This is a genomic window from Burkholderia sp. RS01, from assembly GCF_039748055.1.
GTDB lineage: Bacteria > Actinomycetota > Actinomycetes > Actinomycetales > Micrococcaceae > Arthrobacter.
Genome location: NZ_JBDLAK010000028.1, coordinates 1 through 54,377 on the forward strand (window position 1 = coordinate 1; position 54,377 = coordinate 54,377).

General features: G+C 67.4%; 56 protein-coding genes (1 of these 56 running past the window's edge). 26 read left to right on the forward strand and 30 right to left on the reverse strand.

Annotation, left to right across the window (positions count from 1 at the left end; all coding sequences use genetic code 11):
- On the forward strand, positions 1 to 284 hold a 284-nt coding region (locus ABFP37_RS20115; protein WP_347034708.1), incomplete at its 5' end, for a hypothetical protein.
- A 251-nt stretch (positions 285 to 535) separates the two neighbouring features.
- On the opposite strand, the gene rpsN is transcribed toward ABFP37_RS20115, so the two are convergent.
- The 3 genes from rpsN to rpmB are packed head-to-tail and all read right to left on the reverse strand — an operon-like array spanning position 536 to position 1,249.
- Positions 536 to 841 carry a 30S ribosomal protein S14 gene (gene rpsN / locus ABFP37_RS20120; protein WP_026266887.1) on the reverse strand — a complete coding sequence of 102 codons (306 nt, stop codon included), beginning with the start codon at positions 839 to 841 and terminating at the stop codon, positions 536 to 538.
- Between the two features lie 4 nt (positions 842 to 845).
- Positions 846 to 1,013 (reverse strand): 50S ribosomal protein L33, encoded by a 168-nt coding sequence (rpmG, locus tag ABFP37_RS20125; RefSeq protein WP_078026306.1) that lies wholly within the window; start codon positions 1,011 to 1,013, stop codon positions 846 to 848.
- A complete protein-coding gene (rpmB, locus tag ABFP37_RS20130) occupies positions 1,013 to 1,249 on the reverse strand; it encodes a 50S ribosomal protein L28 (RefSeq protein WP_050687447.1) in 237 nt (78 codons plus the stop codon). Before rpmB ends, rpmG begins: the two co-directional genes overlap by 1 nt.
- 496 nt (positions 1,250 to 1,745) lie before the next feature.
- On the opposite strand from rpmB, the gene ABFP37_RS20135 reads away from it, so the two are divergent.
- Genes ABFP37_RS20135 through ABFP37_RS20145 form a run of 3 tightly spaced genes read left to right on the forward strand, consistent with a single transcriptional unit; the run spans position 1,746 to position 4,583 of the window.
- Positions 1,746 to 3,215 (forward strand): ferredoxin reductase family protein, encoded by a 1,470-nt coding sequence (locus tag ABFP37_RS20135; RefSeq protein ID WP_347034709.1) that lies wholly within the window; start codon positions 1,746 to 1,748, stop codon positions 3,213 to 3,215.
- Positions 3,212 to 3,727, forward strand: a complete 516-nt coding sequence (locus ABFP37_RS20140) for an FMN-binding protein (protein ID WP_347034710.1) — start codon at positions 3,212 to 3,214, stop codon at positions 3,725 to 3,727. The genes ABFP37_RS20135 and ABFP37_RS20140 overlap by 4 nt, the downstream gene beginning before the upstream one ends.
- Positions 3,711 to 4,583: an FAD:protein FMN transferase gene (locus ABFP37_RS20145; RefSeq protein WP_347034711.1), complete on the forward strand. Its 873-nt coding sequence runs from the start codon at positions 3,711 to 3,713 to the stop codon at positions 4,581 to 4,583. Before ABFP37_RS20140 ends, ABFP37_RS20145 begins: the two co-directional genes overlap by 17 nt.
- A 70-nt stretch (positions 4,584 to 4,653) precedes the next feature.
- On the opposite strand, the gene ABFP37_RS20150 is transcribed toward ABFP37_RS20145, so the two are convergent.
- Complete coding sequence (locus tag ABFP37_RS20150) at positions 4,654 to 5,415, reverse strand: SGNH/GDSL hydrolase family protein (protein ID WP_347034712.1); 762 nt, start codon at positions 5,413 to 5,415, stop codon at positions 4,654 to 4,656.
- 56 nt (positions 5,416 to 5,471) lie between these two features.
- Positions 5,472 to 5,951, reverse strand: coding sequence for a MarR family transcriptional regulator (locus ABFP37_RS20155; RefSeq protein WP_078026310.1), 480 nt, complete (start codon positions 5,949 to 5,951; stop codon positions 5,472 to 5,474).
- Positions 5,952 to 6,045: 94 nt separating this feature from the next.
- Here ABFP37_RS20155 and ABFP37_RS20160 point away from each other — a divergent pair, with 94 nt between their 5' ends.
- A complete protein-coding gene (locus ABFP37_RS20160) occupies positions 6,046 to 6,348 on the forward strand; it encodes a YciI family protein (protein WP_078026311.1) in 303 nt (100 codons plus the stop codon).
- Positions 6,349 to 6,438: 90 nt separating this feature from the next.
- Here ABFP37_RS20160 and ABFP37_RS20165 read toward each other — a convergent pair whose 3' ends face one another.
- The 10 genes from ABFP37_RS20165 to ABFP37_RS20210 all read right to left on the reverse strand — a co-directional run bounded on the left by ABFP37_RS20165 (position 6,439) and on the right by ABFP37_RS20210 (position 17,047).
- Entirely contained in the window at positions 6,439 to 7,560 is a 1,122-nt protein-coding gene (locus ABFP37_RS20165) for an ABC transporter ATP-binding protein (RefSeq protein WP_078026312.1), read from the reverse strand.
- A 9-nt stretch (positions 7,561 to 7,569) separates the two neighbouring features.
- A complete protein-coding gene (locus tag ABFP37_RS20170; RefSeq protein ID WP_078026313.1) occupies positions 7,570 to 8,397 on the reverse strand; it encodes an ABC transporter permease in 828 nt (275 codons plus the stop codon).
- On the reverse strand, positions 8,384 to 9,268 hold the full coding sequence (locus tag ABFP37_RS20175) for an ABC transporter permease (RefSeq protein WP_078026314.1): 885 nt from the start codon (positions 9,266 to 9,268) through the stop codon (positions 8,384 to 8,386). The genes ABFP37_RS20170 and ABFP37_RS20175 overlap by 14 nt, the downstream gene beginning before the upstream one ends.
- 1 nt (position 9,269) lies before the next feature.
- A complete protein-coding gene (locus tag ABFP37_RS20180; RefSeq protein WP_347034713.1) occupies positions 9,270 to 10,364 on the reverse strand; it encodes an extracellular solute-binding protein in 1,095 nt (364 codons plus the stop codon).
- 267 nt (positions 10,365 to 10,631) lie between these two features.
- Entirely contained in the window at positions 10,632 to 11,414 is a 783-nt protein-coding gene (locus ABFP37_RS20185) for an SGNH/GDSL hydrolase family protein (RefSeq protein ID WP_347034714.1), read from the reverse strand.
- A gap of 311 nt (positions 11,415 to 11,725) precedes the next feature.
- Positions 11,726 to 12,832 carry a siderophore-interacting protein gene (locus tag ABFP37_RS20190; RefSeq protein ID WP_347034715.1) on the reverse strand — a complete coding sequence of 369 codons (1,107 nt, stop codon included), beginning with the start codon at positions 12,830 to 12,832 and terminating at the stop codon, positions 11,726 to 11,728.
- Complete coding sequence (locus ABFP37_RS20195) at positions 12,829 to 13,656, reverse strand: ABC transporter ATP-binding protein (protein ID WP_347034716.1); 828 nt, start codon at positions 13,654 to 13,656, stop codon at positions 12,829 to 12,831. The genes ABFP37_RS20190 and ABFP37_RS20195 overlap by 4 nt, the downstream gene beginning before the upstream one ends.
- Before the next feature lies 1 nt (position 13,657).
- Positions 13,658 to 14,821, reverse strand: coding sequence for an iron ABC transporter permease (locus ABFP37_RS20200; protein WP_347034717.1), 1,164 nt, complete (start codon positions 14,819 to 14,821; stop codon positions 13,658 to 13,660).
- Complete coding sequence (locus tag ABFP37_RS20205; protein ID WP_347034718.1) at positions 14,818 to 15,924, reverse strand: iron ABC transporter permease; 1,107 nt, start codon at positions 15,922 to 15,924, stop codon at positions 14,818 to 14,820. Before ABFP37_RS20205 ends, ABFP37_RS20200 begins: the two co-directional genes overlap by 4 nt.
- A gap of 10 nt (positions 15,925 to 15,934) precedes the next feature.
- Positions 15,935 to 17,047 (reverse strand): iron-siderophore ABC transporter substrate-binding protein, encoded by a 1,113-nt coding sequence (locus ABFP37_RS20210; protein WP_347034719.1) that lies wholly within the window; start codon positions 17,045 to 17,047, stop codon positions 15,935 to 15,937.
- A gap of 204 nt (positions 17,048 to 17,251) precedes the next feature.
- Here ABFP37_RS20210 and ABFP37_RS20215 point away from each other — a divergent pair, with 204 nt between their 5' ends.
- Together ABFP37_RS20215 and ABFP37_RS20220 are read left to right on the forward strand one after the other, a co-directional pair.
- Positions 17,252 to 19,225: an MFS transporter gene (locus tag ABFP37_RS20215; RefSeq protein WP_347034720.1), complete on the forward strand. Its 1,974-nt coding sequence runs from the start codon at positions 17,252 to 17,254 to the stop codon at positions 19,223 to 19,225.
- Positions 19,222 to 19,773: a TetR family transcriptional regulator gene (locus ABFP37_RS20220; RefSeq protein WP_347034721.1), complete on the forward strand. Its 552-nt coding sequence runs from the start codon at positions 19,222 to 19,224 to the stop codon at positions 19,771 to 19,773. Before ABFP37_RS20215 ends, ABFP37_RS20220 begins: the two co-directional genes overlap by 4 nt.
- Positions 19,774 to 19,837: 64 nt before the next feature.
- Here ABFP37_RS20220 and ABFP37_RS20225 read toward each other — a convergent pair whose 3' ends face one another.
- The 4 genes from ABFP37_RS20225 to ABFP37_RS20240 all read right to left on the reverse strand — a co-directional run bounded on the left by ABFP37_RS20225 (position 19,838) and on the right by ABFP37_RS20240 (position 26,503).
- Complete coding sequence (locus ABFP37_RS20225; RefSeq protein ID WP_347034722.1) at positions 19,838 to 20,503, reverse strand: hypothetical protein; 666 nt, start codon at positions 20,501 to 20,503, stop codon at positions 19,838 to 19,840.
- 246 nt (positions 20,504 to 20,749) lie between these two features.
- A complete protein-coding gene (locus ABFP37_RS20230) occupies positions 20,750 to 24,214 on the reverse strand; it encodes an ATP-binding protein (RefSeq protein WP_347034723.1) in 3,465 nt (1,154 codons plus the stop codon).
- On the reverse strand, positions 24,211 to 25,053 hold the full coding sequence (locus tag ABFP37_RS20235) for a DUF4194 domain-containing protein (RefSeq protein WP_078026325.1): 843 nt from the start codon (positions 25,051 to 25,053) through the stop codon (positions 24,211 to 24,213). The genes ABFP37_RS20230 and ABFP37_RS20235 overlap by 4 nt, the downstream gene beginning before the upstream one ends.
- Positions 25,046 to 26,503, reverse strand: coding sequence for a DUF3375 domain-containing protein (locus tag ABFP37_RS20240; protein ID WP_078026326.1), 1,458 nt, complete (start codon positions 26,501 to 26,503; stop codon positions 25,046 to 25,048). Before ABFP37_RS20240 ends, ABFP37_RS20235 begins: the two co-directional genes overlap by 8 nt.
- 302 nt (positions 26,504 to 26,805) lie before the next feature.
- Here ABFP37_RS20240 and ABFP37_RS20245 point away from each other — a divergent pair, with 302 nt between their 5' ends.
- From ABFP37_RS20245 to ABFP37_RS20255, 3 genes are all read left to right on the forward strand, one after another.
- Positions 26,806 to 27,108 (forward strand): hypothetical protein, encoded by a 303-nt coding sequence (locus tag ABFP37_RS20245; protein ID WP_347034724.1) that lies wholly within the window; start codon positions 26,806 to 26,808, stop codon positions 27,106 to 27,108.
- 63 nt (positions 27,109 to 27,171) lie between these two features.
- The gene (locus ABFP37_RS20250) at positions 27,172 to 29,217 is read left to right on the forward strand and encodes an acyl-CoA dehydrogenase family protein (RefSeq protein ID WP_347034725.1); all 2,046 of its coding nucleotides are present in this window, start codon (positions 27,172 to 27,174) and stop codon (positions 29,215 to 29,217) included.
- A 179-nt stretch (positions 29,218 to 29,396) separates the two neighbouring features.
- Positions 29,397 to 30,317, forward strand: a complete 921-nt coding sequence (locus ABFP37_RS20255) for a hypothetical protein (RefSeq protein ID WP_347034726.1) — start codon at positions 29,397 to 29,399, stop codon at positions 30,315 to 30,317.
- 6 nt (positions 30,318 to 30,323) lie between these two features.
- On the opposite strand, the gene ABFP37_RS20260 is transcribed toward ABFP37_RS20255, so the two are convergent.
- Positions 30,324 to 30,731, reverse strand: a complete 408-nt coding sequence (locus tag ABFP37_RS20260; RefSeq protein ID WP_347034727.1) for a YchJ family protein — start codon at positions 30,729 to 30,731, stop codon at positions 30,324 to 30,326.
- Between the two features lie 210 nt (positions 30,732 to 30,941).
- On the opposite strand from ABFP37_RS20260, the gene ABFP37_RS20265 reads away from it, so the two are divergent.
- The 4 genes from ABFP37_RS20265 to ABFP37_RS20280 all read left to right on the forward strand — a co-directional run bounded on the left by ABFP37_RS20265 (position 30,942) and on the right by ABFP37_RS20280 (position 35,003).
- On the forward strand, positions 30,942 to 31,811 hold the full coding sequence (locus ABFP37_RS20265; protein WP_347034728.1) for a hypothetical protein: 870 nt from the start codon (positions 30,942 to 30,944) through the stop codon (positions 31,809 to 31,811).
- A 117-nt stretch (positions 31,812 to 31,928) separates the two neighbouring features.
- On the forward strand, positions 31,929 to 32,933 hold the full coding sequence (locus ABFP37_RS20270) for an aldo/keto reductase family protein (RefSeq protein WP_347034729.1): 1,005 nt from the start codon (positions 31,929 to 31,931) through the stop codon (positions 32,931 to 32,933).
- 8 nt (positions 32,934 to 32,941) lie between these two features.
- Positions 32,942 to 33,793, forward strand: a complete 852-nt coding sequence (locus tag ABFP37_RS20275; protein ID WP_347034730.1) for an SDR family oxidoreductase — start codon at positions 32,942 to 32,944, stop codon at positions 33,791 to 33,793.
- A 100-nt stretch (positions 33,794 to 33,893) separates the two neighbouring features.
- Entirely contained in the window at positions 33,894 to 35,003 is a 1,110-nt protein-coding gene (locus ABFP37_RS20280) for a sulfite oxidase (protein ID WP_347034731.1), read from the forward strand.
- Positions 35,004 to 35,049: 46 nt separating this feature from the next.
- Here the strand turns inward: ABFP37_RS20280 and ABFP37_RS20285 are convergent, their stop codons facing one another.
- The 3 genes from ABFP37_RS20285 to ABFP37_RS20295 are packed head-to-tail and all read right to left on the reverse strand — an operon-like array spanning position 35,050 to position 37,099.
- Positions 35,050 to 35,412, reverse strand: a complete 363-nt coding sequence (locus ABFP37_RS20285; RefSeq protein ID WP_347034732.1) for a dihydroxyacetone kinase subunit DhaK — start codon at positions 35,410 to 35,412, stop codon at positions 35,050 to 35,052.
- Between the two features lie 32 nt (positions 35,413 to 35,444).
- A complete protein-coding gene (locus ABFP37_RS20290) occupies positions 35,445 to 36,218 on the reverse strand; it encodes an SDR family NAD(P)-dependent oxidoreductase (RefSeq protein WP_078026333.1) in 774 nt (257 codons plus the stop codon).
- Positions 36,219 to 36,274: 56 nt separating this feature from the next.
- Positions 36,275 to 37,099 (reverse strand): sugar phosphate isomerase/epimerase, encoded by an 825-nt coding sequence (locus ABFP37_RS20295; protein ID WP_347034733.1) that lies wholly within the window; start codon positions 37,097 to 37,099, stop codon positions 36,275 to 36,277.
- A 193-nt stretch (positions 37,100 to 37,292) separates the two neighbouring features.
- Between ABFP37_RS20295 and ABFP37_RS20300 the strand changes: the two genes are divergently transcribed.
- From ABFP37_RS20300 to ABFP37_RS20315, 4 genes are all read left to right on the forward strand, one after another.
- Positions 37,293 to 38,630, forward strand: a complete 1,338-nt coding sequence (locus ABFP37_RS20300; protein WP_078026335.1) for an MFS transporter — start codon at positions 37,293 to 37,295, stop codon at positions 38,628 to 38,630.
- Positions 38,630 to 39,520, forward strand: a complete 891-nt coding sequence (locus tag ABFP37_RS20305) for a transketolase (protein WP_347034734.1) — start codon at positions 38,630 to 38,632, stop codon at positions 39,518 to 39,520. Before ABFP37_RS20300 ends, ABFP37_RS20305 begins: the two co-directional genes overlap by 1 nt.
- Complete coding sequence (locus ABFP37_RS20310) at positions 39,517 to 40,524, forward strand: transketolase C-terminal domain-containing protein (protein ID WP_078026337.1); 1,008 nt, start codon at positions 39,517 to 39,519, stop codon at positions 40,522 to 40,524. The genes ABFP37_RS20305 and ABFP37_RS20310 overlap by 4 nt, the downstream gene beginning before the upstream one ends.
- 131 nt (positions 40,525 to 40,655) lie before the next feature.
- Entirely contained in the window at positions 40,656 to 41,315 is a 660-nt protein-coding gene (locus ABFP37_RS20315) for a GntR family transcriptional regulator (RefSeq protein WP_078026338.1), read from the forward strand.
- 18 nt (positions 41,316 to 41,333) lie between these two features.
- On the opposite strand, the gene ABFP37_RS20320 is transcribed toward ABFP37_RS20315, so the two are convergent.
- Positions 41,334 to 42,113, reverse strand: a complete 780-nt coding sequence (locus ABFP37_RS20320; protein ID WP_078026339.1) for an SDR family oxidoreductase — start codon at positions 42,111 to 42,113, stop codon at positions 41,334 to 41,336.
- A gap of 95 nt (positions 42,114 to 42,208) precedes the next feature.
- Between ABFP37_RS20320 and ABFP37_RS20325 the strand changes: the two genes are divergently transcribed.
- Positions 42,209 to 42,592 (forward strand): RNA-binding S4 domain-containing protein, encoded by a 384-nt coding sequence (locus ABFP37_RS20325; RefSeq protein WP_078026350.1) that lies wholly within the window; start codon positions 42,209 to 42,211, stop codon positions 42,590 to 42,592.
- 61 nt (positions 42,593 to 42,653) lie between these two features.
- Here the strand turns inward: ABFP37_RS20325 and ABFP37_RS20330 are convergent, their stop codons facing one another.
- The 3 genes from ABFP37_RS20330 to ABFP37_RS20340 are packed head-to-tail and all read right to left on the reverse strand — an operon-like array spanning position 42,654 to position 45,363.
- The gene (locus ABFP37_RS20330) at positions 42,654 to 43,304 is read right to left on the reverse strand and encodes a dihydrofolate reductase family protein (RefSeq protein ID WP_078026340.1); all 651 of its coding nucleotides are present in this window, start codon (positions 43,302 to 43,304) and stop codon (positions 42,654 to 42,656) included.
- The gene (locus tag ABFP37_RS20335; RefSeq protein WP_347034735.1) at positions 43,301 to 44,920 is read right to left on the reverse strand and encodes a DUF4389 domain-containing protein; all 1,620 of its coding nucleotides are present in this window, start codon (positions 44,918 to 44,920) and stop codon (positions 43,301 to 43,303) included. The genes ABFP37_RS20330 and ABFP37_RS20335 overlap by 4 nt, the downstream gene beginning before the upstream one ends.
- Positions 44,917 to 45,363 carry a hypothetical protein gene (locus tag ABFP37_RS20340; RefSeq protein WP_347034736.1) on the reverse strand — a complete coding sequence of 149 codons (447 nt, stop codon included), beginning with the start codon at positions 45,361 to 45,363 and terminating at the stop codon, positions 44,917 to 44,919. Before ABFP37_RS20340 ends, ABFP37_RS20335 begins: the two co-directional genes overlap by 4 nt.
- Positions 45,364 to 45,605: 242 nt before the next feature.
- Between ABFP37_RS20340 and ABFP37_RS20345 the strand changes: the two genes are divergently transcribed.
- Positions 45,606 to 47,111, forward strand: coding sequence for an amidohydrolase family protein (locus tag ABFP37_RS20345; RefSeq protein ID WP_347034737.1), 1,506 nt, complete (start codon positions 45,606 to 45,608; stop codon positions 47,109 to 47,111).
- On the opposite strand, the gene ABFP37_RS20350 is transcribed toward ABFP37_RS20345, so the two are convergent.
- Positions 47,108 to 47,617, reverse strand: coding sequence for a hypothetical protein (locus tag ABFP37_RS20350; RefSeq protein WP_347034738.1), 510 nt, complete (start codon positions 47,615 to 47,617; stop codon positions 47,108 to 47,110). The genes ABFP37_RS20345 and ABFP37_RS20350 overlap by 4 nt on opposite strands.
- 304 nt (positions 47,618 to 47,921) lie before the next feature.
- Here ABFP37_RS20350 and ABFP37_RS20355 point away from each other — a divergent pair, with 304 nt between their 5' ends.
- From ABFP37_RS20355 to ABFP37_RS20365, 3 genes are all read left to right on the forward strand, one after another.
- Positions 47,922 to 48,728, forward strand: a complete 807-nt coding sequence (locus ABFP37_RS20355; protein ID WP_347034739.1) for a glycoside hydrolase family 16 protein — start codon at positions 47,922 to 47,924, stop codon at positions 48,726 to 48,728.
- 227 nt (positions 48,729 to 48,955) lie between these two features.
- Positions 48,956 to 49,351: a nuclear transport factor 2 family protein gene (locus ABFP37_RS20360; protein WP_078027536.1), complete on the forward strand. Its 396-nt coding sequence runs from the start codon at positions 48,956 to 48,958 to the stop codon at positions 49,349 to 49,351.
- Positions 49,352 to 49,519: 168 nt separating this feature from the next.
- The gene (locus tag ABFP37_RS20365; protein WP_078027535.1) at positions 49,520 to 50,137 is read left to right on the forward strand and encodes a uracil-DNA glycosylase; all 618 of its coding nucleotides are present in this window, start codon (positions 49,520 to 49,522) and stop codon (positions 50,135 to 50,137) included.
- Between the two features lie 28 nt (positions 50,138 to 50,165).
- Here the strand turns inward: ABFP37_RS20365 and ABFP37_RS20370 are convergent, their stop codons facing one another.
- Positions 50,166 to 51,395 (reverse strand): HipA domain-containing protein, encoded by a 1,230-nt coding sequence (locus ABFP37_RS20370; protein WP_078027534.1) that lies wholly within the window; start codon positions 51,393 to 51,395, stop codon positions 50,166 to 50,168.
- Positions 51,392 to 51,718 (reverse strand): helix-turn-helix transcriptional regulator, encoded by a 327-nt coding sequence (locus tag ABFP37_RS20375; RefSeq protein WP_347034740.1) that lies wholly within the window; start codon positions 51,716 to 51,718, stop codon positions 51,392 to 51,394. The genes ABFP37_RS20370 and ABFP37_RS20375 overlap by 4 nt, the downstream gene beginning before the upstream one ends.
- 249 nt (positions 51,719 to 51,967) lie before the next feature.
- On the opposite strand from ABFP37_RS20375, the gene ABFP37_RS20380 reads away from it, so the two are divergent.
- From ABFP37_RS20380 to ABFP37_RS20390, 3 genes are all read left to right on the forward strand, one after another.
- A complete protein-coding gene (locus ABFP37_RS20380) occupies positions 51,968 to 52,711 on the forward strand; it encodes a phosphatase PAP2 family protein (protein WP_260680969.1) in 744 nt (247 codons plus the stop codon).
- Between the two features lie 67 nt (positions 52,712 to 52,778).
- Positions 52,779 to 53,450 (forward strand): response regulator transcription factor, encoded by a 672-nt coding sequence (locus ABFP37_RS20385; RefSeq protein ID WP_078027532.1) that lies wholly within the window; start codon positions 52,779 to 52,781, stop codon positions 53,448 to 53,450.
- Positions 53,447 to 54,377 carry the 5' portion of a HAMP domain-containing sensor histidine kinase gene (locus ABFP37_RS20390; RefSeq protein WP_347034741.1) on the forward strand. 41 nt of this gene lie beyond the right edge of the window, so the window shows 931 of its 972 coding nt (coding positions 1–931); it begins with the start codon at positions 53,447 to 53,449; the stop codon falls past the right edge of the window. The genes ABFP37_RS20385 and ABFP37_RS20390 overlap by 4 nt, the downstream gene beginning before the upstream one ends.

Sequence of the window (54,377 nt, forward strand, 5' to 3'; positions counted from 1 at the left end):
AAACCGGTATCAACAAACTTGGCACACTATTGAGTTCTCAAACAACAGACACACCCGGCACCACCACAACCAAACAGCCGTGGATCGCTCCGGAGCAACTTTTCAAACTTACCCGGTTTCAGCCCCCGACGCAAATCCATGTTCCAGGACCCACACCAACAAACAAAACCAGCCCCACCCGCTCCCGGCACGCCAAACAAGCGAACCATTCACAGGCTGTTCAAGAAAGGGATTTGGCCGCCTCCGGACACCAGCTCCTCGCTGGCCCCCTCGCGGCGACTTAGAAAACAATACACCCACCCCACCCCCACCGCAAACCCACCCAAACACGCCTCCCGCGGGGCCGGGATCCGCGTGATTCCGCGGAAAAATGGTGCGGTCCGGGCGAAAAGCCGGGTGCCGGCGTCGTAATTCCGCTTTGTGTGGTGCGTCACCCACAGACCGGCGCGGCGCCGACGCGGCGTTAACGCAAAGAAGGGCCGGCAACCATACGGTTGCCGGCCCTTCTCAAGCAGCTGGAATCAGCAGTGCTGAATTACCAGGAAGACTTCGTGATGCCCGGGAGCTCACCGCGGTGAGCCATGTCGCGGAAGCGAACACGGGAGATACCGAACTTCTGGAAGGTGCCGCGGGGACGGCCATCGATGATGTCGCGGTTACGCAGACGTACCGGTGAGGCGTTGCGGGGCAGCTTCTGCAGGCCGAGGCGTGCAGCTTCGCGAACTTCGTCGGTCGAGTTGGGGTCAACCAGAGCCTTCTTCAGTTCGAGGCGCTTTGCAGCATAACGCTCGACGATGACTTTACGCTGTTCGTTCTTAGCGATCATTGACTTCTTAGCCATGTGTTTAGCGCTCCTCTCGGAATTCGACGTGCTTGCGGATCTTGGGGTCGTACTTCTTCAGGACCATGCGGTCCGGATCGTTACGACGGTTCTTACGCGTTACGTAGGTGTAACCCGTGCCCGCGGTCGACTTGAGCTTGATGATCGGACGTACGTCCTTGTCCTTAGCCACTAGAGCTTCACCCCTCGTGCCAGGATGGCGGCGACGACTACGTCGATGCCGCGTACGTCGATGGTCTTAATGCCCTTTGCAGAGACCTGCAGGGTGACATTGCGGCGCAGGGACGGAACCCAGTAGCGCTTCTTCTGAATGTTCGGGTCGAACCGGCGCTTGTTGCGGCGGTGCGAGTGCGAAATGCTGTGTCCAAAGCCCGGCTCGGCTCCGGTCACCTGGCAGTGTGCTGCCATGACGACTCTCCTCTGAAAAATAATTGAAACGGCTGGCAGAGTTCTGCGTCACCGTGCGGCAGGCGGCGTCCGCATCCAGCCACATGCGTTTCCGATAATTCCGCAGGCCTGAAATCCACGGCGAAAAGCCGTGGAATTCCTTGCTGCGGCGAATACGATGAGCCACGGGCACCGGGCAGTGGAAGCCACCGCGAAGTGCCGGGATGCTGGGCGAAATACTGGAATGCACGCAACTTGAGCCCCTAACTACCGGCCGCCGGAGCTGCCATTACTGACAACAGCCACCGTCAACCGGAGCAATTGCACACGCTCCGCGCCACCTAGCGCCCACCAAGTCTACGAGACGCGCCAATTAAAGGCCAATCACGCGTCAGCGGGTGTATGCGAGGCGGCCGGTGCACGGCCTCATGGGCGTCGGGACTGCCTGCAGCGAAGTCACACCCGGGGAGAAGGGTTTTCACAGCAAAATGAAAGCCTCAAGGCGGAATCTTGAGTCATGAACACACAGCTCTCTCCCCGTCTTGGGACCGATGATCCGCGAAACCCCGGCAGCGGACTGGCCGCCGGCAAGGGGGCCTGGCCCCGCTTTGCGGCCCTGCACCGGCGCCGCCTCCTCCGCGCCGATGCACTGACGGTGGCGGCGTGGGGCTCACTGGCTGCCTCCGTTTCGTTGTGGCTGGCCGACGGCGGCATGGCGGCGGTCTCGACGGTAGCCTCCGGCGTCACCGCCCTGGGCATCGTTGCCGGGCTGGCCGGCATGGACCTGGTTCTGCTCATGCTCCTGCTGGCCGCCCGGATTCCGCTGATCGATGGCGCGGTGGGGCACGACCGAGCCCTGGAGTTCCACCGGAAACTGGGGAAACCGTCCCTGTACCTGCTGCTGGCCCACGGCATCCTGATAGCTGTTGGCTACGGCATGGCGGAGGGCTTGGACCCGGTCAGCGAGGCAGTGGCCCTCTGGGTGCTGGTGCCGGACATGTGGCTTGCCTTCGTCTCCCTGGCGCTCTTCATCGCCGTGGTGGTGACGTCGCTGGTGGCAGTACGCCGCCGCTTCCCGTACGAATTCTGGTACGTCGTGCACCTGCTCACCTACGCGGCCGTGCTGACGGCACTGCCGCACCAGTTCAGCGTGGGCGGACTCTTCGCGGAGGGGACATGGCAGCGCTGGTACTGGATTGCCATCTGCGCGGCGACCGGCGCCGCCCTACTCTACTACCGGGTGATGCAGCCGGTGCTCGCCACCTTCCGGCACCAGCTGACGGTTGAACGCGTGACGGCCGAAGCCCCGGGTGTGATCAGTATTGAGATGAGCGGACTGCACTTGAAGGCACTGGAGGGCAACGGCGGCAGGTTCTTCATTTGGCGGTTCCTGGCCCCCGGCCTCTGGTGGCATCCGCATCCCTTCAGCCTCTCGGCCGAGCCGATGACGCCGGGGAACGACGGGCGCGGACTGCTGCGGATCACAGTGCGGAATCTTGGCAGGGGCACCGCGCAGCTGGCAGCGCTAAGGCCAGGGACCAAGGTGGCGGTCGAAGGCCCCTACGGACTCTTTAGTTCCGCTGCCCGCAGCAGGGACCGGGTCGTCATGATCGGCGCCGGCATCGGCATCACGCCGCTGCGGGCCCTTCTGGAACGCACTCCGTTTGCCCCTGGCCAGGCCACCGTCCTGCTCCGCGGACACAGCGACCACGAGCTCTACCTCAGCGGCGAAATCCTTGAGCTGTGCCGGCGCCGCGGCGCCACCCTGTTTCACCTCACAGGCGCCCGGGATCCGGGCGCTCCAGACAGCTGGCTTCCGGTGGCCGGGCATCGGGCCGGCTACGCCCTGACCGACTACGCCCCGGACATCGCCGATGCCGACGTCTATGTCTGCGGCCCCGCAGGATGGGCAACGAATGTCCTCAGCGCCGCCCGTTCGGCGGGCGTCCGCGAAGATCAGCTTCATTACGAAAGGTTTGACTGGTGAGAATCAGAGCAGCAGTTTCAGCCGCCTTGGCTTCCGCCGGAATCCTCCTGGCCGGCTGGCAATCAGGCGTCCACGTGGCCGATACCCGCAGCGTGGTGGCCGCCGCGTCCACAGGCAACGCCGAGGAATCCTCGTCCGGGCCGGACACGTCCGGCGCCTCAGGTTCTTCCGGAACCAGCTCCTCGGGGACCGGCTCTTCCGGGACCACAGGCGCGGCGGGCGCGGCGGGCAAAGCCGGCGGAACGTACGACGGCGACGTCGTCCAGACCCGCTTCGGTACGGTCCAGGTGCAGATTACGGTCAAGGCCGGCGCCATCACTGACGTCACCGCCCTGAAACTCACGGATCACGAGGGAAGGTCCGTGCAGATCAGCAACTACGCCGCCCCGATCCTGCGCAGCGAGGTGCTCCAGGCCCAGTCGGCCAACGTGCAGACGGTGGGCGGCGCCACCGTGACCAGCGACGCCTACCTCACCTCGCTCCAGGCGGCCCTCGATGCAGCAAACCTCTGACAACAGATACCGTCTGCGGGCCCGCACCTTCACCTGCATGGGCACGGTCATCAGCCTGACCGTCCCCGCCGATACCCATAGGGCACCCCAGGCGGCGGAGGATGAGCTGGAAGCGGCCACCGCCGTCGTCGAACGCCTTTTCACCGAACTGGACGCGACGTTCAGCCTGTACCGGCCCGATTCGGAGGCCAGCAGGATGGCGCGGGGCGAGCTAGTGCTGCGCGACGCCTCGGCAGGGATGAGGGCGCGGTATGAGGAAGCCGCCGGGTGGCGGCTCCTGACCCAGGGCGCCTTCACGCCGGAACGCCCGGACGGAGCCTTGGATCTCTCCGGGCTCATCAAGGGGCATGCGATCAGGGAAGCCGGCACCTCACTGCGCGCCCTGGGGCTGGCCGATTGGTGCGTCAACGCCGGAGGGGATGTGCTGGTCAGCGGCTCACCTGCTCCCGGCAGCGGCGAACCCTGGCGGGCAGGCATCGTCGATCCGGCCGACCGGCGGACCCTGCTGGCTGGCTTTCCGCTGGCCGGGGCTGTGTCGGAGCGGTCTGCTCCGGACGGTTTGGCGTCCGGCGGTTTGGCGTCCGGCGGTTTGGCGTCCGGCGGCGGCAAGGCGGCGCTGGCGACGTCCGGTTCAGCGGAACGCGGTGACCATATCTGGAGTCTTGCCGCAGGCGCCTCGGAGTTCCGGCAGGTTTCCGTGGCCGCCGCGGACGTGGTCACAGCCGACGTGCTGGCAACGGCGATCGTGGCCGGCGGCGTCCCGATGCTCCACCGCGCAACCGCACTGTGGGACGTGGAGGTGCTGGCTGTCCGCAGGGACGGGGACCTCCTCGCGACGCCCGGATTCCGGCGGTAGGTCTCGACAGGCTCGACCAGCGGAGGGCACGCTGAACCGGCAGAGGGCAAGCTGGACCGGCGGAGGAGCGTTAGAGCCGGGTGAGCTGGCTGTACCTCGGCTGGAGGTTGTCGCCGGATGATTTGCCGGTGACGCGCCGCACTACCCACGGGGCGGCGAACTCCCGCACCCAGCGGGCGTTGGCCCGGATCGCTTCCACCTTGCCGAGCTCCGGCACCGGAGTCATCGGCGGAACCTCGATGGAGTGGTCGTGCTCAAGGACAGTCAGGAAGCGCTTGGCCATATTCGCGTGGCCCGCGGCGGACATGTGCATCCGGTCCTTCGCCCACATGCCCCAGTCGTAATACTCGCTGAAGCGCCAGTAGTCCACGAGCAATGCCCCGTGGTCTCCGGCGATACCGCGGACCAGTTCGTTGTAGATGGCGGTGCGGCCGCGCGTCGTGCTGAAAACCTTCGACCCCCGGGAGTCGAAGCCGGTGAACATGACCACCTTGGCGCCGGTGGCGGTCAGTTTGGCGATGGCGGCGTCGTAGTCCACCAGCAGGTTGTCGATGTCGACCTTCGGACGGAGGATGTCGTTCGCCCCGGCATAGATGCTCACCAGCGTGGGTTTGAGCTCGACGGCCGCGTCCACCTGCTCAGCCATGATCTGGCGGAGCTTCTTGCCGCGGATGGCGAGGTTCGCGTACCCGAAGCCGCGGTCGGCTGATCCGAGCTGCTCGGCAACGCGGTCGGCCCAGCCCCGGACTCCGTTGGGCCGGGTGGGGTCGTCGTCACCCACGCCTTCCGTGAACGAGTCTCCTAGAGCGACATACCGAGCCGTGAAATCCATAGGGCAAGTCTGCCATCCGTTGCCGGGAGCAACCAAGACGGCTGGCAGAGCTGAGCTTACTGCTCGCGGAGGATCCAGTGGTTGCTGTCCAGCCGCGCCACGATCTTCTCGCCGATGCGGGCCAGGTCCGCCACGTCACGCTCGCTCAGGGCATCGAGGAACAGCGAACGCACGGATTCCACGTGGCCGGGGGCGAGCGCCACGATCGTGGTCATGCCTTCCTCGGTCAGGTGCGCGGTGGTGACGCGGGCGTCCCCCGGATGGGGCCTGCGCTCCACCCAGCCCCGGTTCTGGAGCTTGGTGACAACGTGAGAGAGACGGGAGAGGGAGGCGCTGGTCCGCGCCGCGAGTTCGCTCATCGGCAGGAAGCGGCCCTCCGCCTCGGAGAGCATGGCAAGCACGTTGTAGTCGAACAGCGAGACCTTGCCGGCGGCGTGAAGCTGGGTGTCCAAAGCTGCCGGCAGCATGGTGTTGATGCTGAGCTGGGCAAGCCAGGCCCGGCGTTCATCGGCATTGAGCCAGCGCGGTTCCGTCATTACCCCATCCTAGGAGAAAAAAAGCTTGACAGTTCAAGGTGGAGCGCCGGTGTTTGCGGGCTGCCCTGATGGCCCTGAGGGTAGGCTGGCGGGCATGTACGTAGTTTCCCTCACCTACAAGGTTGCCCAAGACATCGTGGACTACCACCTGGATGCCCACGTGGCCTGGCTGAAGGATGCCTTCGACGACGGCGTGTTCCTGGCCGCCGGCCGGAAGGTTCCGCGCACCGGCGGCCTGCTGCTCTCCAAGACGGACCGGGAGACCCTCGACGCATCCCTGGCCAAGGACCCGTTCTACATCAACGGCGTTGCAGAGTTCGAGGTCATCGAATTCGCCGCGAACCGGGTGGCTCCGGGCTTTGAGAACCTGCTGGACGAGCCCGGGCTGCAGAACTAGCCCACTTTTGAGGCCCCGGACGCGCTGTCCGGGGCTTCAACAGGCGGAATGCGGGTCAAAACCGGGCCAGTTCGGCCCGGGTGGGGCGCCTTAGGACTCCAGAACCAGGAGCTGGGCCCGTCCGGAGTCCCATCCCACGAATACCTGGCCGCCGGGTGCGGGCCTGCCGGCGGAATCAGGGCTGAGTTCGCGCAGCTGGAGCTCCTGGCCGCCTGCGGTCAGGCGGTGGCGGACGGTGGCTCCCAGGTTGGTGGAGGACACCAGCGTTGCCGCGCCGCCGTTGCCGCCCTCACCCGCCGAACGGAATTTGAGGTGCTCCGGCCGGATGGAGACGGCGTAGTTTTCGCCCTGGACTCCGCGGTCTGCCACGCGTGCCGTGCCCAGCCCGCCGAGGTCCACTAAGGCCTCGGTGCCGTTGCGTTCCAGCACGGTGCAGGGAATGAGGTTGGTATCGCCGAGGAAGCTGGCCACCCAGTCCGTCAGCGGGTGGTTGTAGACCTCCTCCGGCGGGCCGGACTGGACGATCTTCCCGTCCTTCATCACCACGATCCTGTCGGACATGGCCATGGCCTCGTCCTGGTCGTGGGTGACGAAGAGCACGGAGATGCCGAGGCTCTTTTGCAGGGTCTTGATTTCCTCCTGCATCTGTTCCCGGAGCCGTTTGTCCAGTGCGGCCATGGGCTCGTCCAGGAGCAGCGCGGCCGGGTTGAAGACCAGCGCGCGGGCCAGCGCGACGCGCTGCTGCTGCCCGCCGGAGAGCTGGCGGGGCTTGCGGCTTCCCATCTTGCCAAGGCCCACACGGTCGAGGGCTTCTTCGGCCCGTTTGCGTCGTTCGTTCTTGGGGATTTTCCGCATGCGGAGTGCAAATTCGACGTTTTCGAGTGCGCTCATGTGCGGGAACAGTGCGTAGTTCTGGAACACCACGCCCAGGTTGCGTTCCCGGGGCGGCAGCGTGTCCACCGGCTGGCCGTCGATCAGGACCGAGCCTGCGCTGTGCTCCTCGAAGCCGGCAACCATCATCATGGTGGTGGTTTTGCCGGACCCGCTGGGCCCGAGCAGGGTGACGAACTCGCCGGGCTGGACAACGAGGTCCAGCCGGTCCACGGCCACGACGTCGCCGTAGTTCTTGCTGACGCTGCGGAGTTCAATGGCGCCCCGCGAAGCGGTCCGGGTGCCTGACATTGATTCTGCGGAGATCACTGATGTGGTCATCGGCATTCCTTACGATTGGGCGGAGACTGCGAGCGGCAGCATCCGTGCGGTGGACCGGCGCCTGAGGACAAACATGACCTGCAGAAGGAGCCCGATGGTGGCGACGCTGACCAGAAGCGCGGAGGAAACGGCGATCTTCGGGGTCAGGTTGAACTGGATGTCCGTGAACATCTTGACGGGCAGCGTGGTGGCGCCCGGGGACTGCATGAACAGCGACATCACGGTCTCGTCGATGGAGACCGAGAACGCAAACAGGGCGCCCGAGATCAGGCCCGGCAGGATGATCGGGAGGTACACGTGCCGCAGTACTGACAACGGGCCGGCACCAAGGCTTTGCGCCGACCTCACGAGTGCCGGGTTAAGGCCTGCGAGGGCCGCCCGGGTAGTGAGGTAGACGTACGGGGTGGCGATCACGGCGTGCGCCAGGCCGATGGGGAGGATGCTGCCCACCATCCCGATCGAGATGAAGAACTGGTAAAACGCCAGGGCCAGCACCACCGTTGGCACGATCATCGGCGCGAGGATCAGCCCCATCACGGCTGAGCGGCCGGGGAATTTCCGCCCGTGCAGGCCGATCGCGGCCGTGGAGCCCAAGAGCACACCGATGACGACGGCGATACCCGCCGATTGCAGGCTGGCCGTCAGTGCCGACGTCCATGCTTTGTCCCCGAAGAAGCCGGCTACGGCTGCGAGGGAGAATCCTTCCGGCGGAAAGGTGATGTAGCGGCTGTCGTTCAGCGCCACCGGCACCACGATCGCCGTCGGAATGACCAGGAACAGAAACACGGGAACGGATAGCAGCGCCAGCACCCGGTGCTGCGGATTAGTGGTCTTCATGTTGGCCTCCTGCCTTGAGCACACGCTGATACACGGCCACCATGATGCTCACCATCACCGTGAGGACCACGGCCAGTGCCGCGGCGCCGGAGAAGTCCGTGAGCTGGCGCGCGTAGTAGTCGATCTGGTTGGCGATCATCATGTCGCCGGGTCCGCCCATCACCACGGGAGTGATGAAGAAGCCGGTGCTGATGATGAAGACCAGCAGCCCCGCCGCCGAGATGCCGGGCATGCTCAGCGGCAGCGTGATCCTCCGGAAGACCGATCCTTCCGGCGCCCCCAGCGAGCGGGCCGCCAGGCCAAGCCGGTCATCGATGGACGTCAGGGAGGAGAAGATCGGGAACACCGCGTATGGCAGGAGACAGTGCACCATGCCGACGATCACGGCGAACCGGTTGTGCAGCAGCTCGATCGGCGCATCGGTCAGACCGATTCCCTGCAGGAAGGCGTTGACGATGCCGTTGTCCTGGAGCAGCACCGCCCAGGCGAAGTTCTTCACCAGGATGCCGGTCCAGAAGGGCAGGAGTACGACGGCGAACAGGATCACCCGGGCGACGTTCCCGGCACGCCACAGGACCATGGCGATGATGTAGCCGAGCACCACCGTCACGATCGTGCTGGCGAGGCTGATCGTCAGGGTGTTGACGAGCGAGCGCAGCACCAGCGGGTCCTCGAGCACCCGCTGGTACGCGTTGTCGGCGAAGCTTGAGGCCACGAGTTTCCCGAGCGGCGTCAGGAACAGGATCACGTCGAAGACCATGATCGGTGCCAGCAGCAGCCACCAGCCACTGAGCCGGCGCCGGACCCTCGGATTCCCCTCCCCCGGCGCTCGGCGGCCCTGCGGCCGGACTGTGAGAGTTGCAGCCGTCATATCAGCTTGCCTGCCACAGCTTGAACTGCTGCTCGGTCTTCTTCAGGTTCTCAGACCACCACTTGTCGTCCCGCACCAGGATCTTGTCGGCCAGCCGCGGGCTCGTCGGCAGCGTGTCCGCGATTTCCTTCGGCAGCTTGGACAGAGCCGGCGTGTTGGCCAGTGTCAGGTTGGTGACCTTGTCGAACGCGGCACCGGCCTCGGCGTCGTTGGACATGAAGTTCATGAGCTTGAATGCCGCTTCCTTGTTCTTGGCCCCCTTTGGCACCACAAAGTAGTCTCCGGCCAGGACCGCGTTTTCAGGCGAGAAGTTCAGCTTGGCGCCGTCAGTGCGGGCGGCGTTGATCCGGTTGTTGAAGCTTGTCGAGAGCGAGACCTCGCCGGACGTGAGCTGCTGGATCGGCTCCTGGTTTGCGGCGTGGTAAAGCAACCGGTCCTTGCCCGGGTGGTGTCCAAGGACGCGAAGGGCGCGGTCCACGTCGAGGGGGTAGATCTTGTCGAACGGGACCCCGTCTGCCAGCAGCGCGGCTTCCAGGACCGAGCTGTCGGAGAGCTGGTTGTAAACGGAACGCTTGGTGTTGTACTTGTCCTGGTCAAAGAACTGGGCCCAGTCCCTTGGCGCTTGCGCGTCCGGAATGACCTTCTGGTCCCACGCCATGACAAACAGAAAGCTGAGGTACTTGATGCCGAACTCGGCCTTGGCGTAGCCGGGGAGGCCCTTGTCGCTGATGATGTCGTAATCGAACTTTTCCAGCAGGCCCTCGGCGACGGCCGTCTCGTACTCCGGTGCCGTGATTTCCACGAGGTCCCACTGCACGTCGCCGGACTGCACCTGGGCCTTGAGCGCCGCGAGGCTGGTGTTGGCCAGCAGCGTGGGCTGGATGCCCGTCTTCTTGGAGAAGGGATCCAGGATTGTCTGCGTCAACTGGTCGTTGTAGGAGCCGCCATAGGACGTGACCGTCACGGTCTTGTTGGCTGCCGCACTTTCGGCGGGCTTTGAGCCACAGCCGGACAGGGCCAAGCCGGCGAACGGCGTCAGCGCCGCGGCCTTCAGGAGCTTCCGGCGGTCGAAATGGAGGGAATTGCTGTCAGTCATGGCGGTGATGCCTCTCGTGGCGGTGGCTCCCCTCGGCGCACGCGGGAAGAAGGTGAGCGTGGATGAGGGAGCAGGGGCAGGGATCCGGCTGTCACGTCGGGTTGCCGGCGACGGCGGTTCACGCCCTCGAACGGTACCCGCAACGCTGAGCGGACTTGAAGCTTGATGATTGACGGATTGTCAGTGCCGCAACACTAGCTGTGACGTTGCACACAAGTCAACAGTTGTTTACAGTGGCACTATTCAAGCCACAAAGTGGAAGGAGCCCTACCGGTCCATCAGCTTCTTCAGGCCGCCTTTGCGCGGAACTTTCACCGGCCTGGGCCAGCGCGGGCTGAGGTTGTCTCCCAGCGTGACGCCGCGGAGCTTCCTGCCGAAGAGCGGGACCACCCAGTCGTTCACCCAGCGCCGCTGCCTTCGCTCCCAGTCGCGGAGAGTCACTTTGGCCGGCGGCTCCCACTCCTTGAGGGTGATCTTGTGCGGCACGCCGAGGTGGTCCAGGACCTGCCCCGCAAGGTATTTGTGACCTGCCTTGGACATGTGCAGCCGGTCCGTGTCCCACATCCGGCCGTCGTGGAAGGCATCAAAGCACCAGTAGTCCACCAGGAGGGCCCCGTATTTGGCCGCAAGGTCGCGCACCCGCTGGTTGTACACGGCGTTCCGCTTCTTCAAAGGCTCCAGCACGGCGGACACTTTGACGTCGAAACCAGTGAACAGAACCAGCGTGGCGCCGGTCGCAGCCAACCTGGCGACGAGGGCCTCGTACTGGGCCATGAGGACATTGATGTCCGTTCCGAAGTCCAGGATGTCGTTTCCGCCGGCGTACAAAGTGATGAGCGTGGGCTTCATGGCGAGCGCCGGTTCGAGCTGTTCGTCGACGATGTGGCGCAGCCGCTTACTCCGGATGGCCAGGTTGGCGTACTCCCAGCCGGGCTCCGCCTTGGCCAGCTTCTCCGCGACCCGGTCGGCCCATCCGCGCACCCCGTTCGGCAGCCGGGAGCTCGGGTCCCCCACGCCCTCGGTAAAGGAATCCCCCAGAGCAACGAACACACGCCGCCCACCCCGGTCCGGCAGCAAAGGAGACACACCCACCCGGCCACCCTAATCAAGCAAAGCGAGCGCCAGGGAACGGCTGAGTTAACGGCCAGCGACAGGATCGGCGAGACCGTCCAGAAAAAGAGAGGCCGTGAGGTGGCCATCCGGAAGCGTGCGTCTAAGGGAGAGGCCCGCCGTCGGGGTTCCCTGGCCGAGCTTGCGAGGTCAGGGGGACGGCGGGGCAAGCGACCGAGCACGCGGGATGGCCGCCTTACGGCCGCCCCTCACCCGTAGTGTGCGGCGTCGCCGCCAGCGGCGCAGAAAGCCTAGAGCTCAGCCTTCCCCTGCCGCCAGTACCCCATGAAGGCGACCTGCTTCCGGTCGATCCCGACGTCGCGGACCAGGTAGCGCCGCATGTCCTTGATGACGGCGGCCTCGCCAGCGATCCACGCATAGAACGGCATGGCCCCGGCGGGCTTGTCCGGATTCTTGGTGGCACTGATCGCGGCCGTATCCATGCGGGCCGGCGTTTCCCACAGGATGTCCCGGTCCACGTCGACGTCGTCCGGTTCAGGCCCGGCAGCGCCGGCAGCCTTGATGGCCACCCAGCCCGGGACGGAGACGGCCTTGCGGACCGCGGCCTGGAGGAGCTCCCCGTGCGGCCGGGAGCGGCCTCTCGCGGCGCCGCGGGCGAGCCAGGTTATTTCGACGTCGGCGGCCGTGCGGAGGTCAAGGAAGTCGCCCGCTTCGGGCACCTCCAGGAAAACGTGGCCGGTCATGTACTCGGGCAAGCTTTCCAGGATGGCGCTGATGGCGGGAACGGCCGTCTCGTCGCCGGCCAGGAGCACGCGCTGCGCCAGGCCGGGCCGCCACTCGATGCCGGAGTAAGTTTCGGCCGTGACGCAGTGCGCCGCGCGGTTGTTCGGGCCGATCAGCGTCAGGGCGTCTCCCGGTTTGGCGCTGAGTGCCCAGTTCGCGGCGGGACCGCCGTTTCCGTCCGGGTCAAAGTGCATCACGAAGTCGACGTCGATCTCCGGATAGACGGCGTCGAGCCGAGCCTGCCGGACAGTGTAGGTGCGCATAGAGCCGCGCGTGGCCGGATCCATGGCCACCCACGCCTGGAACCAGCCGCTTTGCTCCATCCGGAAACTGGGCAGCGGGAGCCTGCTGCCGTCCGGCGCCAATGAGGGGATCATCAGTTTGACCCGCAGGTCCAACGTGTCCCCGTGCACGCCGAAGTCGCGGAGCGCGTAGCCGCCGAACGTCAGGCGCCGGAAGTTAGGGCTCAGTTCCTCCACGGCGGACACCGTGACGCCGAACGCGAGCGTCATGGGCTCCGTGGAGACCGGGTGCCTCTCGGCGACTGCCCGGGCGGAGCTTCCGGGGACGGCTGTCAGCCGCGAGCGGGCAGGGCTGTTCTTTGCTGTGCTCATGAGGCCATCTCCAGGATTGAGGTCGGGGCTTTTGGGGCTGCGTGATGCCTCCCGAGCGGAATGATCAGCGGCGTGCCGGAGACGGGGTCCGGCAGCACCCGGCATTCCAGTCCGAACACGTCGCGCACCAAGTCCTCGGTGATCACGGCGGCCGAAGCGCCCTCGGCGACGATCCGGCCGCCCTCCAGCGCGATGACATGGTCCGCGTACCGCGCCGCGAGGTTCAGGTCATGCAGCACCATCGCCACCGTGGTGCCGCGCTGACGGTTCAGGTCGGTGACCAGGTCCAGCACTTCCACCTGGTGGGCAAGGTCCAGGTACGTGGTGGGCTCATCGAGCAGCAGCACCTCCGTTTCCTGGGCGAGGGCCATGGCAATCCACACGCGCTGGCGCTGCCCGCCTGAGAGTTCGTCGACGTTCCGCCCGGCGAGGTCCAGCGTTTCGGTGGCCTCCAGCGCGCGCTGCACCGCGGCGTCGTCCTTCTCCGACCAGCCGCGGAAGAAGCCCTGGTGCGGGTACCGGCCGCGGCCCACCAGATCGCGGACCGTAATGCCGTCCGGTGCGGCGGGGTGCTGCGGAAGCAGGCCGAGCGTGCGTGCCAGCTCGCGCGCGGGGCGGGAATGGATGTCCTTGCCGTCGAGGGTGACCGTGCCGCCGGCCGGCTTGAGCAGCCGCGACAGCCCGCGCAGCAGCGTGGACTTCCCGCAGGCGTTGGCCCCGACGATCATCGTCACGCGGCCCTCCGGAATCTCGGCGGTGAGGTTCTCCACGACGCGACGCTGATCGTACTGCAGCGTGAGGTCCCGGGCGTTGAGAACAGCCATGTCAGGCATCCTTTCGGTTGGAAGTGACCAGCAGCCACAGCAGGAACGGGGCGCCCAGCGCACCGGTGATCACACCCACCGGCAGCACGGTGCCGTCCAGCAGCAGCGGGGCGAAGTTGGCGGCAAAGTAGTCTGCCGCCAGGACGATCGAGGCACCGACAAAGGCCGACGCCGGGAGGCTGGCCTTCCCGGTGAAGCGGCGCGCGATGGGTCCGGCCAGGAAGGCGACGAACGCCACCGGCCCGGCTGCCGCCGTCGCCACCGCGGCAAGTGCGACGGCGGTCATCACCACACCCAGCCGGGTCCGCCGTACACGGATTCCCAGCCCTGCGGCGGCGTCGTCCCCGAGTTCGAGGATGCGCAGCGGGCCGGCCAGGAGTGCCGCGGCCGGAATGAGGACCAGCAGCGCCAGGGCGAGCACGCCGGCGCGGTCCCAGCTGGCCGAATTGAGCGAGCCGTTGAGCCAGACGAGGACATCCGCCGCCGTGCGGATATCCGCCCGTGTCAGAAGGAAGTTGACCACGGCGTGGAGCGCCGCGGCGATGCCGACGCCCGCCAGGATGAGCCGGTTACCGGCCGCGCTGCCGTCGCCGAGGGAGCCGCTGCGGGAGATCCCGTAAATCAGCGCGGCCACCGCTAGCGCGCCGCCCAGCGCCGCCCCGGAAACAGCGGCCCCGGAGGCGCCGAAAATGACGATGGCGGTGACAGCGCCGGCGCTGGCCCCGTAGCTGATGCCGATCACGTCCGGGCTGGCCAGCGGATTGCGCAGCATGGTCTGGAACAGCCCGCCGGAGAGTCCGAAGGCCACGCCGATCATGGCGCCGATCACGGCGCGGGGCAGCTTGGCCTCCATCACGATGAAGCTGGCGCCCGGGATCTTCTCGCCGCCGGTGAGCTGGGCGGAGAGGACCTTGAAGAAGTCCGGGATGGTCACCGTGTAGCTGCCCAGCAGGACGCCCGCTGCGAAGAGGAGCACGACGGCGAGCGCCAGGGCCGCTGTCCGGTTCAGCACCGCGTCCGGCAGCCTGTGCAGCCGCGGAGCGCGAACCGGCAGATAATGCCCTGTGTTCGCGGTTTTGAGGGCATTATCTGCCGATTCGCGCACGGTGCCGGGTGCGTTTTCGCCCAGTTCGCGCCCGACGGCGGCGAGGTCTGACTTGTTCACAGGCCTGCCCTCTTGCCGCGGCGGACCAGCCAGACGAAAAAGGGAGCACCTACGAGGGCGGTCATGATGCCCGCCGGCACCTCGCCGGGAAGCAGCACAACGCGGCCCACCACATCGGAGAGCAGCAGCAGCGCGGGAGCGAGCACCAGGGAAAACGGCAGGATCCAGCGGTAGTCCGGGCCGGTCAGGGCGCGGACGGCGTGCGGGACAACCAGCCCCACGAACCCGATCGGCCCGGCGAGAGCGGTGGCGGAGCCGCACAGCAGCACGATGCCCAGCGCTGTCACCCCGCGGGCGAGGCCGACGCGCTGGCCCAGTCCGCGGGCAATGTCGTCTCCGAGGGCAAGGCCGTTGAGGGTCCGCCCGGCCGAGAGCACGATCAGTGCGCCGGCCAGGAGGAACGGCACGCCGGGCAGCACCACGGACCAGTCGCGCCCCGCGATTCCGCCCACCTGCCAGAAACGGAAGCGGTCCAAGGTGTCCTGGCTGGAGACCAGGATGACGTTCATCAATGAGTACAGGCCCGCGCTGAGGGCGGCGCCCGCGAGGGCGAGCTTGACCGGCGTCGCGCCGTCCCTGCCCATGGAGGCAATGAGATAAACCACGACGGCGGCGCCCGCAGCGCCCAGGAACGCGAACCAGATATACCCGGTCAGCGAGGAGACGCCGAAGACGTAGATGCCCGTGACCACGGCCAGCGCGGCGCCCGCGTTGACGCCGATGATGCCGGGATCGGCCAGGGGGTTGCGGGCCACGCCCTGCATGGCTGCCCCGGCGAGGCCCAGCGCACCGCCAGCGAGCAGCCCGAGGATGGTGCGCGGAATGCGTGCGTGCACCACCGCGTGGTCGCCGTTGGCGGGATCGAAGTGCGTCAGCGCCCGCCATACGGTGTCCGGAGACAGCCCGCGGGCACCCGCGGCCAGCGAGGCGGCGCAGGCGGCAGCAAGCACGACGACGGCGGCCAGCAGCCACGCGGCCTGCGGGCCACGAGCCCTCCCCCTCCGGGGAGCGCGAACTGGCAGGTAATGCCCTTTGGACCCGGATTTGGCGTCGTTAGCTGCCAGTTCGCGCGAATCGGCCGCCGTCGTCGTGCCGTTTGTCATGAAGTGCTGCCTACCGGACCGCGTCGGCGGCCTTGGCCAGCTGCGGCAGGAACGTGTCCAGTGACCACGGCAGGCTCAGCGGCGAGGAAGCGGAAATGGACAGGGTCAGCGTGTTATCCGAGTCAGCCACCAGGGCGCCGCCCTTGATCGCCGGAATCTGGCTCAGCAGCGGATCGCTCTTGATCGACTCGGCGGTCTTGGAATCGGGAACCCAGGTCACGAAGATGTCCGAATCAAGCTCGTTGGCCTTCTCGGCGGACCACGGGACAAAGAACTCCTTGGAGCCCTTCGACTTCTCCTCCACCACGGGAGCCAGCTTCATGCCGATCGCGGTGAGGAACTTCGGCCGGTTGTCATTAGCCGTGTAGACGTTGACGCCGTCACCCTTGGCGGGCTCGAGGTTGCCGTAAATGTAGGACTTGCCCTCGATCTGCGGGTACTTGGCGACCTCGTCCTTGATGGTGGCTTCGGTGTCGGAGATCAGCTTCGCGGCCTCGGCTTCCTTGCCCAGGGCTTTGCCAATGATGCTCGTGGAATCCTGCCAGGACGTGCCGTACGCCAGCTCCGGGTGCGCCACCACGGGGGCAATTTCGCTGAGTTTCTTGTAATCCTCAGCCGTGAGCCCCGAGTAGGCGCCCAGGATGACGTCCGGGTTGAGCTTGGCGATTTCGGTGAAGTTGATGCCGTCCGCCTCGGAGAACTGGGCCGGCGCCTTCGCCGAGCCGAAGCCGGCGCCGAGCTTCTCCAGCGCGGCGTCCTTCCACGGGGTGGAGCCCTTGTCGTTGCCGCCCCACTCGTTCTTCGGCACACCCACCGGAACCACGCCCAGGGCGATGGCAACGTCGTCGTTGACCCAGGAGACCGTAACCACGCGCTTGGGCTGGGCCTTGATGGTGGTTTCGCCAAAGACGTGCTTGATGGTGACGGGGAACTGGGCACTTGCTGACGCGGTCGAGCCGGCGTCGGAGGCCGAAGAGACTGGTCCGGTAGAGCAGGCTGTCAGCGAGAGCGCCGCGGCGGCCAGGACTGCGGTCGCCTTGCCGGCGGTCTTGAGCAGCGTCCGGCGGGTGGCGCCGGCGGCGCCGAGGCCGGCGTTCGGGCCGGCGAAGAGGGGGGAAGTCACGGAACTCCTTAGGTCATTGAAGCAAACCCAAGTAAGGCTAGCCTATCCTTCAATAGATTACGAAAGGTTTGCGTCACGTAATTGCCGAGTGATGCAAAGCATGCCCAAATCCCTTGCCTTTCCGGGGTGAACAATGGTTCACTCGAAGGAGTAAACGCGCGTTCACCATGCCTCCGCGCCCCTCCGTACCCCGAAAGTCCTCCCATGACAGATTCCGCTGCCACGAGACCATCCCGCCGTCTCTCCCCGTCCGCCATCACGGCCGTTCTCGCGCTGAGCGGCACGGTGGTGGCGCTCATGCAGACCCTTGTGGTGCCGCTGCTCCCGGACTTTCCCCGGATTCTGGGCGTCACGGCGGACGACGCGTCATGGCTCGTGACGGCCACGCTGCTCTCCAGCGCCGTGGCGACCCCGATTGTGTCCCGCAGCGCCGACATGTACGGCAAGCGCAGGATGATGGTGGTGTGCCTGGCCATCATGGTGGCGGGCTCCATCATGGCTGCCGTGGGCGGAACGTTCCTGTGGCTCATCATCGGCCGCGCCCTCCAAGGCTTCTCGTCGGCCCTGATCCCAGTGGGCATCAGCATCATGCGAGATGAACTACCCAAGGAGAAGATGGGCTCGGCAGTGGCGCTCATGAGCGCTACCCTGGGCATCGGCAGCGCCCTGGGCCTCCCTCTTGCCGGCGTGCTGTACGAGGGCCTCGGCTGGGAATCAATCTTCTGGGTTGCCGCCGGCGCGGGGTCGCTCCTGCTCCTTGCTGTGGTGCTGGTGGTCCCGGAATCGAAGGTCCGCACCCCGGGCCGCTTCGACTATGCGGGCGCCTTGGTGCTGTCCGCCGCGCTGGGGTCCCTGCTGCTGGCCATTTCCAAGGGCGGCTCGTGGGGCTGGGACTCCGAACCGGTGCTCCTGCTGTTCCTTGCCGCCGCAGTCCTGCTGGCAGCCTGGGTGCCGTACGAGCTCAAGGTTGGCCAGCCCATGGTGGACCTGCGGACTTCGGCCCGCCGCCCGGTGCTCATGACCAACATCGCGTCGCTGCTGATCGGCTTCGCGATGTTCGCCAACATGCTCCTGACCACCCAGCAGCTCCAGCTCCCCACAGCCACCGGCTACGGGTTCCAGCTGAACGTCATCACTGCCGGCCTGTGCATGGTGCCGTCCGGACTGGCCATGGTGGTGTTCGCGCCTGTGTCAGGCGGGATCATCCGGCGGTTCGGCGGCAAGACGGCGCTGATGACCGGCGCGTGCGTCATGATTGCCGGCTACGTGGGCCGCGTCTTCTTCCACGACTCCATCACCGTGGTGGTCATCGGCTCCACGGTGGTGAGCGTGGGCACGGCCATCGCATACGCGGCCATGCCCACCCTGATCATGGGCGCCGTCCCCATCACTGAAACCGCGTCCGCCAACGGGCTGAACAGCCTGGTCCGCTCGATCGGCACCTCGACGTCGAGCGCCGCCGTCGCCGCCGTCCTCACCTCCGTGACCATGAACCTGGGACCGGTCCGGGCGCCGTCCTTCGCGGCGTTCCAGGACGTCTTCTGGATGGCGGCGATGGCCTCGGCGGCCTCGGTGCTGGCCGCCATCGCCATCCCGCGGGCCGCCGCGCACCGCCCGGCCGTGCCCGCCGTCGCGGCTACCGAGCTCGTCGTTCAGGGCCGCGTCCTGGCCGCCGACCACCGCCCGCTGACTCCCGCCGTCGTGACCGTCCTCCAGACCACCGGCGAGCCCGTCGACTGGAGCCGGGTGGACACCGAGGGCAACTATTCGGTGGCGCTGCCCGGCGCCGGCAAGTACCTCATGGTGGCCAACGCGGCCGGCTGGGCGCCCATGGCCGAGGTCTTCGACTTCGACGGCCGCACCCTCCAGCAGAACTTCCTGCTGCACGATCGGCTCGAACTCAGCGGGACCGCCACCCTCGGGGCCGAGCCGGTTGCCCGCGCCGTGGTGTCGCTGCTGCAGGCCAGCGGCGAGCACGTGGCCACCACAACGACTGACGACGACGGCGTCTACAGGCTTCCGCTGCCGGCAGCCGGCCGCTACATAGTGACTATGCTTCATCCTGTGAATCATCAGGCCATGGCGCGGAAGCTTGCCGTCGACAACCGCTCCGTGACCGTGGATCTCAGGGCTCCCCTTCGGGAGCCACAGAACGCCGGCGAGCCGGTGAGAGCATGAGCGGCCCGAGCCAGGAGGCCATCCTCAGCGCCGCCCGGCGCCTGTTCGGAGATCGGGGCTACCGCGCGGTCACGGTCCGCGACATCGCCGCCGAAGCCGGCGTCTCGGCCGCCCTGGTCATGAAGCACTTCATCTCCAAGGACAAACTGTTCGCCGCCGTGCAGCCGGACGAGTCGCTCCTTACGGAACTGGACGTCCCGCCGTCGGAACTCGGCAGCGCCCTCGTGTTCCGCGTGCTGATGCGCCGGGAGCGCGGCATGCAGGAACCGTGGGCGATGATTCCGTTCAGCGTCCACGACTCCCCCGATCCCGACGCGGCGCGGACAGAACTGCGCGAACTCTACTTGGGAGCCATGGCCCGGCTGATCGGGGACGCCACGCCTGAGCGACGTTTCGCCTCCACGGTGACGGCCCTGATGACCGGCTTCGGCGAGACCGTACGGACCCTCGGCCTGTTCGACGGCTGGGACTTTGACGACCTCGTGGCGCACTACGGGGCGATCGTCCAGGCCCAGATCGACGCGTGCGCGGATGAAACCGCGGATTGATCTGGCCGAAGGCGCGGGTTGAGCCGGCCGAAACGCTGGTTCGGCCGGCCCACCCCGCTTCAAGTCAGCGGTAGGTGACGCTCAACAGCAGCGCCTTGATGGACTGCCCCTCGTCGCTGGCCAGCCAGGCTTTGGCTGCGGAGTCGCTGGCGAAGGGCTTCTCGATGAACTGCGCGTCCGCCACGAGGACTTCCTTCCCGATGCGGACGATCCCGTCGAGCGCCATGCCCTTCCCGGCCGCCGGCGCCCCGGCTGTCAGGTGCATCCGGTACGTGGGATTGTTCTCCATCCGGTCTACGTAGAAGGAGTAGTGCGCGGCGGGGGCCTGCTGCTGCTGGAGGCCCGCGACGGGTGCGGACTCGAACACGGTCCGGGTGACCGGTTGGGTCACGCCGTCGGCCACCAGCCCCGAGTAGACCGTGACCTGCTTGGTGCCGCTGGCGTCGAAGACAGTGGCGGTCCTGGAGGTGGAGGGCTTCACGTCCCCGGTGAACAGCTCCACCTTCCAGTCAGCCGGGTACTTGAAAGACAGGCGCCCGTCCGGGAACGTGTACGTCGCCAGCGCGGCCGGAGCGGTAGCGGACGACGACGGCTGGGCGGCTGTCGTCGTCGGGCTCGCCGTGGTGGACGCGGACGGGGCGCCGGCGGCGCAGCCGGCCAGGCTGATGGCGGCGGCGAGGGCTGCGACAAAGGTGCCGTGATGTGCAGGACGCATGATGGTGCCTTTCATGAAGGACGCCGTCAAGCCCGGAAAGGGTAGCTGTGGCCCGCCGCGTGGGAGTGTTGATGACCCTGGTGGAGCGTGAGGCGAAGTGTGGGTGCTCAACACAATCGCACGCAGGAGCAGGCGCTCACTAGGGATCCGTCAATAAATCCATCGATTTGTTATTTTACGGCGCGGAAAGATCACGACGGGTGATCCGGCCAACACGGGCTGGCTCTACAGGTGCCGGCCGCACAGCCACCTGCTGTCCGGCTAGCGGAGCACGATGTCCACGGGGTTGGCTTCGGACCGCCACTGTCCCTCGGAGCCGGGCTTCGGCGTGATCACCGGGGCGGTCAGCACGCCGGAGCGGTTGGTGCGCTTGTCCCGGAGGATCTCGGTGACCGAGCCAAGGTGCCGCGACAGGTCGATCACGTTCTCCGGGGCGGCGAGGAGCAGCTGGAAGCCGAATTCGTGCAGCGCCTTGATGCCGGCGCCGGCGAATTCCTCGGAGGCCAGCACGAAGGCCTCATCCATCATGACGGTGCCGTAGGTGGTGAAGCCCTGTTCGGCGATGCCCAGCTGGTAGCTCAGCGCCGCGGCCATGATGAACGCGGTGAACCGCTGCCGCTCACCGCCGGACATCGATCCGGTGTCGGCGTGCATGAAGACTTCGGTCTTGGTGCCGGCCTTGGCGGCCTTCTGCTTCGCCGGAGCCTCCACCTCGCGGTGCTCCTTGCACTGGATGAACAGGTGCCCGCGGACGTCCAGCACCTCGGCGCGCCAGCGTCTGTCCTCCGGCGCCTGCGAACCCAGGCGCTTCACGAGCGTTTCCAGGGACTTGTAGCGGTTGGTGAGCTCGGCGTCGTCGTCGGTATCCGCGCCGGCGGCGGGCTTGCCGTGCCGCGTGTGCCGGGTCTTCAGCGCGTTCTGGATGGCGTCCTTGAACTGCTTGGCGGTGGCCGGCAGGGTCTGTTTGATGTCCAGTTCCAGGAAGCTGCCCTCGTGGAAGTTGACCTCGGACAGGATGCCGTTCAGCGGCAGGATGCGGCTGGTGATGGAGCGGCGCTCCTCGTCCAGCAGGTGCAGCAGCGTGCTGAAGGATTCGTGCGTGCGCTGGTTGAAGAACTGCCGGAATTCGGCCTCCTGCGCGGGCAGCCCGTCGCTGACAATGGCGTGGTAGCGGGCCTCAAATTCGCCGGCCGCCCCGATGGACGTGCCGTGGTCGGCGGAGATGGCGGTGCCCCATTCACGCACGAAGCCTTCGAAAATCCGGGTCAGCCGCTCGGACGTGGCTTGGCCGCGGGATTCCGCGGCATGGAGTTCGCCCAGCAGCTGGGTCTTGACCCGGGCAGCAAGGTTGTCCAGCTCATGCATCTCCGTGACGTCGCCGAATCCGGTGAAATACGGTTCCAGCGCGGTGACTGTGGAGTCCGACGGCGGCGCCTGGCCCAGGCGGGTCCGGCCGGCTTCCAGCAGCGAATCGGAGGCGGTGAGCTGGTGGTCCAGCGCCTTGTATTCGCTCTGCAGCACAGCCGCCGCCTCGGTGCTGGACTGGTGCTTCTGGCGTGCCGCTTCGATGTTGGCCCGGAGCGGCTCGAGGTCCGCCTGCGCGGCCAGGGCATCCTTGAGCCGCTGCTCGATCCTGGCGAGCTCGTCCGCGGCCACGGCGGCCGAGACCTGCTCCCACGGCCGGTGGTCGTCGGCCACGCGGCGCAGGGCCTCGAGCTGCCGGGACATGCCCTGGTGGGATTCCTCCCGGCTTTGGGCCAGCTCGGCGGCCTTGGCGAGTTCCTGCTGCAGGTCCGCCACTTGCCCGGCCACGAGTTCCAGTTTGGACGCGTTGTCGAATCCGAGGACGTAGTCCTGGCGGCTGGTGAAGCGGTCGTCCTTCTCCACGGTGTGCCGGTTGCGCTTGACCACGCCGCCCAGGCTCAGGCCCTTGTCCAGGCCGGCCAGTTCGTCCGGGTTTTCCACACACGGATAAGCGAAATCGAGGGCGATGCGTTCACGGATCCATTCCCCCGCGGCGGCGTTGTGCCCGGTGGTGAGGATCTCCAGCTTGGTCAGCAGGTCGCCGTCGGACACGTCCTCCACGGCCAGCGCCGCGCCGGCGAGCGGCTTGGACACGTCCACGGCGCGCAGGGCGCCGCGGACGGAGTGGTCGTTCAGGTACCTGGTGACGGCGGCGAAGTGCTCGCCGGGAACCAGCAGTGTGGTGGCGAGGTTCCGCAGGGCGCGCTCGGCGGCAGGCCGCCACTGATCCTGGCCGTCCGCGAGGTCGATGAGCTCGCCGCCGAACGGCATCTGTTCCTCGGGAACACCGGTGGCGGCCGCGATGGCGGCGCGGTTTTCAATGCTCGACGGCGGCAGCAGCGATTTGCGCGTCTTCAGCGACACGAGCTCCTGCTCCGCCGCGGCGAGCTCCCGCTTCTTCGTGGCGTGGCCGTCGAAGGCCTCGAAGCGGAGCTCCTTGAGGGCCTCCGAATCGTCCTTGAGTTCGGCGGAACGCGCGGCGGCTTGCTCGTGGGCCTGCTCCCAGCCGTCGGCCGACCAGTCCAGCTCGAGCCCGGCCTCGGCCAGCGCCTGGCGGGCGGCCTCCTCCACCTGCTGGCGGAGCTTGAGCCCCACCCGTGCATTTTCGAGCGACTGTTCGATCGAGGAGATGGCGTTGCCGCCCTGGTTGTTGTAGTCCGCCTCGAGCTGCCGCAGCTCCTTGGCCAGGCCGTCCCGGACGGCGCGCTCGGCGCTGAGCTCCTTGGCCTTGGCCTGCGCGAGCGCCTTGAAGCGGGCCAGGGTCTTCTCGTGTACCGCGACGGCAAGCTGCTGCCTGTAGGCCTCGAACTCCTCGCCCGCGAGCTCGCGGAGCCGGTTGGCGTCCAGCAGCGCCTGGGCGTATTCCTTGTTCAGCCCCGGCACGGGAGCCAGCTGGTCCCGCTGCTGGCGGACGTCCTCCAGCCGCTGCCGGATGGACATGAGGTTGCTGAATTCCTCCACGACGTCGTCCGCCGCGGCCAACGTGGCCGGGGCGTCCAGCACCTGGTCACGGAAGAAGGTGTTGACGCTGCCGCCCAGGCCCTTTCCTGCCTGGATCACCCGGAGCAGCGGAAGTGCCTGGTCCGAATTGATGCCCAGGAGGCGGCGGAACCGCTCGGCGAACGCCTTGTGGACGTCGAAGACCTGGGCGTCCGGGAAGATCGTCTCCAGCGCCGCCTTGGTGAAGCGCTTCTCGGCGATGTCCTCGATCGCGGGAAGGTCCAGCGGCTTGTTGTCGATCACGTAGTACCGGCCCACGCTCGATTCCGTGCCGTTCTTCGGCAGGTCGAACAGCGCGGACACGGTCACCTTGGTGCCGGCGGCGTTGTCGAACGTCAGGGCGACGGCGGACCACGTGGCGCCCGGGCGCTGGAAGGCACTGGCCGAGCCTTCGCCCACGGCCTTGTCGCCCACCTTGCCGCGCATGTACGTGAACGTGGTCCTCTTGTCCTCCACGGCTCCGCCGGCGCGCTGGGCGGCGGCCTCGTTGGAGCGCGGCCGGGCATCGAACACCCTCAGCATGGCGTCGAACAGCGTGGACTTGCCGACGCCCGAGTTGCCCGTCAGCAGCGTGCCGTTGCGGTCCACGTGCATGGTGTGGGCGCCATGGAACGTGCCCCAATTGACCACCTGGACCAGCGCGAGCCGCATCTGTCCCGGGTTGGTGAGCTCGCCCATCGGCAGCATGGTTGCGATGCTCACTTGGCTTCTCCAATCATGGCCGTGGTCGCCTTGGACGACGACGGCGATTCCGCGTCGTCGCCACCGTCTTCCTCCGCGGAACTGTCGCCGTCGAGCTCTATCAGCGCTTCGGTTCCCGTGGGGTCAGCCGTGGCTGTGACCAGGGCTTCGATCTGGGCGGGGATGTCCCCGATGTTCTCGAAGGGCAGGGCCAGCGGGAGGGCGTTGGAGATGGTGTAGACGTCGTCCAGGGCCGTGGTGAGCAGGAGCTGGCGGGCCAGAAGCTTGGTGATGGCCCGGTTGACCACGTCCGAATCGCGGAGCGCGTCCTGCTGGCCTGCCGGCTGGTAGTGGGCCACGAGCTCGGCAATTTCCTCGCGGGAGATGGTGGGGTCGGTCTGGGCGGTGACGTGGCGGTCCAGGAGGAGACGGAGACGGAGCAGCACGATGGTTTCGACGCGGCTCAGGGCACGCTGCTGGCGCAGGATGCTGGATCGCGTGCTGCCGCCGATGGCTTCCGGATCAACCGGCCGGAGCACGGCAATCTTGCGCTCGTGGTCCAGCTGCAGCGCCAGAAACAGCTCGGACAGCCGGCTGCGCAGGATCAGCTGGTTGTCCAGGAGCGTGGTCCACAGTTTTTCGTCGCGGCCGCCGTCCACGTACGGGCCCTTCAGCAGCTTCACCAGGGCCTGGCGGACCTTCATCGACAGCACGCCGGTGTCGCCCGGGAACAACGCGGCGCCATCAACGAACGTGTCCCGCGGGGTGACCGAGAACGGGTCGGCGCGGGGTGACTCCGGAGCCGATACCGCTGTGTCGGCGTCCGGCCTGCCGTGTGATTCGCGGGGAAGTTCAGTCATCGGAATCCTTCTTGAGCGTGACCACCGGCAGGTACGCCGTGCGCGTGGTTCCGTCTATCTGTTCGAAGTCGAGGGCGTCCACCGCTGCGCGGTCGAAGCGGGCACCGTCGTGCAGGGCGTGGGACAGGAGGGCCCGGATCGAGTTGATGTGCTGCTCCTCCGGCGGAAGCTGCGCCCAGGCCTCGGCCAGGGTCGAGGCGCCGGCCGCGGCGGCCCTGATGGCCCCCGGCTTCGCCTTGCCCGTGCGCGGCGAGCGCACACGGTCGGAGTCGCTGAACGCGATGGGGTCGGCGAGCCGGGGCGGGGCCGCGAACTCGTCGGGATCGAACAGCTTGACCATGGCCAGCGATTCGAAGCCCGCGTTGAACAGCACCGGTCCCCGGACCAGGCCGGGGCGTTCGCGCTCGTAGGGCAGGGAACGGATGGCCTGTTCGGCTTCCCGGAGCACCTTGCGGAGGCGCACCGACTGGCGGAAATCGTCGCTCTGGACGTATGTGTTCAGGCTTTCGCTGAGCTTGCCGTAGATGCGCTGGATCTGGCTGTGCTGCTGCCGGAGCTCTGCCACGAGGTTCTTCAGGGTTTCGCGGTCCTCCGGCGAGAGGTCGTCCGCGAACTGGCGGCTGAGCACCTCGCCGATCGCGGAACGGAACCGCAACTGCTGCTGCGGGTCCTCGAGGAAGGCCGTGAAGGAGCGGAACGTCCTGCCTTCGGGGCTTTGCCGCAGCCGCTTGTCGGCTTCCAGGACCTGCGCCATGGTGGCACCCTTGCTCAGGGATTCCTCGATGATCTGGTTGCGGAGCTCACCCACCAGCTCCTCGATCCGGTCGCGCATCTTCTTGTAGTCGGCGGGCAGGCTGGCCGCGAGGTCCAGGATATTGCCCGCGGCTTCCACGGCCTGGTCGTCGTCGAGCAGTCCGTCGAAGTCACCGGACGCGATGTCCTGGATGAGCTGGCGGCGCTCCCCGATCTCCTCCTCCAGCGATTCCAGCCGGGCCGTCTGGTCCGGGTTGGTCTCGTTGGCGAGTTTCTCCACGTCGCCCAGCAGCGTTCCGAGCCGCGACCCGTTCAGGGTGGAGCGTTCGCTGGAAAGGCTGTCCAGGAAGGCGAGGACGCGCGCAGCCGGTTCGGTGACCTCGTAGACGATCTGCCCAGACTGGTTCCGGCGGGTAAGGAACTGCCTGCGCGTCCATTCGTCCCCGAAGGACTTACCGTTGGCACCGCCGCCCAGCCCGGGATCCTGGCGGCGGAGCTGCTCAAGGAAGGAGTCGACGTCGGCGTGGAACTCTTCCAGTGGAAGCTGCGGCCTCGTGCGGGTAAAGGAGGCCTGCAGCACGGCGATGACCCACGGGGCGGAACGCGTGAGCGCCCAGGCGGGCCCCTTGGTGAGGAGCTCGAGGTCCCGGAGCCGTGCGCCGATGGCGTCAGCGGAGGACGTGGCGGACCGGGGCACACACTCTCCTTCAGTAGCTGGGGATCGTTTCGGCGGCGGAATCCTGAAAACGGCCAAGTACAAGGTTAACGCAGACAGACTTCCAACCGGCGCCCCGCATGGAGGCGCCCCGAGTTGACCGGTAAGCAACGTTACGGCTGTTGCTGGTGGGGCTGCTGAGACAAATCCGTGACCTGCGGAGCAGTATGATTTCGATCCCGTATCAACGGCTCCGACTCACCCCGCTGTCGGTGGCCCCGTGCTCACGGCAGGCCCTACGCTCGTGCTACTGATCCAACCGCAGCAAAGGCGCAGGGGGAAGCATGTATTTCGACCTAAGTGCAGTGGAGACGGCCACCTTGGTGTTCATCGGAACCTTGGCTTTTGCCTTGGTGCTCGTCTCGTTCGTGGCCGTGGCGGCCTTCGTCGCGCTGATCCTGGTGGGGGTGGGACGGCTGGCCTGGCTGATTGTGGCGGGCACCCTGGTCCGGCTGGTCCACGGCATCAACGATTTGTGGGACGGGCTGGTGCGCCATGCTTCCACGGTCGAACTCCCGGGCGATTTTCAGGCCCAGCCTTCCCCTAGCACCGGTACTTACCCGCGAGTAGCATTGAGGGACAGCTGAAGGGTTCTCCACCCGCGGCGGACCCAGGGCTTGAGCCGGTCATCCGGTTAAAGGAGATGCCCCGTGAGCTCCGCCACTGAGAGTCAGGCCACCGAGGATCCCGCCCAGGCCAAGGGTCCCGGCACCATCCCGCCCATCGACAGCCCGGCCTCCGAAACGCCGGTCGCCGCCGAGAAGATCGGGGCCGGCGCGTCCGCGGAGGACGCCCGCGCCATCGCCGAAGCAGCCCGCGAGACCGAATGGGGCCGGCCCAGCTTTGCCAAGGGCCTGTACCTCGGCAGTTTCGACCTGACCCTCATCCACCCGTGGCCGGCGGCCAAGCCGGACGACGTGGTCCGCGGCGAGGCCTTCATGGCGCGGCTCACGGAATTCTGCCGGTCCTTATCCGGGCGGGTGATCGAGCGTGACGCCAGGATCCCCGACGAATACCTCAGGGGGCTGGCCGATCTCGGCGTGTTCGGCATGAAGATCCCGCTGGAGTACGGCGGCCTGGGCCTGTCGCTGGTGTACTACGGCCGCGCCCTCGCGCTGCTCGGCTCCGTTCACCCCAGCCTCGGCGCGCTGCTCTCGGCGCACCAGTCAATCGGCGTCCCGGAACCCGTCAAGGTGTTCGGCACCCCGGAACAGCGGCAGGAGTACCTGCCGCGCTGCGCCTCGGGCGCCATCACGGCGTTCCTGCTCACCGAGCCCGACGTCGGCAGCGACCCCGCCCGGATGGGCAGCACCGCCGTCCCCACGGACGACGGCGAGGCGTACGTGCTGGACGGCGTGAAGCTATGGACCACGAACGGCGTGATCGCCGAGCTGGTGGTGGTGATGGCCGTGGTGCCGCGCCACACCGACGCCGACGGCACCGTCCACAAGGGCGGGATCACCGCCTTCGTGGTGGAGATGGACTCCCCCGGCATCACCGTGGAAAACCGCAACGCCTTCATGGGCCTGCGCGGAATCGACAACGGCGTCACCCGGTTCCACCAGGTCACGGTTCCCGCGGCCAACCGGCTGGGCCGCGAGGGCCAGGGCCTGAAGATCGCCCTCACAACACTCAACACGGGGCGGCTGTCCCTCCCGGCGCTCTGCGTCGCCACGGGCCGCTGGAGCCTGAAGATCGCCCGCGAATGGTCCAATGCGCGGACCCAGTGGGGCCGTCCGGTGGGCAGGCACGAGGCCGTGGGCAAGAAGATCGCGTTCATTGCCGCAACCGCCTTTGCCCTGGACGCGGTATTCGAGCTCTGCGCGGAAATGGCGGACGCCGGGCAGAAGGACATCCGGATCGAAGCCGCGCTGGCCAAACTGTGGTCCACCGAGATCAGCTACCGGATCGCCGACGAACTGGTGCAGATCCGGGGCGGGCGCGGTTTCGAGACGGCCGATTCCCTCGAGGCCCGCGGCGAACGGGCCGTCCCCGCGGAGCAGCAGCTGCGCGACCTCCGCATCAACAGGATCTTCGAGGGCTCCTCGGAGATCATGAAGCTGCTGATCGCCCGTGAAGCCGTGGACGCCCACCTTGCCGCCGCAGGGGACCTGGCCTCCGCGGAAGCGAGCCTGTCAGACAAGGCGCGGGCCGCCGTCGGGGCCTCCGGCTTCTACGCGAAGTGGCTGCCGAAGCTCGTGGCCGGCGCGGGCATGGACCCGCGTTCCTATGCCGAATTCGGCCGGCTGGCCAAGCAGCTGCGCTTCGTGGAGCGGTCCTCGCGGCGGCTGGCCCGGCAGACGTTTTACGGCATGGGCCGCTGGCAGGCCGGGCTCGAGCACAAGCAGGCGTTCCTGGGACGGATCGTGGACATCGGCGCGGAGCTCTTCGCGATGGCGGCGTCCTGCTCGCGCGCGGAGATGCTGCTGCGCACGTCACCCGAGCGGGGCGCCACCGCGTTCGAACTCGCGGAGGCGTTCTGCGAGCAGGCGCGCGTGCGCGTGGACGAGTACTTCGACCAGCTGTGGAGGAACACCGACGACGGCGACCGCGACCTTTCGCGAAAGGTCCTCGCCGGGGACTACGAATGGCTCGAGGCGGGGGTCCTGGACCAGTCCGAGGGCACCGGGCCGTGGATCGCGGACGCGTCTCCCCGGGCGACGGACAAGGAGAATCTGCACCGCACCTACCGGTAGTCACGGACCTGATCCGGCCTCCGCCGGGCACGGGCGGCACGAAAACCCAAATACTAAGCTTCCTTGCTATGGGGCATTGATGGGCGTTAGCTAGAAGTGAGGCCATCGCGGTGGCCCCGGCATTGCGTTGCCCGGCTTAGACCATGAGCCTGGTCCGTTCAAGGAAAGTGAGACGTTCGATGAGCAACTCCATGGGCTCCGAGGACAAGCGCCCCCGCCGCACCCCCGGCGAGGAGCGCGCCGCCGGTGAACAGCGCGCCGCAGAAACCGGCTCATCCGAGCCCCGCACCGAGGCCACGCCGGTCTACGATGCCACCCAGGCCCGCGGCGCAGGCGCCGGCGGTACGGTGACGGGCGGTTCAGCCGCGGATACGAACACCAGGACGCTGGACACGCGGGACACCGGCATGCGGGACCGCGGCGACCGGGGCAGGGATCTCAGGGAACCGTCCGCTGAACGGGAGTACACGCCGGAGACCCACACTGCAGACGTGGTCCCCGCCGATCCAGCACTCGCGACGCGGGAGATCGCCGTCGCCCGCGAAAAGGAGGCCTTCGGCGGGGTCAAGGTGGGCTCGGCATTCTTCGGCTGGCTGGCCGCCACCGGAATGGCCGTGCTGCTGACGGCCCTGGTGGCGGCAGCCGGGACGGCCGTGGGCCTCGCCACGAACACCGATGTCAACACGGCTGTCGGCCAGGCGGCGTCGGACCAGACGGTCGGAATCGTGGGCATCATCGTGCTGCTCGTAATCCTGTTCGTCTCCTACTACAGCGGAGGCTACGTGGCCGGGCGGATGGCCCGCTTCAACGGGGCCAAGCAGGGCATCATGGTGTGGATCTGGGCGCTCATCGCCGCCGTGGTGGTCGCGGTGCTGGGACTAATCGCCGGCGAGCGGTTCAACATCCTGGCCCGGCTGAACAGTTTCCCGCGTATTCCGGTCAACGAGGGCCAGCTCACCACCACCGGCATCATCGCCGCCGTCGTGGTCGCAGCGGTGGCGCTGGTGGGCGCCGTCCTCGGCGGCCTCGCCGGCATGCACTTCCACCGCAAGGTGGACCGTGCCGGATTCACCCCCGCGGCGGAAAATAAGGAGCGGTAGCAGCCGCTACGTTTGGTGAAGGACGACGGCGTCGAGGTAGTACCAGCGGCCGTCCACCCTCAGGAAGCGGCTGGTTTCGTGGTGGACGCCGCGCTCCCCGTCCTGCCGGAAATGCGCCTTGAACTCCACTTTCCCCTCGGTGTCGAGCGGGCCGCCCCTCGCTGTGGACACGATGTCCAGGCGGCGCCATTCGAGTCCCGGATCGAGTTCCAGCTCGGTAGGACGCGTGTCCGGATGCCAGGTTTTCAGCAAGTAGCCGGCGTCGAGGAGCACAAAGGCACTGTAGCGGGAACGCATCAGCTGCTCGGCTGTGGCCGCCTCCGCTGCGCCGCTGTGGAACCGGCCGCAGCAGTCTGCATACTGCTCACCGGAGAGGCACGGGCAGTTACCGGTGAAGTGCTGGGGCTGGGTCATGTGCATCCCTAAAAAGTATGGAGTCCGCCTGCTAATTCCGACTATAGGCCCCGCCCGGGGACGCATCCGATAACAGCTTCGAAACAACCCCCGGCAGGGCTTGTCATGCGGGCATGTCGGCAGTAAATAGTCCGTATGGTGGTTAGGGGCCATTTTTCCGCTGCGCTGCGGCGGGACGAGGTGGCCGCGGGCTGGTTTTAGGAGGGCGAAGTGGAAGATCCGACAACGATCGCACTTAACCTGACCTTTTTCGGCACCGTGGGCGTGGCGTTCGTCATGTTCATCGGCATGTTCATCCTGTTCATGGTGACGCTGGTGATCGCCGGAGTGGGACGCCTGGTTGCGCTGATCGTGATGGCCCTGTTCGGCCGCTTCCCCGGGAACGACACCATCGAGGTGGTGCGGCTTCCCGTGGGGACGCAATCTTTCGACGCCGCCGCCCCCGACGAGGTCCCCGCAGCGGAGGAACGCCCGGCAAAAAAGCCGAAGGCCCCCCGGCCGGCGCGGGAACCGCGCCCTCCGCGCGACTGGAAGAAGCTCCTGAGCCGTGCCGGGCTCAAAGAGGCGCTCCGCACCGCCGTCGCCCACCACCCGCTGCTGACCGCCGCGCGGCCGGTGCCGCCCGTCCTGTCGAAAGACTGGGCAGCCGCGGTGGCCGCCGCCGATGCCCGTGCGGTGGCGCGCGCCAGGGCTGTCGCCCCGGAGATCAAGGTCAGCGCCCCGGACCGGCCCGGACTGGGTGTGGCTGCCGACGGCGTGGTGAAGGTTGCTCCGCTGGTGGAGTCCGCCCTTAATACGGAGGCGCTGCACACGGCGGCCCTGGATAAAAAGGCGCTGCACAAAGAATCCCGGCGCCAAGAGGGCGTGCAGGGAGACGCCCAGAACAATCCGAAACCGAACGCAGAGGCCCCCGCCCCCGGCGAAACGGGACCCAAGGAAGCACCGGCACGGTCCGCGCTTGCCTTGTCCGCCCAGCCTCCGCGGCCGGCGCGGAAGCCCGCCGCCGGGAACATGGCCGTCCTGGACACCGGGTCCATGGTCTCGCTGGCACAGCACGAGGACGTCCGCGTCCGGTCCTGAGGCACCGCCCCTGCAGTCAGGCCCGGCGGACTGGCCCGGCGGTCAGGCTGGCGCAGCAGGCAGATGAACCGCGCGCATCCCTTACCCTGAGCAACCATCTCCGCTAGCGTAAAGCCCATGGAATTCAGATATCTCGGAAACAGCGGCTTCAAGATCTCGGAAATCACTTTCGGCAACTGGCTGACCCACGGCTCCCAGGTGGAGAACGACGTCGCCACCCAGTGCGTGCGGGCGGCGGTCGACGCCGGCATCAGCACCTTTGACACGGCTGACGTCTACGCCAACACCGCGGCCGAGACGGTCCTCGGCGAAGCGCTGAAGGGCGAACGCCGCCAGTCCGTGGAGATTTTCACCAAGGTGTTCGGGCCCACCGGCCCCAAGGGCAAGAACGACCTGGGACTGTCGCGCAAGCACATCATGGAATCGATCGACGGCTCCCTGACCAGGCTGCAGACCGATTACGTCGACCTGTACCAGGCGCACCGCTACGACTTCGAGACGCCGCTCGAAGAGACGATGCAGGCGTTCGCGGACATCGTGCGGCAGGGCAAGGCGCTGTACATCGGCGTCAGCGAGTGGACCGCCGAGCAGCTCCGGGACGGCCACGCGCTGGCGAAGGAACTGGGCTTCCAGCTGATCTCCAACCAGCCCCAGTACTCCATGCTGTGGCGGGTCATCGAGGCGGAGGTCGTTCCCGCGTCCGAAGAGCTGGGCATCTCCCAGATCGTCTGGTCCCCCATGGCGCAGGGCGTGCTGAGCGGCAAATACCTGCCCGGCCAGCCGCTGCCCGAGGGGAGCCGCGCCACGGACGACAAGGGCGGCGCCAAGATGATCCAGCGCTGGATGCGCGATGACGTCCTCGCCGGCGTGCAGCAGCTGAAGCCCATCGCCGAGGAGGCCGGACTGAGCATGCCGCAGCTGGCCGTCGCGTGGGTCCTGCAGAACCCGAACGTGGCCTCGGCCATCATCGGCGCGTCCCGGCCCGAGCAGATCGCGGACAGCGCGGCGGCCGCAGGCGTCAAGCTGGAACCGGAGGTCCTGAAGAAGATCGACGACGCCATCGGCTCCCTCGCCGAGCGCGATCCGGCCCAGACAAAATCCCCCGCAACGCGCGAAGGCTAGGACCGGCCATGACAGACCTTCCCGATCTCGCCGTCACCGGCTCCACGGGGGTCCTCGGCGGAATGGTGGCCCGCCAGCTCGCCGACGCCGGGTTCTCCCAGCGCCTGCTGGTGCGCGACGCCGGACGCGCACCAGAGCTGGATAACGCACCGACCGTCCTGGTCAGCTACGCGGACCCGGTGCTTTCGCGCCCCGCGCTGGAGGGCGTGAAGACCCTGTTCATGGTCTCGGCGGCCGAGGCGGAAGACCGGCTGCAACACCACCACGCGTTCGTGGATGCCGCGGCCGAGGCGGGCGTGCAGCACATTGTCTATACGTCGTTCTTCGGCGCCGCCCCGGACTGCACGTTCACCCTGGGCCGGGACCATTACGCCACCGAGGAGCGGATCCGCGCGTCCGGGATGTCTTTTACGTTCCTGCGGAACAACTTCTACCTGGACTTCCTGCCGAAGCTGACCGGGGAGGACGGCGTGATCCGCGGTCCGGCCCGGGACGGCGTCATGGCAGCCGTGACACGGGAGGACATCGCCCGGAGCGCTGTGGCGGTACTCCGGGATCCGGCCGTGCATGCCGGGTTCACCTACAACCTCACAGGCCCGGAGGATCTCTCGCTGGCGCGGGCGGCGGAGGTGCTCACCCGGGCCACCGGCCGGGCCGTCACGTACCACGACGAAACCTTGGAGGAGGCCTACTCCTCCCGGGCCTCGTACGGGGCCCCGGCGTGGCTGGTGAACGCCTGGGTGAGCACCTACACGGCGATTGCCGCCGGTGAACTGGCCGGGCCGACGTCGGACGTGAACGGGCTCACCGGGCAGGACCCGATCGGGCTCGAGGAGTTTGTGAAGCTGCCGCAGCTGTAGCCGGCAGCACAGCCGGACGTGACTGTTGACGGCCCTGAGGGTGCGGCGTAAACCTAAAAGGGAGCACGCCGTCAGCAGCACCGAGCAGAATCGCAACGCCATGACAAAGCTGATCTACCGTCGCCGTCAGTCAGCCCGGCCCAGGCCGCATCCAGGGGAACCCACGTACGGGCCGCTCACCCAGGACGAACTGCAGCTGGCCGCGCGGAACCATTCGATGCCGCTGGAGGCCCTCCGCCAGGACGTGACGCCGCCGGGCATGCACTATGTGCTGACGCACTTCGACATCCCGCAGATAGAGGACGGCTCCTGGCACCTGCGGATCGGCGGCGCCGTGGAGATGGCGATGGAACTGAGCCTGGCCGCGCTCAAGAAGGACCCGGCCATCAGCGTTCCGGTGACGCTTGAATGCGCCGGCAACGGCCGCTCACTGCTCAAGCCGCGGCCGCTCAGCCAGCCATGGGTCCTCGAGGGCGTGGGCACGGCAGTCTGGACAGGCGTCCCGCTGGCCTACCTGCTCGCGCAGGCCCGCGTGGAGCCTGAAGCCGTAGACGTGGTGTTCACCGGGGCGGATGAAGGGGTCCAGGGCGGCGTCCGCCACCACTACGCGCGGAGCCTGCCCATCGCGGAAGCGCTGCGGCCCGACGTCGTGCTTGCCTACAAGATGAACGGCAGCGAGCTGCCGGCCCAGCACGGCTACCCGCTGCGGCTGGTGGTTCCCGGCTGGTACGGCATGGCGAGCGTCAAATGGCTGCAGTCGATCCAGGTGGTGACGGCCCCGTTCCACGGCTTCCAGCAGGCGGTCGCGTACCGCTACCAGCACAACGCGAACGACGCCGGCACGCCGGTTTCGCGGATCAGGGTACGGTCGCTGATGGTTCCCCCGGGAATTCCGGACTTCTTCACGCGGCGCCGCCTCCTCCCCCGCGGCCCGGTCATGCTGCGCGGCCGGGCCTGGTCCGGCGAGGGCGCCGTGACCGGCGTGGAGGTCGGCATTGACGGCAAGTGGGTCCATGCCCAGCTGGACAAGGCCGCCGGCGCCTTCGCGTGGCGCGGCTGGAGCCTGCCTTGGGTGGCGGATCCGGGCCATCACGAGCTTGCCTGCCGGGCCGGCGATGCCACCGGCGCAGTCCAGCCTCTGGAGCAGCAGTGGAACTACCAGGGCATGGGGAACAACGTGGTGCAGCGCGTGCGGGTCACGGTGGAGTAGCCCGGCATCTCAGGTGCCCCAGTTGCCCGCCAGGACTTCGGGCACGTCAGGACACGGCCGCCGCAGGCGCGTGCACGGCGGTGAAATGCGGGCCCATCACCGTGAAGATCATGGCCAGCGACGTCGCGCCGGGATCGGCGGTCCCCAGGGCCTTCTCGGCCAGCCGCCGTGCCGCGTGCGCCGCACCCGACTGCACGGGCGCGGTCCCGCGCCGGTTGCCGATGAGGCCGGCGAACGCCGGGTAGTGCCCGGAACCGCCGCCGGCCAGGACGGCGACCTTCGGCCGGACCGGCCGGTGCCGCCGCACGGCGCCGTCCGGGACCTGGCGCACCAGTCCGGAGTGGAGGTCGCAGAAGCCAGCGAGCGCTTCATCGGCGAAGTCGGCGGGGTCGTTGAAGATTCTGGTCATGGCGGTTCTTTCAGCTGGGTGGGCAGGGGCTGTTAGTGGATGTGGCTGCCGCCGTTGATGTCGATGGTGGTGCCGGTGAGGTAGGCCGACTCCTCCGAGGACAGGAAGGTGATGACGGCCGCGATCTCTTCCGTGGTGGCGTTGCGGCCCAGCGGGATGCCGGCGTTGATGGCGGCTTCCTGCTCATCGGTGCTGCCCACCCGGATGTTGGTGTCCACGGCTCCCGGCGTGATGGCGTTGACGGTCACTCCCGTGGCGCCGATTTCGCGGGCCAGGGCCTTGGTGAAGCCCAGGATGGCTGCCTTGGCGGCCGAGTAGGGGACCTTGCCGAAGACGCCGCCGCCGCGCTGGGCGGAAACAGAGGACATGTTGACGATCCGGCCCCAGCCGCTGGCGATCATGTCCGGCAGGAACGCCTTGGTCACCAGGTACGTGCCGGTGGAGTTGACTGCCATGACCTGGTTCCAGAGATCCAGGGTGGTTTCCAGGAACGGCACGGGAGAGGTGATGCCGGCGATGTTGGCCAAAGCGCCGACGGCCGGAAGCGTGCCGGAACTGACCTCGGCCGCCACTGCCTTGTAGGCGGCGTTGACGGAGTCCTCGTTGGCAACGTCGATCTCGTAGCCGAAAGCCGGGACGTTGAATTCGTTGCCGATTTCCGCTGCGACCTTCGCGGACTTCTCGCCGTCGAGGTCCAGGATCACGATGCCCCAGCCCTGGCTGGCGTAGCGGCGTGCGGTGGTGATCCCGATGCCGCGGTCCGAGGTGGCTCCGGTGAGGACGGCGGTGCGCTGGATGGTGGTCATGATGCTCCTTGGGTTGCTTGGTGGTGGTTCAGGTGAGTTGATTCGGGTGGGTCGGTTCAGATGAGGTCGGTGATGAAACTGGCTGCCTTGGCCGCGGCTGCCGGGCGTTCGTCGTGGGTCATGTCCCGGGTCTCCAGCTCGAGCGAGAAGTGGCCGGCGTAGCCGTGCCCTGCCAGGGACCGGAGTCCGGCGGCGAAGTCGGCGTGGCCGTTTCCGATGCTCAGGTTGATGTTGCCGGGCACGGCGTCGCGCAGGTGCACGTGGGCAATCCGGCCCTGGTGGCGTTCGATGTACTCCAGCGGGTCTTCGCCGGCGGCGACGATGTGGCTGAAGTCCATCACAATCCCGACGCCGGAACCTGCCAGCCGGCGGGCCAGCAGCTCCGCTCGCTCCAGGTTCCAGCAGAAGCGCAGGAAGTGCAGTGACTCGGTCCAGAGTTCGACGCCGAACTCCGCCGCCCGCTGGCCGGCCCGGGTCAGTTGGGCTGCTATTTCGTCGAGGTCCTCCTCGGGGCTCCGGACCGGTTCGTGGCCCAGGGCGCCGCACGGAAGGACCAGCGCCTTCGCGCCGGTGTTCGCCGTGAGGGTGAGCAGCGCATCAAGGTGCCGGTCGCGGGCCGCCTGCTGGCCGGCGTCGAGCACAGCGTTGAGGCCCCCGATGTCCCCGTTGACAGAGCGGACCCGCAGCCCCGAGGCGACAACCTCCGCCGTGACGGCCGTGACGGCATCCGCATCCAGGTCATAGGGGACGTGGTCGCAGACGCCCGGCAGGGCGCCCAGGTCGATTTCTTCGAAGCCCAGGCCGCCGATGGTCCGCAGGGCGGTGCCCAGATCCTGGTGGCGGAAGCTGATGGACGAGCAGCCGAGTCGGGAGTTGAACATCGTCGTTGATCCTCTGGTCATGCCCGGGGGCGGTAGTGATGAAGACCACAGTACAGACGTTGACTGTCAACAGTCAACCTTTGAAGTTGACTGTTGACATGGAGGCATGATGCAGGTCACACTGGCATATCATTTGTTAACAGTCGACAGTGCCGGTGCGGAAGCGCAAGGCGCTCTTCGAAAGGGATTCACAATGAGCAAAGAAGCTCTCAGCATGAGGGGCCCGGTCCACGGCACCAAGGACGCCAGGCGGGTCGCCATCGGCTCCGGCGTCGGCGCAGTGATCGAGACCTACGACTTCATCGGATTCGGCACCGCGGCTGCACTCTACTTCGGAACGGCCTTCTTCCCGACCGGAGATCCGGTGACCGGCACGCTGGCCGCCTTCGCCACCCTCGGCGTCGGCTTTGCGGCCCGCCCCATCGGCGGCATCATCGGCGGCCACTTGGGCGACAAGCTTGGCCGCAAGCCCGTCCTGGTGGCGTCGCTGATCCTCATGGGCGTTGCCACGTTCCTGATCGGCCTGCTCCCCACCTACAGCCAGGTGGGCCTGCTGGCTCCCGCCCTGCTCGTGTTCGTCCGCATCGTCCAGGGCCTGGCCTTCGGCGCTGAATGGGGCGGCGCCATCCTGATGAGCTACGAACACGCACCCTGGAAGGCCAAGGGCAAGTACACCGGCATCGTCCAGGCCGGCTTCCCCGTGGGTCTCCTCCTGGCCAACCTGGTGTTCCTCGTCAGCGTCCAGCTCGGCGGCGAACTCGCGTGGCGCATTCCCTTCCTTGCCAGCATCGTGCTGGTGGTCGTCGGCCTGATCATCCGCTCCAAGGTGCCCGAATCCCCCGTCTTTGATGAGGTCAAGGACAGCGGGGACATCGTGAAGTCCCCCATCGTCGAGGTCATCAAGACGGACTGGCGCAACATCGTCAAGGGCATCGGCCTCCGCATCGCAGAGACCGCCGGCTACGCCGTGTCCATCACCTACATGATTTCCTACCTGAACAGCCAGCACCTGGCCGACAAGACCCAGACGCTCGTGGCGCTGTGCATCGCCTCCGCGATCGGCATCTTCGCCACCCAGGCCTGGGCGCGCCTGACGGACAGGATCGGCCGCCGGCCGCTCTACATCTGGTCCTGCGCCTTCGCCCTGCTGTTCGCGATCCCCATGTTCCTGCTAGTCAACACCGGCATGGCCATCTTCATCATCGCCACCCTCGTGATCTCCTACGCGGTCTGCCAGAACTCGCTCGCCGGCTCCCAGGGCGCCTGGTTCCCGGAACTCTTCCAGGCGAAGACCCGCGCCTCCGGCGCATCACTGTCCTACCAGATCTCGGCCATGGTCTCCGGCTTCACCCCCTTCATCACCACGCTGCTGTTCGTCAGCTTCGGCTGGATGGGCCCGGCACTGCTCTTTGGCCTGTACGCAGCCATTGGCCTCTGGGCCGCAGTCGCCACCCGCGAAACCTGGGGCAAGCGCGAGCGCCAGTTGGCGGACGAGGCCACGAAAAACACCCCCGAGTCGGTGACGGTCTAATGACTATTGATCAGGAAACACGCACGCTGAAAGAAACTGCCACGGACCGCTTGCACCGCATCAGCGCTGCCGCTTACCGGATCCGTCATCACGCCCTCACCATGGGCGAGGTCCAAGGCCAGGGCTACGTCGGCCAGGCCCTCGGGGCGGCGGACATGCTGGCCGCCGTGTACGCGGACCAGCTCCGCTTCCAGGCGGACAACCCCGGCTGGGAAGGGCGTGACCGCTTCCTGCTCTCCACCGGGCACTACGCAATCGGCCACTACGCCGCGCTGGCCGAGGCCGGCATCATTCCGGTCGAGGAACTGGAAACCTACGGTTCCGACGATTCCCGGCTCCCGATGTCAGGGATGTCCACCTACACCCCGGGCATGGAAATCTCCGGCGGATCGCTGGGCCACGGCCTCACCATCGCCGTCGGCATGGCACTGGGCCTGCGCCACCAGGGCTCCGCGGCGAGGGTCTACAACTTCCTCTCCGACGGCGAACTGGACGAGGGCTCCACCTGGGAGGCCGCCATGGGTGCGCACCACCACCAGCTGGGCAACCTCACCGCGATGGTGGACATCAACGCCCTGCAGGCGGACGGCAAGACGGACACCGTGCTCCGCACCGAACCCGTCACGGAAAAGTGGGAAGCCTTCGGCTGGTACACCCAGCGGGTGGACGGGAACGACGTCGGCGCGCTGCTGGCGGCGTTCGACAACGCAGCAGCCCAGGCGGCCGCCGTCGGGCGTCCCTCCGTCATCCTGTGCGACACGAAAGTGGGCCGCGGCGTGCCGCTGCTCGAGGACCGCGAGAAGGCGCACTTCATGCGCATCGAGGAACACGAATGGCAGCTTTGCCGCGAGCAGCTGACCGCAGGATACGAAGGGAAGGCAGTCCGATGAGCACCTCCACCGCCTTGACGGGCACCGCACCGAAGCTGAAGACCTCGGCCATGATCGCGTCCTTCGCCGATCCGGGCCAGAAGACCGCGTCCGCCCCGTTCGGGCACGCCCTGGTCAAGGCCGCGCAGGAGAACGACAAAATCGTTGGCCTCACTGCCGACCTCGGCAAATACACGGACATGCACATCTTCGCCCAGGCCTTCCCGGAGCGGTTCTTCCAGATGGGCATGGCCGAGCAGCTCCTGTTCGGCGCCGCGGCGGGTTTGGCGGAGACCGGCCTGGTGCCGTTCGCGTCCACCTACTCCGTGTTCGCCGCCCGGCGTGCCTATGACTTCCTGTGCCTGGACAGCGCCGAGCCGAACCTGAACGTGAACATCGTGGGCGGACTTCCTGGCCTGACCACCGGCTACGGGCCAAGCCACCAGGCCACCGAAGACATGGCGATCTTCCGCGGCATGCCCAATCTGACCATCGTGGATCCCTGCGACTCGATCGACATCGAACAGGCCGTGCCGCAGCTGGCAGCCAGCGACGGGCCCACGTACCTGCGGCTGCTCCGCGGCAACGTCCCCACGGTGCTGGACGAGTACGGCTACACGTTCGAGCTCGGCAAGGCCAAGGTGCTGCGCGGCGGGAACGACGTCGTGTTTGTCTCCAGCGGGCTCATGACCATGCGGGCACTGCAGGCCGCCAAGGCGCTGGCGGCGCACAACGTGGACGTCGCCGTCGTGCATGCCCCCACCATCAAGCCGTTCGACGCCGAAACGGTGCTGGCGGAGCTGAACACCGACCGTCTCGCCGTGACGCTGGAGAACCACAGCGTGGTGGGCGGCCTGTTCGAAACGGTTGCCTCCGCCGTCGTCACCGCCGGCCTGGGCAAGCGGGTGGTGCCGGTGGCGCTGCCAGACGCTTTCCTCGACGCGGGCGCGCTGCCCACCCTGCACGAACGCTACGGCCTGTCCGTGCAGCGGATCGTGGCCAAGGTTCTTGCGGAGCTTGGCTGAGCGGAATCTCCGGGCGGAAGCGCGGGGCCGGTACGCGCCGGTTCCGCGCTTCTGACGTAACATCAACAGTTAACAGACCAGCTGTAAACAGTTGACCACTGACATAGAGTCACTGACCTTGAGGACGAACGATGGCCGGAGCAACAGCACCCCTGCTGGGACTGGAAAAGAAGAGCCTTCGCGAGCAGGCGCTTTCCGCGCTGCGCACCGCCATCACCAGCGGCGAGCTTGAGCCCGGCCGGCACCTGGTGGAAACCGAGCTGTCCGACATGCTCCAGATCAGCCGTGGAACGCTCCGGGAGGCCCTGCGGCAGCTCGAGCAGGAAGGCCTGCTGTCCGCGGGCCCGCGCGGCCGCCTCTCCGTTCGCCACCTGGATGCCAAGGAAATCCGCGATATCTACTCCGTGCGGGCCGCGCTGGAGTCCCTCGCAGCCCGGGCCCTGTGCGAACTCCCGGACCGCCAAAATGTGATCACGTCGCTGCGCGCGGCAATCGACGCCATGGCGGCCGCAACCGAAGGCAGCCTCGAGGAGCGGATCGAGTCCGACCTCGAGTTCCACCGCACCATGTGCCGGCTTACCGGCAACGAGACACTGCTTCACTCCTGGGAATCGCTGGAGGGATCCATCCGGATGTCCATCATGTTTGCCGGCCTGGAGAAGGGCGTCAGGAACATGAGCGTCGAACGGCACCACGACATCGTGGCGGCCATCGAGACCGGCGACGCCTCCCTGGCCGGCAAGACCATTCGCGAGCACATGGACAGTGCGGCCGCCGTCCTGGTGGCGTAAGCCGGCTTAGCGGTCGCGTCAGTAGTCAACGATCGCGCCGCCGGAGATATTGAAGGTGGCGTCCGTCATGGACCCCGCCTTGTCCGAGGCGGCGAAGGCGGCCACGTTGCCCACGTCCTCCAGGGTGGCCGTCCGGTTGAGGTGGGCCGTCCTGATGATCTCGCCCACGATCTCCTCGCGGCCTTCCATCTGCCAGGGAATGGTCTCGGTGATCCCGCCCGTGACGATCGTGACGACGCGGATGCCGTGCTTTCCGAGCTCCAAGGCCCATTGCCGGCGCAGTCCTTCCATGGCGTCCAGCGCCACCTTGAATCCGCCCAGCCCCGCGAGGGTCTGCGGCCCGGAACCGCCGAACGTCAGCACCACCCCCGAGCGCTGCCGGATCATGTGCCGCGCCGCGGCCCGGGTGGTGAGGAAGTGCGTGCGCGCGGCGTTGGCGATGGGCTTGAGGAAGTCCGCCGCGGGGATCTCCATGAGCGGCTGCTGGACATCGCCGAGGGAAATGAGGTTGAACGAGACGTCGATCCGTCCGGTCTTCTTGGCCACCTGGCCGACGAACTCTTCCACCTGGGCTTCGTCCAGGGCGTCGACGACGGCGGTCTCTGCCGCGCCGCCTGCCTCACGGATGTTCCGGGCCACCCGGTCCAGCCTGGACTGCGTCCGCCCCGCCAGGAAAACGCGGGCACCTTCGCCGGCGAATGCCTCGGCAACAGCCGTGCCCACGGGCCCTCCCGCGCCGTAGATCACGGCGGTCTTTCCGTCCAGGATGCCGCGTTGCTGGTTCCCGTCGTCGAGCATGCCGGCCTCCCCGAGGTGAACTTCTGGCAGTTCACTCCACTATGTTCTTGCCCGGCGAACGTGGCAAGGGCGGCCAGCTATACTCGGCTGCAATCATGAGCAGCCTTCCTTCCGCCCCCGCCACGGTCCGCGTCGACGCCTGGCTCTGGGCCATCCGCGCCTACAAGACGCGCTCCGCGGCCACCGCCGCGTGCCGGGCAGGGCACGTCCGCCTCAACGGAAACCCGGCCAAGGCCTCTCAGTCGCTGGTTCCCGGTGACACCGTCCGGGTCCGCCAGCCGGGCTACGAACGCATCCTCGAGGTGCGCCGGCTGATTGCCAAGCGCGTGGGTGCGGAGGCCGCATCCCACTGCTTCACCGACCACACTCCCCCGCGCCCCGTGGCCCCGGCGCTCGGCCTGCCGCAGCGCGACCGCGGGACCGGGCGGCCCACCAAGAAGGACCGCCGGGAAATGGAACGCCTCAAGGGTTCCGGCTAGGCGTCGTCCCACGCCTCCGGGTTGACCACCGTCGGGTTGACCACCCTCGCGGTGCGGCGGCTCAGTCCCGGACACGCTCCTGCCCGTCCCGCACCTCGAACTCGCCCACTTCCAGCTCGCCGGCGCCGAACGCCGTGGGCAGGAGGGTCAGGTATGCGGCGCCGGCCGACGTCGTCTTGCTTCCGGCCAGGGTGAACGCGGACGGCGCAGCCCCGGTTTCAAAGAGCCGCTTGCCCTGGCCAAGCACCACCGGAAAGACGAGCAGCCGGTACTCGTCCACCAGGCCGGCGTCGTGCAGTGCGCGGGCCAGCCGGTGGCTGCCGTGGACCTGGAGTTCCCGGCCGGGGCCGGACTTGAGGTCGTCAATGGCCTCCAGGAAATTGCCGGAGAGGACTGTGGTGTTGGTCCACGTGGGGTCCGTGAGGGTGTTGGAGACGACATACTTCGGCAGGCCGTTGAGCGCGGCAGCCACGGCGTTGTCGGGGTCCGTGACCTGCTCCCAGTAGGGCTGGAACAGCTGGTACGTGGTGCGGCCCAGGAGGAGGGCGTCGGCCTCGGCGAACCAGCCGTCCACAATCTTGCCCATGTCGTCGTCGTAATGCGGGACGAGCCAGCCGCCGAATTCGAAGCCGCCGGACGGATCCTCTTCCCTGCCGCCCGGCCCCTGCATGACGCCGTCGAGGGTCAGGAACGTGTGGACAGTGAGTTTCATGACGGGCCTTTCGGAGGAGTTCCGGGGTGGGCTTCTCCGGGATCGACCGGGCCCATGTCGAGGCGGAACGGCGGATACTCGTCGCGCATGAGCGCCACGTAGGCGACGACGCGGTAGACCCAGCGGTTCAGGCCGAGCAGCAGGTCAAACAGGCTCCACAGGTATCTGCCCGTGAACAGCAGGATGACGCCGGCAATGAAGGCCAGGAGCGAGATCAGTGCGATCGAGTTGCCCGCCGACGAGTAGCGCGCGGCGCCGCCGGCAAAGTCGTCGTCGGACGCCACCCACACCCGCGAGTTGCCGGCGAGCACCGCCACAATCAGCAGGTGCGGGATAGCCAGCAGCCAGGATTTGACCAGCACCAGGCCGCGGGAGAGGTGGTCCGGGTAGTCGACGTCGAAGTCCGCAGGGTAGTCCGTGCGGGCCAGGGTGAAGGGCGGGTAGCGGTCGGTTCCGATCGCCGAAAACGCATAGAAGGACACCCGCCAGCTCCAGCGCAGCACGCCGACATTGAAGTTGAACAGCGAGCGCGGATAGCGGGCAGTGAACAGGATCGCGAACCAGGCCACGATGGTGGTGACAATCAGGGCGAACCAGAGGAAGAACAGGACGATGAGGTGCGGGATGGCCAGGAACCACTTGACCAGCCACATCCAGCGGGACAGCGCGGGATCGAGATGCCCGCTGAGGCGCGCGGGGTATGGCACGTTTGCAAAGATCCCGACGGCGGCAGGCGGCGCGGTGCCGGGAGGCAGTCCGCCTGCACCCGCGACCGGAGGGCCCGCGCCTGGGACTCCCGCACCCGGCGTTCCTCCGCCCGGCGCACCTGCGCTGCCGGGGACGCCTGGGACTCCCGCACCGCCGGGCGCGGCGGCGTTGGCGAGCGGCGCCTGTGCGCGGGGGCCTGGAGCTCCCGCTGCAGGATAGTGCGGCGGCGGCCCGTGCCGGCCGAGTCCGGCGGCGCCCACAACGATCAGCGGCACACCGATGGCCACGAGCACGATGCCTGAGATCAGCAGCCACAGGAAGAGAGGCCAGAGCAGCTCGGAGCGGACTCCGGCCTGGAGGTCCGCGGCAACAGGCGTGCTGGAGTCGGCGTTCATCACCACGAACGTCCAGCTGCCGGGCCGGACGTCCCACCTTAGTTCCTGGGTGCCGGTGCCCTCGGCGGAAGCGGTCCAGAAACCCTGGGCGCCGGGGGCAGCGGGCGTCTTGGTGCCGGGGACTTCGTTGTACTGAACCCTGAAGGGCCGGAGTTCGAGCTCCCTGATTTCTGACCGCTTCACGCCGTCGAGGTACCGGGCCGCGTCCTCCTGCGGGGCGACGCCAATGAAAATTCCCTTGCCCGGGGTGGCTGTGGCGCCGCGGAGCAGGACACTGCCTGCGCTGTCGGTGGGAATAACGTCCGGCAGCCTTCCGCCGACCATGATGTCCAGCCCGGCGGACGTGATGGCGTAGGAGCTGACTTCGAACCGGTGCGATTGCGTGGTGAAGTACCCTTCGTCGCGCTGCTGGAAGTTCAGCCAGCCCACGCCAAATGCGCCAGCCAGCAGCCCCAGCCCCAGGAGGGCGGAGAGCGTGCCAAGGACGAGCATCACAATGCGGCCGGGTTTCATGCGTTCTCCTTGGGTCGGGCGCGGGGCCGGGCAACGCGGGATTCGCCGCCGGCGGGCTGCGTTCCGTGGATCTCGGTGGCGTGGGTTTGGCTGCCGCGGGAATGGACTCCGTGCGTATGCGTGCCGTGCGCCGGGGCGGCCGGCGGCCGGGGATCCAGAATGCTGAGCCGGCAAGGATGCGCTGACGTTCCCTCGCCGCTGAGCTCGGTGAGCTGGGCAGGGTCATGGAGCGCAGTGATCGCTTCCTCCACGGCACGGGCCTTGGTCAGGTCGAGGACGATTTCCCGGCCAGGCAGGAGCGTCCTGGCCCGCCGGGCGACGATGTACAGCGCCCGGATGTTGGCTGCTGTGACGGTTCCGCGCACCTCAATGCGGGCGCGTTCCATGTTGGAATCGATGTGCACAAGGACCTTGAGCCGGTGGTGGGTTGCAGTGCGGTCCATCGCGCGCTCACGTCCGCCCGGGGGCCTGCGGCAATGTCTCAGGCATTCCGGCGGCCTCGATGTAAAAGCCCATGCCGACGCCTCCCCCGACTTCATTGTCAGAACCGTGTCACGTCCAGAATGCACCTTCTTATCTGTGCTGGGAAGAGGGCACAATCACCGTTCTGGACGGCGGAGAGCGCACCCCGGAGGGGGCATCAGCGTGAATTGGCGAAGACGCGATCCACCCATAGCCTGTTCGTATGCTTTCCAGTGCAGCGGACCGCGCCTTGCCTGACATTGTGCTGGCTTCCGTCAGGCAGCCCGGCGACGCAGCCTGCTCCGACGTTCACGTCCGCGGCGGGCTCGTGTCCCGGATCGCCGCCGCGGATGAGCGGCCACGGGGTGTCCGTGTTGTGGACTTCGACGGCCGGTACGCCATCCCTGGACTCTGGGATGAGCATGTACACATGACGCAATGGGCTCTTGCGGCCAACCGGATTGACCTTTCCCTGGCGGAGTCGGCGCGGGCCGCCGCAGACCTCGTGCGTTACCGCATTTCCGCTGCCGGACCGTCCCTGGCAGGCCCGTCCCCGACAGTTGTGGGCGTCGGCTTCCGGGATGCCGTGTGGGATGACGTCCCGGGCCTGGAACTCCTCGACGGCGCGACGCAGGGAGTGCCGACGGCCCTGATCAGCCACGACCTTCACTGCGTGTGGCTGAACTCGGCAGCGGCCAAGCGATACGGCGTGCGGCCCGATGCCGGGGGTCTGCTCCGTGAGGACGCCGCATTTGCAGTGACCCGCGAGCTGGGCCGCCTCCCCGATGACGTGGTGGACGGCTGGGTCCGCACTGCCTCCGGCGCGGCCGCCACCCGCGGAATCGTGGGTGTGGTCGACTTCGAAATGACCTGGAACCGGGACGTCTGGCTGCGCCGGATCGCCGGGGGCTTCGACTCGTTCCGCGTGGACGCAGGCGTGTATCCGGAAGACCTGGAGCGTGCGGCAGCTGCTGGAATGCGGACCGGTCAACTGCTCGACGGCGGTGCGGGGCTGCTGATCGTTGGCCCCCTGAAGGTCCTGATCGACGGGTCCCTGAACACCCGCACCGCATACTGCGTGGATCCGTATCCGCACGGTGGCCGGGGCGTCCTGACGGTCAGCGAAGCGGAACTGCTGGCGCTGCTGGTGCGGGCCCGGGAGGCCCGATTCGTTCCGGCGGTTCACGCCATCGGCGACGCCGCCAACCAGGTGGCCCTGGACGCCTTCGCCGCAGCCGGCGTCCCCGGACGCGTCGAGCACGCCCAGTTTGTGCGCCGCGAGGACTTCGCCCGGTTTGGCGAACTGGGCCTGACGGCCAGCGTCCAGCCGGCCCACGCCCTCGACGACCGCGACGCCGCGGACGCCAACTGGGACGGCCGCACCGGCCGCGCCTTCCCGCTGCGTTCGCTGCTGGACGCCGGGGCATCCCTAGCGCTCGGGTCCGATGCGCCGGTGGCACCGCTGGATCCGTGGCTGGCAATGTCGGCCGCGGCCACCCGGTCCCGGCAGGACGGGCGCGGGCCGTGGCACCCGGAGCAGGCCATCACGCGCCAGGAGGCACTCGTGGCCTCGACCCGGGGACGCGGGCGCATAAGTGTCGGGGAAGCGGCGGACATCGCGGTGCTCGACGGCGATCCGCTGGCGGTGCCGGATTCGGTGTTCGCAGAAATGCCGGTTGCCGCAACGCTGGTGGCAGGCCGGTTCACGTACCGTGGCCCTGGCGTTTAGGTCCCTTTGACCCGGGCCTGGACGAGGTTGGCGAACGGCAGGCTGCCGTACAGCTCGCTGAAATCAGCGTGGTACTTAGCCTCCGCTGGATTCACGTCTGCCGCGGGCAGCTCTTTCCAGGCGATGACCAGCGACTGAGGTTCGGCGAGCTGCCAAATCAATCGGCCGTCCCAATGGCCTGGCGGCTTGCCCTTCCCGAAATCCAGGAACTCCTGTATTTGCCTGCGAAGTCCCCGGTTACCCTTGCTTCCGACGCCGGCTTTCCCCAGATACAGGACATCCGCGTCGTCGATCCATTCTGCAGCCAGGGCTTCCGCGCGCAACGAGGGGTCCTTCTTCTTGAAGACTCCGGCCGTGCTCTTCACCAGGAACCGCGGCTCAAAGCCTTCGGGCTTCAGCACCGCGAATATGCCGGGAGCCTGCGGGACCCTGTTGATTTCGAGGCTGGCTAGCGTCCGGAACCCGGCGAATCCGTCCGCCTTAAGCGTTCGTTTGTTGATCGGCAATGGGTTCCTTACGTTCACTGGACCCTGTCAACCGGGCGGACCGTTGAGCAGGTTCCCGAATATGGCAAAGCCGATCCGGCAGATCTCTTCATCCCCTCTGTGGAAGGTATGAATCGAGTGTAGTTGAGGAGCTGGCGTGGGGATCGGCATGGTCTTCTCGTAGCCGGAATCGCCACCCCGACCGTTGCCCCGTGCCGCGTTGTCTGGCCCGGCCGGCCTCATCATCTGGCCGTGCGGGCGCAGTTGGCACATTTTGGTGACAACCGCCCGGCGGCGGAGGAATATGTAGGGCAAAGGAGACCTCATGCTGTTGAAGCGAACGCTGCCCGCGGCTGCCATTGCCGCAGCCGTGTTGACCCTCGCCTCAGGAAGCCTCAACGGAGCCCTGTCCGCGCCCGTGCAGGTGCAGGTGCAGGTGCCGGCACTGCACAGGGAACTGGCCGTGACCGCGGCCCCCAACAACGTCCAGGCCGCAGTCCTCCGGGGATGGGGCCCGGTGAAGGCAGGTGACGAGTTTTCCTACACCGGGGCACCCAATCCCCGGAAATGGAAGGTTTACGACGGCGCCGGCCACGCGGGCAAAGGTATTCGCAGCCCGAAGGCGTGGAATGTGGCCAACGGCGTGGCCACCGTCAGCGGGAACGCCTACGGCGCGACGGGCGGGATGGCGGCAAAGTTCGCCCAGCAAAAATACGGCCGATGGGAAACCCGGATGAGAACCAGTGTGCGGGACCCGAAATACCACCCCGTGCTGCTCCTGTGGCCCAACGGCAACAGCTCCCCAAACTGTGCGGAGGTCGATTACGGCGAATCCCTCACCGACACCACCCTGATCAAGTTCGCCCTGCACTACGCGTGTGCCGGACTGCAGAGCTATCAGACCCGGGCTGAACGGAAAATCGACACCACCCAATGGCACAACTACGCCGTGCAGTGGACCTCGACCAGTATCACCGGATACATTGACGGCGCCCTGTGGTTCACGGACACCAACCGGGCACACGTGCCGCCGGTCGGAATGCACCAAACCCTCCAACTCGACTGGTTCCCGACCGGAAAGCCCACCAAGCCAAGTTGGATGCAGGTCGACTGGGTCCGCGTATACCGATGACACCCGCGATGCCTGGCGGTCCGGGTGAGATCGGCACCGCTCCCGGGGGTGTCGCAGGCCGAGAGCGCGGACCAACGGTCCTGTAACGCCTGGCCCCGGACCTTTGTCAGTGCTGCGTGATTAGGCCACTGAGCACTCAGCAAAATCGTCATCGACAAGCGTACTGGCCAGGAATAGCCTTGACCCGTCCGAGAGTGTTCCGACAATGGAGACGGAGAGGTCCGGAAATGGGAACCCAGGAAAATGTTGAACTGATTCGGCGCGGCTACGAGGCCTTCGACGCCGGGGATGTGGACACACTCCGCGAATTATTCGCGGAGGACGCAGTCTGGCACGGCGCAGGAAACGGCGTGCTATCGGGAACCAAGCAGGGACGCGAGGCCATCCTGGCCTATTTCGGCGAGCTGGCGACGCGCTCTGACGGAAGCTTCAAGGTGACACTTCAGGAGATCATCGGAGGGGACAACCACATCATCGGGCTGCAGCACAACCACGCCGAGACCAACGGCAAGACGCTGGACACGGATGGAGCCCTGACGTTCCAGCTTCGCGACGGAAAGATCACCGAAGGCCGGGAGTTCTACGAAGACACCGCCCGGGGAGACGCCTTCTGGGCGGAATAACAAACCGGGAGGCCCGGCCGTTCGTTCGTGGAACGGCCGGGTCCTCCTCTGGCCCGAAGTCCCGCCGATCCCGCTCCTTAGCGTCCGGACCTGCCCACCCACCGCGCCAAAAGCGTACAGTGGAACAAGACGCCTGATTCTGGACGCCGTGCTGCTGAGGGAGAGATCGTGACGATTGACTGGGACGAAAAAAAGGCCCTGCTACAGGAACCGAACATCGCGGCGGTGACGCAGCTTTGCGACGAACTCATGGAAAAGAAGCCGGGATCCACCGTCCCCTACATCGACCCCGTCCATGACGAGGACGAATGCAGGATCGTCAGCCTCCACGTCAGCCCCGGCAAGGGCACCGAGTCCGGCTTCGTCTCGCACTTCAACGACGACGAGGCCGCACGCCGGGCCACGCAGATCTACCAACTCGCCGAACTGGACCCCCGTTACGTCATGCCCTGGAACGCGTACCCCTGGGTGCGGGATCCGGACATGCCGTCAGCCCTGAACGTCCAGGAAAAAACGGACGGCCTGCGCCCCTTCCGCCAGTTCCTGAAAATCAACAGACGCGTCTCAGCCGTCATCGCCCACGGCACAGACGCCGCCACCTTCCTCACCCTCTTCGAGAAGACCTACCACTCCTCGCTGAAGAACAGCGGCATCAAAATCTACAAGGCCAGCGCGCTCGGCGGGCGGGCCTTTGCTGTTTCCGAAGCCAAGCAGGAGGAGCTCCTCACCAAGAGCGTCGACATCTACAAAGACGCCATGCAGCGGGCAGGCATCCAGCACCTGTAGATCCGACGCAGCCTACCCGTCTAGCCGCCTACCCTTCCAGCAGCCTCCGCCGGTGTTTGAGTTCCTTGACCCACGCCCTGGTAACCATGTCCGGGAAAGGTGAGGCGCCGCCGTCGTGAGTTGACGCGAAGGCCGCGCCCGCTTCCAGGTCCGCGAGCAGCGGGCCGGCCGCCCGCAAGGCCAATTCCACCACCTGCGTGGCCGCGCGCTCCGTCAGCCCGAGCTCGCTGGCCCAGCCCAGGAAGTGCCTCCGCGAGATCCCGCTCCGCTTGCCTCCGAGCGTCAGGGCGAGCGTCTTGTCGCCGTAGACCACTGTGGAGGGGATGTCGTACACGGGCGCGATGGACCATTCCCCGTGCAGCTGCTGCACCATGGACACGTTCTTGGCATGCAGGTCCCCGTTGCCGCTCAGCCATGCGAAGGCCACCTGGATCGCGAGGTTCCGCAGGGCCGGCAGCGGTGCCGCGCAGTACTCCGCCAGCGCCATGCACACGGTCCCGAACCCCACGTTGTACTTGTCCGCGGGGTACAGCTTCAGCACCTGTGCGCCGTCCTCGACGGCGAGGCGCTGCACGGCGTCCGGCTCGCCCGCCGCCGCCGGCACCCGGTCGAAGCGCTCCACCAGGAGCCCCGGCCGGCCGGCAACGTCCCGCATCAGCTGCACGCGGCTCAGCGGAATCCGCAGCTTCGCCGCATACCGGAACATGATGAGCTCGTTCTCCACCACGTGCGGAAACTCCGGCGCGTTGAGCTTGAGGATGAACCGCCGGCCGGCGCTGGCCACGGGCATGGAGATCATCCCGGCGGACAGCTTATCCTGCACGCCCGCCAGCGCCACGGGATCGATCAGGCCCGAATCCCCCAGCAGTTCGTCGAAGTCCACCGGTTTCCGCGGATCCACCTCCACCGCGTGCTCCTCGGGATCCAGCGGCTCGCCGTGGCCCACGATCTGCACATCCCCCACCGGGTTCCCGCCCGCGGCGATAAGCAGGGAGAGGTCGTCGTCGGCACTCGTCTTGATGGACCGGCGCAGTGCGTTCAGCCGGCGGCCCTCCGGCAGCAGCCCGGTGAAATACGGCGGGGCGGCGCCGGCCGCGGACAGCACCGGCTCCGCGGTCAGCGGCAGGGAACTCGCCACCGCCGGCCCGCCGTGCTGGAGGTAGTCGGGCAGATAACTGAACTTCGTGCCGCCGTCGTGCCGTTCCAGCCGCGCGGCGAGGACGCCCCGTTTGTAGATATCGGCGACACGGTGCCTCATGGCCGGCCGCTGCTTTCGGGAGCGCTGCTTTCAGAAGCCGCCTCCGACGGCGTGACGTGCGGCCGGCTGACGTCCGACGGCGGCTGCCTCACCAGGGCGCGGGCTGCTTCCCGGGACCGTGTGCTGAGCCGGAGTTCGAGGCCGAGCGTTTCCAGGACCGCCTGCAGCGAGTCCAGCTGGACACTTGGTTTGCCCTGCTCGACGAAACGGACAAACCGCTCCGAGACGCCGGCCATGTCGGCGACGTCCTGCTGGCTCAGCCGCAAGGCGGCCCTGCGCGCCCGGACTTCATCGGCAAGGTAATCAGCGAAGTTAGCGGCCATGCGTGGACTCCACGATAGGAACGAACGTACCGAAATCAGCTCAGGACCAGTCTATTTCCCCCATATAGGGTGAGGCAAGGGCATTTCGGCACGAACGTACCGCCGCGCGCCGCGGCCGGAAAGGCATCGGAACCCCGGTTCCGAAGTTCTTAGAAAGTTCTTAGCATCCACCTCGCAGACTGGATCGAGGCGCCACGCCGCACCGGCGCGCGGCCGCACTGCCGCCCCAGCACACCAGGAGACGTACCCGTGAGCAGCACTGAACTTTCCGCCGACCAAGCGGCGGCTCGCACACGGATGGCCATCCTCCCGCAGCTGCGCCACTGGATCGTGCTGCCGCTGGTCTCCGCCGCGCTGATCGCAGCCGCCGGCCTCACTGTTGCGTCGGCGCCCGCCGTCACCGCGGCGGACCTGTCCGTCGATGCGGCCCTGAGCCACGAGCATTCCGCGCCGCTGACGGCAATCGCCCTGTTCATCAACACGGTGTTTAGCCCGGTGGGCGGCGTGCTGATGATTGCCGCGGTGTGCCTGTTCCTCCTGGTCGTCCGCCGGAGTCCGGTAAATGCCGTGGCCACCGGGCTGGTCGCTGCGGCAGCGTGGGTCAGTTGCGAGCTCTTCAAGTTCGTGGTGGGCCGCCACCGGCCGGACGCGAGCGCACTCTTTGACCCCCTGGTCCCGGAACCGGGAACCGACAGCTTCCCCAGCGGTCACACCTCCCTGGCCGTTGCCTTGGCTATCGCCGTCTTCCTGCTCGCCCGGGGCACGCGCTGGCAGTGGCCGGCGCTGGCGGGCGGCGCTGGCGTGGCCGTGGCGGTTGCCCTGTCCCGCCTGTATCTGGGCGTCCACTACCCAACTGACGTGGCGGCGTCGTTCCTCTCATCGCTGACCGGGGCGGCCTTCACCACCGGATTGTGGAACGCGTACGGGCTGGCAGTGCTGGCCAGGCTTCCGCTGCTGGGCCGCCTGGGTCCGGTCCCGGCCCCAGGCTCCTGAGGACGCGCCAGCCAGTAAACACTGCTCCGATGCCTGCGGAGCCGCCGGTGTTGGCAGAATGGACGTAATGGACGCGAACCCCAAGAAGCGCGTGCTGCTGGTGGAGGACGACCGGCAGCTCGGTCCCCTCATCGTTGAGCTCATCGGTGACGACTTCGACGTGACCCTCGCCCGGGACGGGCAGCAGGGCCTGCACCTTGGCTTATCGCAGGACTGGGACGTGCTGGTGGTGGACCGGGGACTGCCGCTCCTGGACGGCGCCGCGCTCGTCACGGCGCTCCGGGACAAGGGCGTCAGCACGCCCGTGCTGATCCTCACCGCACTGGGCACGGTTCAGGACAGGGTGGACGGGCTCGACGCCGGCGCCAACGACTACCTCGTGAAGCCGTTCGACGCCGATGAGCTCGCCGCCCGGCTCCGCGCCCTGACGCGCACCTATGCGCCGGCCCCGCAGACGGTGACGCTCGGGGACTGGACATACGACGCCGGGTCCCGGCTCCTGCTGTCGCCATACGGCCACCGCGTGCCGCTGTCACCCAAGGAAGGGTCGCTTCTCATGGCCTTGGCCGCCGAACCGGACCGGGTGTTCTCGCGTACTGAGCTGCTCGCGAAGGTGTTCACCGACGGCGACCAGCCCGGTGCCGTCGACACCTACGTGCACTACGTGCGCCGGAAGGCGGGCCGGGACGTCATCCGCACCGTGCATGGCACCGGCTACCAGTTGGGAGAACCGTCGTGACGCCGTCCGCCGCCGACCGGCGGATCCTGCGTGCCGCCGCGCGCAAGGTCAGCACCCAGATCGCACTCGTGTGCGCCGCGGCCCTTGCCGTGGTGATTGTGGCCCTGGTCCTGTTCGCCCTGTTCCGGTCGCAACCGGCCGAGCTCGCTGAGCACCCCGCTGGAACCGGCCGGATCTACATTGACGAGGCGGATGCGCTGCTGGCCCTGATCCTCGGCGGCGTCCTGGCCGTAGTTCTGGCTGCCGCCGCAGGACTCATCAGCGCCCGGAGTGCGGTGAAACCGCTGGGTGAGGCCCTGGCGGCGCAGCGGCGCTTCGTGCAGGACGCCAGCCACGAGCTGCGCACGCCGCTGGCCATTCTCGATGCCCGGCTGCAGCTCGCCCAGCGCAAAGCGGGCCCGGACAGCGCCGCCGCGCCCACCCTCGCACGCCTCCGCGAGGACAGCGCCGGGCTGGCGGAACTCGTGGAGGATCTGCTGCTGATGTCCGTTGCCACGGCCGGCGAAACAGCCGAACCGGTCAACGCCACGGCCATTGTTGCGGACGTGGCGGACGACTTCGGACTCCTCACCAGCAGCGCGGCCATCCAGCTGGACTACTCCGCCACGGGCGAAGCGCGGGTACGGGTGCCTGCGCATCTGCTGCGGCGCATGGTGACCGCCCTGCTCGACAACGCGATCTCACATACTCCGCAGTCCGGCCGGATCGGGGTATCCGTCGACACCGCCGGACGCACAGTGCGCATCAGCGTCCGGGACACCGGCCCGGGCATCACCGGCATCTCGCCGGACCGGATCTTCGACCGTTTTGCCCGCGGCCTTCCTGCGGACCATGAGCCCGCCCGGCAGGGCTACGGGATCGGCCTGGCCCTGGTCAAGGACGCTGCCCTGCGCCATGGCGGGGACGTCCGCGTGGCCGGCACGGGGC

What these genes read in the sequence shown, in the direction of transcription:
- rpsN (WP_026266887.1), bottom strand. Translation starts at nt 841, where the DNA reads ATGGCTAAGAAGTCAATGATCGCTAAGAACGAACAGCGTAAAGTCATC.
- rpmB (WP_050687447.1), bottom strand. Translation starts at nt 1,249, where the DNA reads ATGGCAGCACACTGCCAGGTGACCGGAGCCGAGCCGGGCTTTGGACAC.
- ABFP37_RS20135 (WP_347034709.1), top strand. Translation starts at nt 1,746, where the DNA reads ATGAACACACAGCTCTCTCCCCGTCTTGGGACCGATGATCCGCGAAAC.
- ABFP37_RS20145 (WP_347034711.1), top strand. Translation starts at nt 3,711, where the DNA reads ATGCAGCAAACCTCTGACAACAGATACCGTCTGCGGGCCCGCACCTTC.
- ABFP37_RS20150 (WP_347034712.1), bottom strand. Translation starts at nt 5,415, where the DNA reads ATGGATTTCACGGCTCGGTATGTCGCTCTAGGAGACTCGTTCACGGAA.
- ABFP37_RS20155 (WP_078026310.1), bottom strand. Translation starts at nt 5,951, where the DNA reads ATGACGGAACCGCGCTGGCTCAATGCCGATGAACGCCGGGCCTGGCTT.
- ABFP37_RS20160 (WP_078026311.1), top strand. Translation starts at nt 6,046, where the DNA reads ATGTACGTAGTTTCCCTCACCTACAAGGTTGCCCAAGACATCGTGGAC.
- ABFP37_RS20165 (WP_078026312.1), bottom strand. Translation starts at nt 7,560, where the DNA reads ATGACCACATCAGTGATCTCCGCAGAATCAATGTCAGGCACCCGGACC.
- ABFP37_RS20170 (WP_078026313.1), bottom strand. Translation starts at nt 8,397, where the DNA reads ATGAAGACCACTAATCCGCAGCACCGGGTGCTGGCGCTGCTATCCGTT.
- ABFP37_RS20175 (WP_078026314.1), bottom strand. Translation starts at nt 9,268, where the DNA reads ATGACGGCTGCAACTCTCACAGTCCGGCCGCAGGGCCGCCGAGCGCCG.
- ABFP37_RS20180 (WP_347034713.1), bottom strand. Translation starts at nt 10,364, where the DNA reads ATGACTGACAGCAATTCCCTCCATTTCGACCGCCGGAAGCTCCTGAAG.
- ABFP37_RS20190 (WP_347034715.1), bottom strand. Translation starts at nt 12,832, where the DNA reads ATGAGCACAGCAAAGAACAGCCCTGCCCGCTCGCGGCTGACAGCCGTC.
- ABFP37_RS20195 (WP_347034716.1), bottom strand. Translation starts at nt 13,656, where the DNA reads ATGGCTGTTCTCAACGCCCGGGACCTCACGCTGCAGTACGATCAGCGT.
- ABFP37_RS20205 (WP_347034718.1), bottom strand. Translation starts at nt 15,924, where the DNA reads ATGACAAACGGCACGACGACGGCGGCCGATTCGCGCGAACTGGCAGCT.
- ABFP37_RS20215 (WP_347034720.1), top strand. Translation starts at nt 17,252, where the DNA reads ATGACAGATTCCGCTGCCACGAGACCATCCCGCCGTCTCTCCCCGTCC.
- ABFP37_RS20220 (WP_347034721.1), top strand. Translation starts at nt 19,222, where the DNA reads ATGAGCGGCCCGAGCCAGGAGGCCATCCTCAGCGCCGCCCGGCGCCTG.
- ABFP37_RS20225 (WP_347034722.1), bottom strand. Translation starts at nt 20,503, where the DNA reads ATGAAAGGCACCATCATGCGTCCTGCACATCACGGCACCTTTGTCGCA.
- ABFP37_RS20235 (WP_078026325.1), bottom strand. Translation starts at nt 25,053, where the DNA reads ATGACTGAACTTCCCCGCGAATCACACGGCAGGCCGGACGCCGACACA.
- ABFP37_RS20245 (WP_347034724.1), top strand. Translation starts at nt 26,806, where the DNA reads ATGTATTTCGACCTAAGTGCAGTGGAGACGGCCACCTTGGTGTTCATC.
- ABFP37_RS20255 (WP_347034726.1), top strand. Translation starts at nt 29,397, where the DNA reads ATGAGCAACTCCATGGGCTCCGAGGACAAGCGCCCCCGCCGCACCCCC.
- ABFP37_RS20260 (WP_347034727.1), bottom strand. Translation starts at nt 30,731, where the DNA reads ATGACCCAGCCCCAGCACTTCACCGGTAACTGCCCGTGCCTCTCCGGT.
- ABFP37_RS20270 (WP_347034729.1), top strand. Translation starts at nt 31,929, where the DNA reads ATGGAATTCAGATATCTCGGAAACAGCGGCTTCAAGATCTCGGAAATC.
- ABFP37_RS20275 (WP_347034730.1), top strand. Translation starts at nt 32,942, where the DNA reads ATGACAGACCTTCCCGATCTCGCCGTCACCGGCTCCACGGGGGTCCTC.
- ABFP37_RS20280 (WP_347034731.1), top strand. Translation starts at nt 33,894, where the DNA reads ATGACAAAGCTGATCTACCGTCGCCGTCAGTCAGCCCGGCCCAGGCCG.
- ABFP37_RS20285 (WP_347034732.1), bottom strand. Translation starts at nt 35,412, where the DNA reads ATGACCAGAATCTTCAACGACCCCGCCGACTTCGCCGATGAAGCGCTC.
- ABFP37_RS20290 (WP_078026333.1), bottom strand. Translation starts at nt 36,218, where the DNA reads ATGACCACCATCCAGCGCACCGCCGTCCTCACCGGAGCCACCTCGGAC.
- ABFP37_RS20295 (WP_347034733.1), bottom strand. Translation starts at nt 37,099, where the DNA reads ATGTTCAACTCCCGACTCGGCTGCTCGTCCATCAGCTTCCGCCACCAG.
- ABFP37_RS20300 (WP_078026335.1), top strand. Translation starts at nt 37,293, where the DNA reads ATGAGCAAAGAAGCTCTCAGCATGAGGGGCCCGGTCCACGGCACCAAG.
- ABFP37_RS20305 (WP_347034734.1), top strand. Translation starts at nt 38,630, where the DNA reads ATGACTATTGATCAGGAAACACGCACGCTGAAAGAAACTGCCACGGAC.
- ABFP37_RS20310 (WP_078026337.1), top strand. Translation starts at nt 39,517, where the DNA reads ATGAGCACCTCCACCGCCTTGACGGGCACCGCACCGAAGCTGAAGACC.
- ABFP37_RS20315 (WP_078026338.1), top strand. Translation starts at nt 40,656, where the DNA reads ATGGCCGGAGCAACAGCACCCCTGCTGGGACTGGAAAAGAAGAGCCTT.
- ABFP37_RS20320 (WP_078026339.1), bottom strand. Translation starts at nt 42,113, where the DNA reads ATGCTCGACGACGGGAACCAGCAACGCGGCATCCTGGACGGAAAGACC.
- ABFP37_RS20325 (WP_078026350.1), top strand. Translation starts at nt 42,209, where the DNA reads ATGAGCAGCCTTCCTTCCGCCCCCGCCACGGTCCGCGTCGACGCCTGG.
- ABFP37_RS20330 (WP_078026340.1), bottom strand. Translation starts at nt 43,304, where the DNA reads ATGAAACTCACTGTCCACACGTTCCTGACCCTCGACGGCGTCATGCAG.
- ABFP37_RS20335 (WP_347034735.1), bottom strand. Translation starts at nt 44,920, where the DNA reads ATGAAACCCGGCCGCATTGTGATGCTCGTCCTTGGCACGCTCTCCGCC.
- ABFP37_RS20340 (WP_347034736.1), bottom strand. Translation starts at nt 45,363, where the DNA reads ATGGACCGCACTGCAACCCACCACCGGCTCAAGGTCCTTGTGCACATC.
- ABFP37_RS20345 (WP_347034737.1), top strand. Translation starts at nt 45,606, where the DNA reads ATGCTTTCCAGTGCAGCGGACCGCGCCTTGCCTGACATTGTGCTGGCT.
- ABFP37_RS20355 (WP_347034739.1), top strand. Translation starts at nt 47,922, where the DNA reads ATGCTGTTGAAGCGAACGCTGCCCGCGGCTGCCATTGCCGCAGCCGTG.
- ABFP37_RS20360 (WP_078027536.1), top strand. Translation starts at nt 48,956, where the DNA reads ATGGGAACCCAGGAAAATGTTGAACTGATTCGGCGCGGCTACGAGGCC.
- ABFP37_RS20370 (WP_078027534.1), bottom strand. Translation starts at nt 51,395, where the DNA reads ATGAGGCACCGTGTCGCCGATATCTACAAACGGGGCGTCCTCGCCGCG.
- ABFP37_RS20375 (WP_347034740.1), bottom strand. Translation starts at nt 51,718, where the DNA reads ATGGCCGCTAACTTCGCTGATTACCTTGCCGATGAAGTCCGGGCGCGC.
- ABFP37_RS20385 (WP_078027532.1), top strand. Translation starts at nt 52,779, where the DNA reads ATGGACGCGAACCCCAAGAAGCGCGTGCTGCTGGTGGAGGACGACCGG.